This is a genomic window from Lutibacter sp. (assembly GCF_041555395.1).
Lineage (GTDB): Bacteria > Bacteroidota > Bacteroidia > Flavobacteriales > Flavobacteriaceae > Lutibacter.
Map to the genome: position 1 here is coordinate 1 of NZ_JBFFKM010000014.1, position 52,775 is coordinate 52,775.

Below are 52,775 nucleotides of genomic sequence, written 5' to 3' on the forward strand. Positions count from 1 at the left end.
GATAAGAGAAACTCTTGTGTACGAGGTTCAGAGTAATCAGTAACAGGAACCCAAACACCATCTAAAGTTAAACCATAGCGACCAAAAGGATCATTAAGCATCGTGTAAATACCATAGTTTTCATAGATATACTGAATCCATCTTGACGGGACACCCGTATATTGACGTATCACATTAACACCCATGTTCTTTAGAAGTGACATTTCTGAATCTAGTCCAGCTTTAATAAAATCATCTGACTGTTTCCAAAAATTAGCATTCACTGTATTGGTTCCAATAGGAATATAATCCCAGTTCATACCATTTATCATGAAGTCCTTTCCATCAACAACCAATTTCATTCCATTATCATTTTTTACAACAGAGACTTTATCAACCTGAGCAGATACAACAGTTGTAAGTAAGCAAAGTGCTAATTTTAGAAAATTGTTTTTTATTGTATTCATGTTTTTCAATTTTATGAATTATAAAAATAGAGTAAAAAAAAATAAAAATAAAAATAAAAAAACACAAAAAAACCATACGCAAAAAAAATGATGTGTTTTTTATTAGTCAAAACATCTATAACTCAATATATTGCCTTGTAACTATTTTCTAAAAAAGAAATAAAAATCATTCTGTATGGGCAATGTTGTAGTAAACTAAGATGTAAGTAGGTTGTAGTTCTAAAATGTAGCTAACAAGATTGTCTGCATAAGACAAATTTAACCATTTTTTAAGATTATTTTTTTAACCTTAACATTTATTTGTGATTTCTTAACATCATAAAATTTATAAGACACGTACTGCTTTTATAAATCTGCGAGTATAGCCCTTATTTTTTAGACTTGTAATAATTACTTTCATTTCTCTGCCTGAGGATGCATGAATAAAATCACTTTCTTTTCCTTTTGGATTTGTAACGATACCCAAATGGCCTATAACATTTCTGGTAGGGCTCAAAAAAACCAAAATATCCCCCTTTCTTACGCTGTCAATCGGGATTTCTTTCCCAAAATTCTTAAATTGAGAAGAGCTGCGTGGTACCTGTATTTTAAAATGCTTAAAAACAAAGTAAACAAAACCAGAACAGTCAAATCCATCCATGTTGCTTCCTCCTCCAACATAAGGTGTGCCTAATAATTCAATACCATAACTCACAATGTTGTCCTCTAGGGAAGCATTATTTTTAATTGGTTCTATCGGCGCAACCTTGACAATAGCTTCATCTCTTTCAGGTAATTTTTTAACACCTCTAGATGAAAAGTAGGTGATTGTGCTTATCAAAACAATTGCCGATAATCCAATAAGTATTGCAATTTTGGAGAGATATATCTTTTTAGAGGTCATATTAAAAAAACTAAATTAGTAAACTTAAGATATATAAAATCTGTGTAGAGGTGTCCTGTATACCATAATTCAATAAGTAAGGGTATTTTTTGCCGCCAATCTTACGCTTTGCAAATTTAGCTAAATTAAGATGATTTGAAGTGATATGAAACCACAACTACTACAAGAGGTCTTGGTTTTGGACCAAAAGGAACGCCAGTTTTGTTTTTGAGAAAAATACACCTATACAAATTAAAACCATAAAAATAAAAAATCTAAAACTGCTCCAGAAACTGAATTCGTTTTGCTATAGGCGGATGGGTTGAAAATAATCCTTTTAAGCCGCCAAATAAATTTGCTGAAGTGTCTTGCGGGGTGTTTTCAATAAACATTTGTTGTACTTCTTCACTTTTCACCTTATCAACATGATGATTACCAGATATTTTTCGCAAAGCGGAAGCTAACGCCCAAGGTTTTCTTGTCATTTCAGCAGCACCACTGTCGGCCATGTACTCTCTTTTTCGGCTTAAAGAAAATTTAAAAAGCATCGATATTAAATAAGCGACCAAAGAAACCGCCAAAATTACAATCATTAATTTTCCGGAATCTTTATTGTTTCTTCGGCCGCCCATTCCACCGTATAAAAAACTGCGAAACGCAATTTGAACCACTAAAGAAAAAATTCCGACAAAAACAATGGTCACTACCAATAGCCGCACATCTCTATTCCGAATATGCATCAACTCGTGAGCGATAACACCTTCCAACTCATTATCATCGAGCTTTTCAATAATACCTCGAGTTAATGTAACCGTGAAATCTTTTTCTTTCAGACCACTGGCAAAAGCATTTAAAGCATCACTCTCTATAATATTTATCCCAGGCATTTTCATCCCCACGCTCATGCACAGGTTTTCCACCAAATTGTAAACCTGCATATTTTCTTTGCGTTCCAGTGGTTTTGCCCCAGTTGCCATGGCTATCATTTTTCCATGGGCAAAATAGGCAATAAGAAACCATACCAAAACTATAGTGGTAACAAATGGAACAGCCTGAATAAACATCTCGGTTGCCAACTTGGGGCTCGGATTTCCATATTGGTCATAGGTGGTAAAATAAACCACGGCAAATACCGCCGCCAAAACCAATAATGGAAATGCAATTAATAGAAGAACAGATTTTCTGTTGTTTCTTTTTATTTGAGTTTGAATTCCAACAAATGCCACAGCTTAAAATTTAACCTCAGGAGCTACGTCCATTTTTTCTCTTCCTGCAACACCTAAGTCAAACATTGGTTCAGATTTAAAACCAAACATACTTGCAAAAATGTTATTTGGAAATTTTTGAACAGCAATGTTAAGCTCTTTAGTTGCCGCATTGAAGTAACGTCTTACGGCAGCCAATTTGTTTTCAATATCTGAAATCTCATTTTGTAACTGGATAAAATTCTGACTTGCTTTTAAATCAGGATAGGCTTCAACCTGAATACTCAATCCTTGCAATGCAGCACCCAATTCTTGTTCAGCACCAATCTTTTCATTGATTCCTGTTGCTGAAATGGCTTTTTGTCTTGCATTGGTTACTGCTTCCAAAGTGCCTCTTTCATGTTCCATATAGCCTTTAACTGCGCCAAGAAGTTGCGGAATCAGATCATGACGTTGTTTTAATTGCACATCAATATCGGCAAAAGCGTTTTCTCTGTTGTTTCTGAAACTTACCAGACCGTTGTAAATAGCTACCAGCCAGATGGCCAATACTGCAATAATTCCTAATATAATGTATATTACCATAATGTTGATTTTTTGTTTGGTTAATAATTGTCAAATGTAACTATAAAAATTTATTTAACAGAGCCCAAGTATTTTAGGGCCTAAAATGCTGATTTATAGTAAATTATAGATTAAAAAAATACAAATTTCGATTAGCTAAATTGTTAGTTTTGAATTGTTTATCATTTGAAAGTTGGACAATAAAAAAATGCAAAAGTTTAGTTAAAAGTTAATGGTTATTTAATTGTTCGTTTTATAAAACCCAATGAGTAATAATATTTTAGAATTGCCTGAAGCAGTATATAAATCAGACAAACTTTCAAACACATCACCATACTCGTATTCGTTAAAATTATCCATTAAATGCCTATTATACTCTATAAAAGAGGAGGCTTCCATAATTTCCAAATAGTCCAATAAACTAATCGTAGAATCACCATTAGATATATTAATCGTTGGATTGGCACCGCTTTTTAATAAATCAATAACCAAAGCTTCATCCCTTGCTATTGCCGCATTTACCAATTCTAAATCTATGCTTTGAAATCCTTTATTTATAAAATCGTTAAAAGTTTCTTTATCAATATAATTTTTATCGGCATAAAAATCCAACATCAAATCCCGATGTTTGACATACTCAAAATCAGCATTGAAATTAGGAAATTTAGTATCTAAATATTTCTTGCATTCCAAAGCTCTTTTATAAATATTTTCAGGTAAAAAACCAGTAATTAATTTCAAATCTTCATGAGTATTAACCCGCGCCCAAATATCAATTTCCATTCTTAAAATATCAAAAACAGTAAGTTTCACAGAGAATTCTGAATAATCAATCTTTTCAGGTATTGGAAAAGTTAAGTTTAAATCACTTTCCTGCTGAATTAAAGTCTTCAACGAATCTAAATTCAAATAGAAAAGCGACTTATATATCTTCAATGATTTTTCATCCATAGTTGCAATTTTATGAAGAACTAATCTAAAATACAAGTCTTTTTAAATTAATTTATCCGAATTTTAAGTACCACGAAACCTCGACAATTTACAGTCAAATTATAGACTTTATAGCATATTATGAAACTTCACTAATCATCTTCTTCTATATTAATCCGAATCAAATTAGAATCTTTTCCTATTTCAGCATGTCTTACTTCTCCTCCGGTTACTCCAACATTTTTCACTAATACTCCAGATACTCATAAAAGAAAAATCATTAAGACAAAATTTTTTTTTAAATTTATAACAGACTTCAAGACCAAATAACGTTTTAATCCTATTTTAAATATATTCATTAACTTCGTTAAAACAACCGAAATAATAAATGTCATTCTAACCCATTAATTTAAGTTTTCTAAAATGTGATATCCATTATTTTATTAATCAAATAACAGTCATGAAAAAAACCTTTTATTTTATTGTAGCCCTATTTTTAATTTTCACTTCATGTAAAGAAGAAAAACCAGCGCATCTTTTAGTTGATGCTCCCGTTGCCAAAAAAATTCCAAAAAAATTAACTATCCACGAAGACCCCCGAATTGACGATTATTTTTGGATGCGTTTAAGTGATGAACAAAAAAACGCTGAAACTCCAGATCAACAAACCCAGGATGTATTAGATTATTTGAATGCAGAGAATGCTTATTTAAATAAAGTAATGGGTCATACTGAAGCACTTCAAAAAAAATTATATGATGAAATTACAGGTCGAATAAAAAAAGATGATGAGTCTGTACCTGTAAATGACAATGGATATTCCTATTACACACGTTTTGAAGAAGGTGGGGATTATGCATTGTATTGCAGAAAAAAAATTGAAGGAGATGGCAAAGAAGAAATGATGTTGAATGGCCCAGAAATGGCTAAAGGATATTCTTATTTCGGCATTGGAAGTCAATCAATTAGCCAAAATAACAACTTACTGGCTTATAGTATTGACACTGTTTCCAGACGAAGATATACCATTTACTTTAAGAATTTAGAATCGGGAGAAATATTAACCGATAAATTAAGTAATACAAGTGGTAGTGCTGCCTGGGCAAACGATAACAAAACCGTTTTTTATACCACTAAAGACCCTGAAACACTTCGAACCAATAAAATTTATAAACATTTATTAGGTACAGACCAATCTAAAGATGTACTTGTTTATGAAGAAAAGGATGAAACTTTTAGTTGCGGTGTTTTTAAGTCAAAATCCAGAGCATATTTAATGATTGTAAGTTCCCAAACACTTTCTACGGAATTTCAATATTTAGATGCCAATACACCTAACGGAGATTGGAAAATTATTCAACCAAGAGAAAGAGGTTTAGAATATCAGCCTGATCATTATGGTGACTCTTTTTATATTCGAACCAATTTAAATGCTAAAAATTTTCGTTTAGTAAAAACACCTGTTAACGCAACTTCCAAAGAAAATTGGACAGATGTAGTACCTCATAGAGAAAGTGTTTTCTTACAAAATTTTGATCTTTTTAAAGATTTTTTAGTCCTCGGCGAAAGATTGAACGGTTTAAGAACAATTCGTATTATGAAATGGGATGGTGATGAGCATTATATTAAGTTTAACGACCCTGCTTATTTGGCTTATACAAGCTATAATTTAGATTTTGACACTCATGTTTTACGTTATAATTATTCATCGCTAACAACTCCAAATAGCACGTATGAGTACAACATGGGAACGAAAGAACAGGTGTTACTTAAACAAGATGAAGTTTTAGAGGCTAGTTTTTCATCTGATAATTATACTTCAGAACGTTTGTACGCTACTGCAAAAGATGGCACAAAAATTCCGATATCGCTAGTCTACAAAAAAGGTGTTAAAAAAAGTGCCGAAACTCCTTTATTACTCTATTCTTATGGCTCCTATGGCAGCAGTACTGAACCTACTTTTGATTCAGGCAGATTAAGTTTACTAAATAGAGGTTTTGTGTATGCAATTGCTCACATACGAGGCGGTCAGGAAATGGGAAGAGCTTGGTATGAGAATGGAAAATTATTAAAAAAGAAAAACACCTTTACAGATTTTATTGATTCAGGTGAGTTTTTAGTAAATGAAGGTTTTACCAGCAGCAAACATTTATATGCCTTAGGTGGAAGTGCTGGTGGATTGCTAATGGGAGCTGTCGTAAATATGAAACCAACATTGTGGAATGGCGTAATTGCAGCAGTTCCGTTTGTTGATGTTATATCAACGATGTTAGATGAAACTATTCCATTGACTACTTTTGAGTTTGATGAATGGGGAAATCCAAAAGACAAAGAATATTATGAGTATATGAAATCATATTCGCCTTATGACAATGTTGAAGCAAAAGAGTATCCAAATATGTTAATAACAACTGGTTACTGGGATAGTCAAGTTCAATATTGGGAGCCTGCAAAATGGGTTGCAAAACTTCGGGCTATGAAAACAGATAACAATCTTCTTATCATGGATTGCAATATGGAGACTGGTCATGGGGGTGCTTCCGGACGTTTTGAGAAGTACAAACGAACTGCATTATTCTATGCCTTTTTATTTGATCTGGAAAAAATAAAAGAATAAACCTAAAAATGAGACAGGTAATTTGGTGATTTTTTAAAGTTCTTCTATTTTATTATTTTGAGTTGAATTCTCAATATATAATAACACATTATGTTTTGATTAGATTTTATATAAATTTTGAATGTAAATCTTTGAGATAGAAATTGCTTAAAATTCTCTTCCTCAGCAAACAAATCCCTAACAATTGAATTTCAATTATTAGGGATTTGTTTTATTGATCCGAATCAAATTAGAATCTTTCCCTATTTCTGAATGTCTTACTTCTCCTCCGGTTGCTCCAATATTTTTGGTTAATACTCCAGATACTCATAAAAGAAAAATCACTAAGACAAAAAAATTAGTTTTAACCTTTTTCATTTATAACACGTTATTATTCTTCGCTTCAAAAAAATATTTTCTGTTTCTACAGATGAAAATTGATTTTTATCATAAAATTTTGATTACAAAATTGAATATTAAAATACATTTTTATTTATAAGTGCCTGTATTTATGTTGTTTATCTTTTTTTAATTGTTAAAGGCTAATTATGCTCAACTTGAGGGAAATCATTTTATAATCATTATTTTGATTTTAAATTTGAGACAGAAATAATGTTTAACTTAAATATAATATCATGACACTAGTAAAATTTAGAAAAAGACCATGGGAAAATCTGTTCACATCAGATTTGTTGGATTTTGACGCCGGTAATTTATTGAATGATAAATCATGGCTAAAAAAAATGGACGAACCAGCTTTAAACATCAAAGAAAAAAAGAACGAATTTGAAATTGAGCTTGCAGCTCCCGGATTCGACAAAAAAGATTTTGAAGTTAACATCGCTGATGGCTGTTTGAATATTATGGCAAAAAAATCTGAATCAAAAGAAAAAAAAGACGAAAACTTTACTCGAAAAGAGTTTAGCTACAACTCTTTTGAAAAATCATTACAGCTTCCTGAAACTGTAATTGATGAAAAGATTAAAGCCAAATATGAAAATGGAATCTTGAAATTTAGTCTTGCAAAAAAAGAAGAGGCTCAAAAACAAAAACCTAAAAAAATAGAAATTTCATAAAAGAAATTTCTTGTTAATATTCCGGACTTTATTTCCCCAAAAATAAAGTCCGGGATATGAGATACCCGTTAAATTAAGATGAATTTGAATAAAAATATAAAATTATGAAAACAGAAAATGCATTGTTGGGAGTTATAGCAGGTGCTGCCATTGGCGCTATCTTCGGAATCTTATTTGCACCGGATAAAGGTTCCAAAACACGGAGAAAAATTGCTAAAAAAAGCGAAGAGTTTACCGATGAACTAGAGGATAAATATGAAGATTTTGTTGAAAGCATCACTGAAAAATATGAAGACCTAAAGGAAAAAGCCGCTGACATGGCTGAAAAGGCCAAACTTAAAGCTGAAGAATTGACTGAAAAAGCCAAGCATGAGGCTGCAAAAGTGACCGAAAAAGCCAAGGAAGAAGCTGAAAAAATGAAAAAAAAGGCTAAATATGGAGAAGGAGTTGACGCTTAGGCCAACCTCCTCATAAACTCAAAATAAGCTAAGAAAAGGCATTTTACAATTAGGGAAAATACAACGTATATTTTCCCTAATTCTTGAATTTAACTCCCATAGCACGAATGCCATCCTAAAACCTAAAAATAAAAAAAATGGAAACTCCCAAAAGTTTAATTGAACTATTATTAGAGAAAATTGAAGAATACGGGATAACGACTTATGAGCTTACAAAGCTCAAATTATTGAAAACAACGGCTCTAATAGCGCCTTCATTATTATCAAGACTAATTGTTATTTTTATAATTTCCGCGTTTATACTTATTTTGAGTATAGGAATTGCACTGTTGTTAGGTGATTTGTTAGGCAAGTTGTATTACGGTTTTTTTATAATGGCAGCATTTTACCTTGTAGTTGGGATTGTGTTGTATTTCTATCTTCATAAATGGATTAAAAAACCAGTTGCCAACTCAATTATTAAACAAATACTTCAATAATATTATATTATGGGAAAAATACAATCAATATCCGATCTTGAAGATGCCATAAAACTACTGGAGTTTAAAAAGGCTGAAGAAGAAAAATTGTTGAAAGAGATATCTCACATGACCTATGAGAGCGTGCAACCAATAAATATGATCAAAAATATATTTAAAGAATCATTAACGCCTCAAAATATGAAAGACAATTTGGTAAACACTTCAGTGGGATTGGGATTTGGTTATCTCTCAAAAATATTATTTCAGAGTGTTGTAAGAGTTCCGTTTAAAAAATTTATCGGCAGCGCTTTAATGATTAGTGTTGAAAATCTGGTAGCCAAAAATCCTGAAGTTGTATCAGCCATAGCTACTTTCATTTTGAATTCCATCACCAAGAAGTCTGATAAAGATGTTCACAAAGAAGTTGATAATGAATTTATGGATCTAGAAACCATTTATTAACAAAAATAATCAACCTAATATTTTTTTCACTTTACTGTTTCTGATCTGATAAAAAAAATATTCATGTTTAATGGGCTGCCTAAACTTCCGACGCATCTATTTCCTATATGAATCATTATATTTTTAAAAACCATATGCCTATTACATTGAAAAGGAAAATTAATACCAATTGGATTTTATTAATAATGAGAACAACACATTGGCATTTATTTCTTCTTTTTTTCATTCTTTTCTTTCTATTCATAAGAAAAGCAACTTATTTACCTATGAATCAACATCATGAATCGAAAATAAACTCAGTTAAGTTATTTCTTTGCGGGGATGTTATGCTTGGAAGGGGAATTGACCAGATTCTGCCCTATTCGGTTACTCCGAACCTTTACGAATCATATGTAAAAGATGCAAGAGATTATGTGCATTTGGCAGAAAACAAAAATGGAACAATTCCAAAGCCTGTTTCTTTCAGCTATATTTGGGGAGATGCCATGAAAATTTGGAAAAAAATGGCGCCTTCGGCAAAAATCATCAATCTTGAAACAAGTGTAACCACAAACAATAAGCCTTGGGCCGGGAAAGGAATTAATTATCGAATGCATCCAAAAAATGTGGACGTGCTTGCCTCAGCCGGAATCAACTTTTGTTCGCTGGCCAACAACCATACTTTAGACTGGGAACGTCCCGGATTGACGGAAACAATAAATACCCTTAAAAAATCGGGCATTTTATTTGTCGGAGCGGGAATAAATGACACTGAAGCTGCCACTCCTGCCAGTTTGCCTTTAGTTAAGGGGAAAGTAATTGTGCTGGCTTACGGAGCTACAAGCAGCGGAATTCCTAAATCCTGGTCGGCGCAAGAAAATTTACCGGGTATAAATATACTTCCTGAAACCAATGAAACTGCTATTGAATTAATAAAGAATGAAATTTCTAAAATAAAACAGAAGGGAGATGTTGTATTACTTTCCATTCATTGGGGAGGAAATTGGGGATATGATATTCCTTTGAAACATCAAAAGTTGGCCCACGAAATTATTGATAAAGCCGAGGTTGATATCATTCACGGACATTCTTCCCACCATCCCATGGGCATTGAGGTGTATCACAACAAACTTATCATTTATGGTGCCGGTGACTTTATTAACGATTACGAAGGTATTAGCGGTCAAGAGCAATATCGGGGAGAACTTAGCCTCATGTACTTTCCGAAAGTGAATCAGAAAAATGGTGAACTTATTTCAATGAAAATATTCCCTATGGAGACTAAAAATTTTAGGCTTCACAATGCTTCTAAATCTGATGCTTTATGGCTGAAAGAAGTTTTAAACAGAGAAGGAAGTCAATTTGGAACTCAAGTTGCATTGAATGAAGACCGTTCAATGGATTTAAAATGGAAGTAAAATCCATAAAGAGATTAAAAATCAAAAACTGCTTTAAAACTTCAAACTGACCAAAATCATTTCAGCGCCAGTGTTTTGGTCATACTTTAGTCTTCTTAATTAACGTTGATTTTATTACAATTTGTATGGATTCACCAAACATTAACATCGTTAAAAATCCACATGCGCTTACCTCAAAAAATGTTGTGAATGAGTTAAATAGCGATGAAGAATTTGGTTTGAAAAAAATACAAACTAAAGAACGCCTTGCTAAATTCGGAAAAAATGAAATACCGCTAAAAAAACCAAAATCAAAATGGCGCATATTTGCGGAACAATTTCTTAATACCATCATCTATATTTTAGTCGGAGCCGCATTATTATCATTTTTTTTTAAAGATTGGCCTGAAGGTTTTGCCATAATTATAGTTATTTTAATAACCGTTTCCATAGGATTTTTTATGGAATTGCAAGCATTGCATTCTTTAGAAACGCTTCGCAAAATGGGCCAAGCAGTCACTCAAGTGTTGCGTGACGGCAATATAGAGCGCGTAAAGGCTTCCTTATTGGTTCCCGGAGATATGATAATTTTAGAAGCCGGTGATGTAATTTCAGCCGATGCCCGTTTAATCTCAGGAGAAAATTTTACTGTGAAAGAAGCTGCTTTAACAGGCGAAAGCGCTCAAGTAGAAAAAAAAACGGACACTTTACCACTAAACACTTCCATAATTGGACAAAATAACATGGTTTTTAAGGGAACTATAGCCACCCGTGGAAAAGCGAAAGTCATTGTTACGGCTACTGGAATTCAAACTGAATTGGGTAAAATTCAGCAAATGGGAATGGAAGTTGACACGGAATTGACACCACTTGAAAAAAAATTAAATGCCTTAAGCAGATGGCTAATATGGCTAACGCTTTCACTTGCTGTATTAATTATTATCGTTGGCTATATCAGGGGCATAAATTTAGTCTTAATGCTAGAAACAGGCATTGCACTTGCCGTGGCATCAATACCTGAAGGATTACCGATTGTGGCAACCATTGCGTTGGCGCAAGGAATGATTAAATTGTCTAAAAAAAAGGTAATCATTAAAAAACTGGAAGCCGTTCACACGTTGGGCGCCACAAATATTATTTGCACAGATAAAACAGGGACGCTTACAGAAGATGAAATGAAGGTCCATGTCATCGTTTTTGAAGAAGCATCTTTTCAAAATGTAAATCTTAAAAATAAAGAAACATTAAATTCATTAAAAAAACTGAAAGCTTTTGATAAAATGATAATGACAGGCATTCTTTGCAATGACGCCATCTACACAACAACAGACAAACATGGTGATTCCATAGATTTGGCATTGGCAGAATTCGCTTTCTTTGCGGGTTATGATCTTACTTCTGTCCGAAAAAATAATCCGGAAAAAATGGAAGTTGCCTTTGATGCCGATCGTAAAATGATGGCTACGGCAAATCAACATCAGAAAACATTTAATGTCTATGCAAAAGGCGCTTTTGAAAGTATTGTTGAATGCTGTAATACGATCATAAAAAATGGCAAAACAGAAAACTTCGAAAACAAAGCACAATGGTATCAAAAAGTTGAAGAATTGGCTTTTCAAGGATTGCGGGTATTGGCTTTTGCCTATAAAGAATCAAAAAAAAATCCCGAATATGAAACCTTTCTGCAACAACTCACTTTTATAGGTTTGGCTGGTTTTATTGATCCTGCAAGAGAAGATGTTAAAGCAACAATCACCACTTATAAAAATGCTGGAATTCGCGTGGTGATGATGACAGGCGATCATCCGGGAACCGCTAAAAAAATAGCGCAGGAAATTGGTTTGTTGGAAATTGATGCTCCAAATGACAAAGTGATGGCGGGAAAACAAATTCCTGATATGGGAAATTTGAGCGAAACCGCCAAAAACAAACTCCTAAATGGAGTTATTTTTGCAAGGGTTACCCCAAAACAAAAATTAGAACTGATTGCCCTTTTTCAACAAAACAACAATATCGTGGGAATGATTGGAGATGGTATAAATGATGTTCCGGCACTTAAAAAAGCGGATATTGGCATTGCTATGGGAATTCGAGGAACTGAAGCCGCAAGAGAAACGGCCGATGTTATTCTTAAAGATGATAAATTTACCTCTATAGAATTGGCAATAAGGCAAGGCAGGGCGATTTTTGAAAATATTCGACAGTTTGTGGTATATCTTTTATCAAGTAATTTGGCCGAAATAATTTCGGTCGGAATTGCCGCATTGTTAGCATTACCTTCACCACTTTTACCCTTGCAAATATTATTTCTGAATCTTATTACAGATATTTTCCCTGCGTTGGCTTTAGGGCTTGGCAAAGGAGAAATTGACATTATGAACAAACCGCCAAGAAAATCCAATGAGCCTATTATGACACCCAAATTATGGAAGGCCACCATTATTTACGGATTATGCATTACCGCAGCCGTTCTTGGCATAACAGCTTATGCTCACTTCGCGCTAAAATTGGCTCCAAATGAAATTAACAATATGGCTTTTTTTACCTTAATTTTTGCCCAATTGATCAATGTTTTCAATATGCCAAAAGGCCATTTATCGTTCTTTAAAAATGAAGTGACCTTAAATCCTTGGGTTTGGTATGCTATTGCACTGTGTATTTTTATCACGGGAATAGCTTATTTTATTCCACCAGTTGCCCAGGCACTTTCATTGGTTTCTTTATCCTTAGATAAATTTGGTTTGATCATTTTATTCGGATTTGGCTCCTTGTTACTCACTCAAATTTTTAAAAGAATTGGCAGCACTGTTTAATAATTAAACTGTTTATTATGCTGAATTACTTCGGCTAAAATTTTTAAGCAATTTAAAATTTGATTTGAATAATAAATAAATTTTCATACGCTGGTTAATCTCAAATAATTGATATATTGCATAAAAAATTAATAAATTCAATACTCAGTATCTCAACCATGATAAATTTAGCTACACTTTTATTTTTATCTGCAATTTTACTAACAGGTTGCAGCAGTACAACGGGAACTGTTAAAGGAACCGTATGTTATCCTTCTGAATATATACCGGCAATGGACGTTTATTTAAAAAACAAGGAAACCGGAAAAATATATACTTTGGACATCAAAGAAAATCAAAAAGCGTTTAAATTTAAAAAAATACCTGAAGGGAACTATATCGCATTTGCTTATACCATTCAGGAAGATTTAACCGACCTTAACAACAAATCATCTGTTGTAAGCGGTGGATATACCCACGCCGTTACTTGCGGATTGACTGTTGAATGCAAAGATCATTCTTTACTTATTTTTAAAGTTAAAAATGGCAACATCACAAATAACATTCAAATTTGTGATTGGCTTGGAGCAATGATGAAGGATGAGCGAAAAAACGCCCCCTAACCCCCAAAGGGGGACGGAACGCAAAGAAAATGTCCGGTAGACATTTTAAGAGACATAGCGATAGCTATGGGCGAAATGGCGCGCAGATACCAGCTGGCGCGTTGGGAAATGAAGCAATCTTTTGGATTGAAAAAGTATAAAGGAGAAAGTTTAAACAAATTAAATTTCCCTCTTCAGAGGGGCTAGGGGTGTTTAAAACTGGTGAACACTAATCAGGGAAGTTCATCTCAAAATACCAACAACCAACAACCAACATAAATGTGTGAATTATACAACTTTTAGCTAAAGTTATGTAACACAATTCCGTTTTAAAGTGCTCAACTTTGTGATATTTCTTTTTTGTAAGAGAAACTAATTTAAAACACAACAATATGAAAGCTTTAAAATATACAATAATCGGAATCGCTTTGTTTTTCGCAGGCGGAATGCAGGCACAAATTTCAGTGAATTTAAACGTTGGTACACCGCCACAATGGGGACCTTCAGGTCATTCAGACGTACGATATTACTACTTACCGGATGTTGAAGCCTATTATGACGTTCAATCGTCTAATTTTATTTATTATTCAGGAAATACCTGGGTTCGTCGAGGTCATCTTCCAAAACAATATAGAAATTACGATTTGTACAATGGCTATAAAGTAGTAATAACAGATTATCGTGGGAATGCTCCTTATACTTATTATAAACAGCATAAAGTTAAATATGCAAAAGGATATCGCGGAAAACCTCAAAAAAACATAGGCAACAGGCCGAATAATGGAAACCATAAATCAAATGGGAACCACAAATCAAAAGGAAAATCTAAAGGTCACGGAAATAAAAAATAGTAGCCGGTGCAATTTGCAAAGGCAGTATTGAAAGTAGGATTCTTAAAACCCCAAAGAATCCTATAAATTAAGAGATGATAATAGTACAATGCACATAAGTGATGGCAAAGACTTCATGATAAATAAAAATAAAGTTTTTCCATAAAATACGATCAACCCAAAGGCATAAAACCCCTGTATTAATTGCAATTTTGATAAATTTTTGATTATTTGCAATATAGAGAGAGATGAAGGCGTTTATTTAAATGAAAATCCCTTGATAATAAGCGTCAACGTCTCTTATTTAAAAAAATAATATGAGTTGTTAAATGTCGTTAACAATTATAGAACAGGTGAAAATACACCTGTTTTAAGTATGTTAAAAACATTCTGGACATAACAATTTAAAGACAAAGTTCTTTTATTTTTTCCGAAGAAAAATTGAATTATAAGTATGAAAAAAAAATATTTTTACTTATAAAAACATTTGAAGATATTAATGCGGCGTTTATCGTACATTGTAAAAAATATTTGAAATTTGAAATTATACATAAAATACATGGTGAGTAACCGTTGCAAAATGGTTGTAAAAGATGCCTTAAAAAAGCTGGGAGTACATTTTATCCTTGTTGATTTAGGGGAAGTCGATATTATGGAAAATATTAACGAAGCGCAGCGAAATGAGCTAAAATTGACGTTATTCAACTCCGGACTCGAGTTGATGGATGACAAAAGATCGATGCTGATTGAAAAGATAAAAAATGTAATTATTGAGATGGTTCATCATTCGAAAGAAGAAATCAAGATAAATTTCTCCGATTATTTGAGTGAAAAATTAAATCATGATTATACCTATCTGGCAAATCTATTTTCAGAAGTACAGGGAACCACTATTGAACAATTTATCATTCAGCACAAAGTTGAGCGCATAAAAGAATTGATTATTTATGGTGAATTAAATATTACGGAAATTGCATGGAAAATGAACTACAGCAGTGTTGCACATTTATCCAATCAATTTAAAAAAGTTACGGGGCTCTCTCCTTCCCATTTTAAACAAATGAAAGAGAAAAGAAGGAGTCCGATTGAAGAAATTGGAAATCAGCCTCTCGACACTCAATAAAATATACAAAACACAAATAAAGTTAATCACTTTTTTTAAGGATATTAAAAAATAAATGGAAGAAGTAAAAAAAAATAATTCTCAATACGCAAGAAGCTTAATTGAAGCCAGTTTAGATCCATTGGTTACTATCAGTGCCGAGGGAAAGATAACTGACGTCAATGAGGCATCGATTAAAGCTACAGGTATTCCAAGAGAAAAACTTATAAACACTGACTTCTCCAATTATTTTACAGAGCCCCAAAAAGCACAAGAAGGCTATCTTAAGGTTTTTGAAAAAGGTTTTGTGGCTGACTATCCGTTAACGATAAAACATAAAAATGGGTCTTTAACAGATGTATTATACAATGCTTCCGTTTATAAAGATAAAAAAGGAAACGTACTCGGCGTTTTTGCGGCAGCGCGTGATATTACAGAACAAAAACAATCTTCACAATATGCCCGTAGTTTAATTGAAGCCAGTTTAGATCCACAGGTTACTATCAGTGCAGAAGGAAAAATTACAGACGTTAACAAAGCTACAATAAAAGTAACAGGTATTCCACGAAAAAAACTTATAAACACTGACTTCTCCAATTATTTTACCGATCCCAAAAAAGCACAAGAAGGCTATCTTAAGGTTTTTAAAAAAGGTTTTGTAACTGATTATCCTTTAACGATAAGACATAAAAACGGGACATTAACAGATGTGTCTTATAACGCTTCTGTTTATAAAGATGACAAAGGTAAGGTTCTTGGCGTTTTTGCAGCAGCACGTGATGTTACCTTTCAAAAATGGGCAATAAATTTGAGAAAAGCCAACAAGGAACTTGCCTTTCAAAACGTCGAGAAAGAAAAACGGGCTGCTGAGTTGTTCATTGCTAACGAAGAACTCGCCTTTCAAAACATCGAGAAAGAAAAACGGGCAGAAGAATTAAGTATTGCCAACAAAGAATTGGCCTTTCAAAACGAAGAAAAAGAAAAACGGGCTGCTGAACTGGTTATTGCCAATGAAGAACTTGCTTATCAAAATGAAGTAAAAGAAAAACGGGCTGCTGAACTTATTATTGCCAACAAAGAACTCGCTTTACTAAACAAAGAAAAAGAAAAACGAGAAGCTGAGTTAATAATTGCAAACGAAGAACTTATCTTTCAAACAGACGTTAAAGAAAAAAGGGCAGCTGAGTTAGTTATTGCCAATGAAGAACTTGCTTATCAAACCATTCAAAAAATAAAACAGGAACTTGCCAATAAAGAACTTGAAGCATCTAACATTGATATTAAATTAGATTCTCAATATTCTTTGAGTCTTATTGAGGCCAGTCTTGACCCGTTGGTTACCATAAGTGCTGCTGGCAAGATCACCGACATGAACGAGGCTTTAACAAATATAACAGGACTAACGAGAGAAGAACTTACAGATACCGACTTTTTGGATTATTTTACTGAACCACAAAAAGCGCGTGGCGTTTACCAGGAGGTATTCGCAAAAGGATCTGTTGCCGATTTTCCGCTTACGCTTCGCCATAGAAATGGTAAGCTCACCGATGTATTATTCAATGGTTCCATTTATAAGGACGAAGATGGAAATGTAGATGGCGTAGTGATTGTTGCCCGGGATGTTACTGAACAAAAAAGAACGGCTAAAGAACTCACCGAAGCCATGATATTTGCAGAGTTGGCTACATCAATTGCTGAAGAGGCAAAGATGAATGCCGAAAAAGCGACGAAAATTGCTGAAAATGCCGTAAAGGCCAAACAACAATTTTTGTCAAACATGAGTCACGAGATTCGCACCCCTATGAATGCGATTATCGGATTTACGAAAGTGGTATTAAAAACCAATTTGACAGCAAAACAAAAGGAATATTTAAAAGCCATAAAAATAAGTGGCGATGCATTAATAGTACTTATAAATGACATACTTGATATTGCAAAAGTAGATGCAGGAAAAATGACATTTGAACAAATACCATTCAGAATGTCTTTGTCTATATCAGCCATGCTTCATTTATTTGAAACCAAAATTCAGGAAAAAAATTTAAAACTGGTAAAAGAATACGACAATAAAATCCCTGATGTACTGGTTGGAGATCCGGTGCGATTACACCAAATCATTTTAAATTTGGTAAGTAATGCCGTTAAGTTTACCGCAAAAGGAAAAATTACTGTCGGAGTCAAATTACTTGATGAAGATGAACATAAAGCAACCGTCGAATTTTCAGTTTCTGATACCGGAATTGGAATACCAGAAACTAAAATAAATTCCATTTTTGAAAATTTTCAGCAGGCCTCAAGCGGCACATCACGTTTGTACGGAGGAACCGGATTGGGCCTTGCCATTGTTAAACAATTGGTAGAGCCACAAGGCGGAGTCATTAATGTAACCAGCAAAATTGATGAAGGCTCAACTTTTAGCTTCATATTAAGTTTTCAGAAAACAAAAGCTGATGCTCCAGTAGAAATCGAATTGGTGGAATATGATAAAGAAATAACAGGCATAAAAGTATTGGTGGTCGAAGATATTCCACTCAATCAATTACTAATGAGAACACTATTGGATGATTTTGGATTTGAATGCGATATTGCCAGTAACGGAAAAATAGCCATTGAAAAAATGCAAACGAATTCGTACGATCTTATTTTGATGGACTTGCAGATGCCGGAAATGAATGGATTTGAAGCAACTGATCACATTCGAAATATGATGAATTCCAATATTCCAATCATCGCTTTAACGGCAGATGTTACCACTGTTGATTTGGATAAATGCAAGTCGGTTGGAATGAATGATTACATTGCAAAACCTGTTGACGAAAGACTGTTGTACAGTAAAATGGTAGGGTTCATAAAGAATAACAACCATGATATTGCACCTGATGTAAATGTTATTGAACCTGATGTAAGTGTTCTTGATAAAGCTGTAAAAATTAAATGCACTAACTTAAATTATTTAAATACCCGCACCAAATCCAATCGAGTGCTGATGATGGAAATGATTTCACTTTATCTGAAACAAACGCCACCTTTAATAATTGCAATGAAACAAGGTTTGTTAAATAAGGATTGGGTATCATTACAAGCCGCAGTCCATAAAATGATCCCTTCATTTTCAATAATGGGAATACACACTGATTTTGAAAACATGGCAAAAAAAGTTCAGGAATATGCCAGCACGCAACAAGAAACAGAAGACATGTCAGAGTTGGTTTTTCAACTTGAAAATGTTTGCACTCAGGCATGTGAAGAATTAATGGAAGAGCTTAACACATTTAAAAATACTAACAATGAATAACAACAATAAAATAAAACTTTTTCTGGTTGATGATGATGCTTTATTCCTAAAATCATTGGAAATTGATTTTATGGAGAATGCCGATTTTGACATTGAAACTTATGCAACAGGTGAACTTTGCATCGCAAATTTATCACACAAACCGGATGTAATTATTTTAGATTACCAACTTGATGTTATTGAAAAAGGTGCCATGAACGGGTTAGAAACATTGGCTAAAATAAAAGCTTTTAATCCTGATATTCCTGTTATAATGCTGTCTTCACAAGATAAAATTGAAGTGGCGATAAACTGTATGCATCTGAAAGCTGCAGATTATGTGGTAAAAAGCGAAACCGCTTTCATGCGCCTGAAAAAAATTATCACTGCCGTTTTAAAATTCAATAAAATGGAGAAACAATTAAATTGGTATATGGAAAGAATGTAATTTTCCGCCAAGAAATACCCCCCTTAAATGTGTGAATAATATAACTTATTGTTAAAATTATGTAACACATCCCTTCCTGAAAAATTCCATCTTTACAGTGTGGTTATATGAATGATTATTCGTTAGAAAAAATCTAAAATACAACCACATTATAAAAAAGGTGGAGATCAGAACCCACTAAAAAAAACGGCTTGCTTGGTTATACAACTCTGATAACCCTTAGGTTAATTGGTAAGGGCAATTAAAAAGCGGGAAAATTTAAAAATTTAAAAAACATGAAAAAATTAATTTTAGTAATTGCTTTAGCATTTGTTTCAGCAGTAGGTTTCAGTCAAAACCCATTAGGTGTAGGTCAAAATCAACTTAATGTTGGTCTTGGATTTTCAAATTGGGGTACTCCCGTTTACATAGGATTTGACCACGGAATTAGCAGAGATTTAACACTTGGAGCTGAGTTTTCTTACCGTTCTTATGATGAAAAATGGAACAATGATTCTAATTATAAGCATAATATTATGGGTTTTTCAGGAAATTTAAACTACCATTTTAATACTGCATTAAACATGTCTAACGAGTGGGATTTTTATATTGGTCCAAATATTGGATTCATTGTATGGAACTCTCCTGATCTTTATGATGGTAAGCATAATTCCGGATTAGGTATTGGTGCTCAATTAGGCTTTAGATATTATTTATCAAACAGCATTGGTTTAAATCTTGAATTTGGAGGCGGAAATGCCTTTAATGGTGGGAAATTTGGACTTACTTTTAAATTATAGAACTTAATTAAATGACATTTACATTGATTTTTAAGTTCGTAAAATAACTTAGAAATCAATGTTTTTTATTTAACGAAATCCTTAATGACATAAAATAAGATTCGACAAAAAAATAAAATTTCAACACTATGGACAATCAAAAAAAATGGGGAAACGGGAAACAACCGACAACATGGATTTAAACTATGAACATAAAAAATTAACTGAGATTTTGAATGATTTGTTTGAACTTAATAGATATAAAAAAGGCAGACAGGAATTTGCCAGAATACTTTCAAAAATGACAGACTTCGGTTTAATTTATTTTAAGAAGGAAGATGAGTATCTGACGAATTTTTCACTTGAATTTAAAGAAGTCAAAAATTCTCAAAGAAATTATATTTTAACAGTTGCAACTTATAATGTTGACTTATTGAGTACAAATCCGCCAAACCCAAAAGAAGTAATTGAGTTTTTAGAAAAATGGTGGTCGAAGCATTTACTGTGTCGGGAAAAAGAATTATAAATGTGTTAACAGGAAAACTCAATATGAATTATTATATTAAAAAAACAATAGTTTCTTTATTAATAAACCTTTAAACTAAAAAAAAATGAACTTAAAAAGAATCTTTGGGGCATTACTTACCGCTCTCGGAATTGGTGGTTTAATTTATACTGCCATATTATTTGTAAATAGCTCCAATAGCAATTACGCTATTAAAACACTGGTTGTTTTTGGCATATTAGGTATCGTGTTTTTTACTGCAGGCATTAGCCTTATACGTACAACGAAAGACGAATCATAAATAGCTGTTTCCAATTATCAATGCTATTTTTTACAGCCAATATTAAAAACCAACTAAGTGATAAATTTTTATAGCTAAAAAAATAAATCATTCAATAAAAAACATTAAACAACTTTATTATGAATACAAAAAATTTAGGAATCGTAATTGCCGCAATAGGAATATTGATGATTATTTATACCGGATTCAATTATGTTACCAACGAAAACGTAATTGACATAGGTCCGATGCACATGAGTGTGGAAGAAAATCACCCAGTGCAATGGTCACCAATTGTTGGTGCAATTTTATTGGTTGGGGGAATTGTAATTGTTGCGACTAATAGAAAAAAATAGAATAAAAAATTTATTTTTTTGAATTTAATTCTGTTTAAATTAATAAAATGTGTGAATTGTGTAACTTATATTTAAAGTTGTGTAACACGCTACCAAATTAATGAACATAACTTTGTTTTATATTAATTCCTCACAATAATAAAAACAATTAATTATGAAATTAAAAACTATTTTATCAACCCTCGCACTTGCATCGGTTGTTTTACTGGCTGGTTGTTCAGATGATGACAACAACGATATAAGCCTTTCATCAAGCCTTTCACCAACAGTAACACTTTCCGACCCGGCAAATAATGCCACCGATGTAGCACTTAACACAACAGTTACTGCCACATTCAGCAAAAAAATGACTCCTTCAACAATTAACGCTTCAACATTTACCTTAATGCAAGGTGAAAATGAAGTTGTTGGAACAGTCTCGTATACAGGTACAACAGCAACTTTTAAACCCGCACAGAGCCTTGCTCAAAACACTCCTTATACAGCTACAATTACTACTGGAGCCAGAGATCTTAAAGGCGGCCGTTTGAACGAAAACTATACTTTTGGTTTTACAACAGTTGAAGTACTTGATACTGCTTTACCTCTAATAGTATCGACATATCCAAATAACAATGAAATCAATGTTACACAAAATAAATTAATTGCAGTAGATTTTAGTGAGCCAATGAATACCTCAACCATAAACAATTCAACATTTACCTTAAAAAAAGGCACCACCGCAGTTGAAGGTACAATAGCTTATTCCGGAACTACAGCAACTTTTACCCCAACTGATGCAATGGCTCCCGGTACTGTTTACACTGCGCTATTAACTAATGGAGCAAAAGATTTAGCCGGCAATGCACTTGCAACTAACAAGGAATGGAGTTTTACCACTGAAGAAGGGCCTGCTGTGATATCAGTATCTCCACTTAATGGTGATGTCAATGTTATGCGTAATGCATTAATTTCAGCGTCTTTCAATAAGGAAATGGACGCATCAACGATTAACGCCTTAACTTTTACATTAAAAATAGGAACAACTGACGTACAAGGAACAGTTTCGTATACAGGAACAACAGCGAAATTTACACCAAAAAACACATTACTTGCAGGAACTCAATATACTGCTACAATAACTACCAGTGCAAAAGACTTAGCTGGAAATGCACTTGCAGCTCCTAAAGTATGGAGTTTTACAACCGTAGTTGCCTCAGCAAATCAGGCAGTAGTAAATCTTAAATCATCAATTAATTATGTGATTTTGGCTAAAACGGCAATAAGTACTGTTCCTGCTTCTGCTATTACAGGAGATATGGGATTAAGTCCAGCTGCTACATCTTATATTACAGGATTTTCTTTAACGGATTGGACAGGATATGCAACATCGACTCAAGTTACCGGAAAAGTATATGCTGCAGACATGGCCGACCCTACTCCAATTAATTTAACAACAGCTGTAGAAGATATGATGGCTGCTTACACAGATGCAGCCGGTCGTCCTACACCTGATTTCCTTAATTTAGGAACTGGAAATATTGGGGGAAAAACCCTTACTCCAGGACTTTATAATTGGGGTAGTACTGTTACAGTTCCAACTGATGTTACAATCTCTGGTGGAGCAGATGATGTTTGGATTTTCCAAATTTCAGGAGATCTAAGTGTGAGTGCTAATGTTAAAGTTACTTTAGAAGGTGGCGCTCAAGCTAAAAATATTTTCTGGCAGGTAGCCGGTGAAGCTACTTTTGGAGCAACATCTCATTTTGAAGGAATTATTTTATCGCAAACAGGTATAACTTTTAGAACTGGTGCATCATTTAACGGAAGAGCTTTAGCGCAATCAGCTGTTATTCTTGACGCAAATACTATTGTAAATCCTTAATTAATTAATAAAATATCCATAACCCATAAAAAAGGCAGTCTGAAAAGACTGTCTTTTTTATGGGTTATTTTTCTTTAAATATTTTCGGTTTTCAATCTGAAACAATTCCGTTTTCATTTGTTGCTTCAATCAATTGGTTTTACTAATATTCCCACATTTAATTTATTCCATAAAAAACACAAGCATTGAATTTCTCCCTTGTAAACCTTTTTCTCATAAAGTACTATATGACTTAATAATATGTGAATCATGTAACTTTTTTAAAAAGTTATGTAACTCGTGCAGAGATGAATGATAGTACCTTTATTTATTGATTTATTGGTTATTTTGAATATTGCTTAAACAATACAGATCCCCGAAAAATAGATTTTAATTCCAGCGAAACATTCGGATTATAAATTAAACCCTTAAAAGCCAATAAAAAAGGAATATGAAAAAATCAAATACTATAATCAGGGTAAAAATTTTGGCAACCAAACATTCCATTAAACTCAGTAAAAACGCGTTTGATCAAAAAGAAAAAGCAAATACCTTTTTGACAGAAGTTGGAGATTTGTCTCTTTTTATAAAACAAATAGTTAAGGAAACTTTTTCACGCAATTTCGAATTTAAAGAGTTTTTGCGCCAGTGTTATGAAATAGGAAACAAATCGTTACCGCTTATTATTATTACCGGCACCATTATGGGGCTTGTGCTTACCATTCAATCTCGGCCTGCATTGGCCAAATTTGGCGCGGTGACTATGCTTCCTGGAATGGTAGCCGTATCCCTAATTCGAGAAATTGGCCCAATCATTACCGCGTTGATTTGTGCCGGAAAAATTGGTTCGGGTATGGGCGCAGAATTGGGTTCCATGAAAGTCACAGAACAAATTGATGCTATGGAAGTTTCCGCAACCAATCCAATAAGATTCCTCGTGGTAACACGTGTACTTGCGGCTACACTTATGTTGCCTATTTTGGTATTGTTTGCTGATGCCTTTGGCTTTTTGGGAAGCTGGATTGGCGTAAACATAAAAGGTGATGTGAGTTTGGTTTTATATATTTTTCAGGCATTTAAATCTATCGAATTTTTAGATTTCTTTCCTGCACTGATAAAAACTTTCCTTTTTGGGGCAGTGATAGGAATTGTAGGATGTTATAAAGGATATACTGCCGGAAGAGGTACTGAAAGTGTGGGAAAAGCAGCGAATGAAGCTGTAGTTTTGTCTTCCTTACTTATCATTATTGTTGATATGATTGCTGTACAATTAACGGATATGATGCTATGAAAAATTCAGAATTAACCAGTTTAACCAATGCTTCAGAAGAAAAAGCGTCTTATGAACCAATGATAGAAATTAATCACCTAAGAAAGCGATTTGGGAAATTGGAAGTATTAAAAGATGTTTCTTTAAAACTTTTTAATGGTGAAAACCTCATCGTTCTAGGCAAATCGGGATCGGGAAAATCGGTACTCATAAAATGCATAGTCCGTTTACTAAATCCTGATGGCGGAACCGTTAAGATGTTTGGCAAAAAGGCGAACACTTTGAAAGGTAAAAATTTAAACGAATTGAGAAAGAAAATCGGTTTTCTTTTCCAAAGTGGTGCTTTGTATGACTCTATGACCGTGAAACAAAATTTGGAATTTCCGCTGCGCAGAATCAAAAGAAATTTGAATGAACAGAAAATAACCGATAAAGTAAATGAAGTGCTCGAAAATGTTGGGCTTTCAGATGTATTGGACAAAATGCCTTCCCAACTGTCGGGCGGAATGCGCAAACGAATAAGTTTGGCACGATCCATTATTTTGGATCCGAAAATTATGTTGTATGATGAGCCTACAACAGGGCTCGATCCGGTTACATCAGATGAAATAAGCAATCTTATAAATTCTGTTCAGGAAAAATATAAGACTTCTTCCATCATCATCACACATGATATTGCCTGTGTTCGTCTTACTGCCGACCGGATTATTATGTTGCATGAAGGCCAGGTTTATGCAGAAGGAAAACTATCAGAATTTGAAAAATCGAATGATCCATTAATTATGTCCTTCTTCAAATAAAATAAATATCAAAACAATTCAATAAAAAAAATCTGATAATAACAATATTAAAAAAATATTATGAATACACAATCAACAAAATTCAAAGTACGATTAGGTTTGTTCGTTGCCATAGGGTTCGTGATCTTTGCCATTGCCGTATTTTTGATTGGCCGACAAAAAAACTTATTTAACCCTGTTTTTCAATTGACAACAACTTTCTATAATGTAAGCGGATTGCAGATTGGAAACAATATCCGTTTTTCGGGAATCAATGTTGGAACAGTCGATAATCTTAAAATAATCAATGACTCAACCGTACAAGTGAGCATGATTGTTCAAAAAGACATACAAAAATTTATTAAAACAGATTGTCAGGTAACCATAGGTTCTGAAGGGATTATTGGTGACAGGGTTTTAATTATTACACAAGGAAGTTCTGAGACCAAATCGGTTAAAAACGGACAATTTCTCACATCAGTTGAACCGGTTGAAACGGATGCTATTATAGCCAGCTTAAATGTTACAGCTCAAAATGCCGAGGTTATTTCAGGGCAACTGATAGAAATACTGTACGACATAAATCAAGGAAACGGAACGCTTGGTATGCTTTTACAGGACTCAACTATGGCAGAAAGTATTAACAAGACGATGAATAATCTTCAAAAAAGCAGCAAAGGTTTGAATGAAAATATGGAAGCGGCCAAACACAATTTTCTTCTAAGGGGATATTTTAGGAAGAAGGAAAAAAAGGCTGCAGAATTAAAGCAAGAAGCCTTAGATTTGAAAAAAGATTAAGCCGAAAAAATGCACCCTGAAGAATGAATACAAAGAAAAAAAACAAGGGACCGGGAAATGAAACACGAGTATCTGTGATTCGCAGATCATTATTAATCATTTTATTGACTTTATTCTTTTTTGGTCAGGTAAATGCGCAGGAAAACAATATTAAACAAGATTCGGCCTACCAGGCGATTGAAAAGTATTTTAAAAAAAGAACATTTACCAAATTTTTTTACCGTCTGATTTTTAAACACATAGAGACTGCAGACGACAAGAAACCATCAACAGGAAAAATAAACATCCCAAAACCCTATCGACCTTCAGAGGGAAAGATCATAAGAAACATTCATATTGTTACACTTGATCCTTTTGGTTACAAAATCAGAGACACCATAAGACATCCGAAAAGTTTTGTGCAAAAAGGAGGAAATAGCCTGCATTTAAGGACTCATACAAAAGTGATTAAAAACCTGTTGCTTTTTAAAAGAAATGACCCCTATGATTCTTTGATCGTAAATGAATCGGAACGAATTATACGTTCACAAAAATATGTGAGAGATGTGCTGTTTTCTTCTTTACCAACTTCCACAAAATCTGATTCAATAGATGTTTATATACGCGTACGAGATGTTTGGAGTATTATTCCTGAATTTAATCGTTCAAGTTCATCTGTTCAGGCCGGACTGACTGATGTTAATTTTGCAGGTCTCGGGCATCGATTTCAAGCCGACTCGAAATGGAGCAAAACGGAAGACTATAACGATACGAAAATCAGCTATTTGATTCCAAATATTGGCCATTCACTTATAAGTTTGAATATGCAATATTTGATTTCAAATAACAATGACCCAATAAATAACCTGGAATCTATAAGACCATTTTATGCTCCTGTAAATTCCAACCTTAACTATATGTTTTCAAGCAATAATGGCATCTTAAAAAGTGTTGAACTTTCAAAGGCTTTTTACTCCCCACTGATTAAATGGGCAGGAGGGATTTTTTTAGGGCAAATGATAACTACTCAAAGTCTCATTCGAAATGATTCTATCCAATATTTGTCTTCTAAAACAAATATTCAGGACTATTGGGTGGCAAGGTCATGGCAAATGTTTAAGGGAAATTCGTTGAGTGCCCGAACCACTAACTTCATTCTATCCGGACGCATGTTAAGCACCCGATTTCCAGGGAAACCGAAAGTATCTGAACAGGAAAATATTTTTAACAATGGAAATATTTATTTTGCCGGCGCAGGTGTTACTTCAAGAAATTACATGAAGGATAAGTTTATTTTTCAATATGATAAGATTGAAGATGTTCCTATGGGAAGAGCTTTTGGTGTAACTTTAGGAATGGACCTGCAGCAAACAAACCGCTGGTATTTGGGTTTAAAAGCTGCGTTGGGAAAATATTATAGTTTTGGATACTTAAGCACCCAAATTGAATATGGAACCTATATAAAATCAACAGGTTCCGAGCAAGGAGTGATTACAGGAAGGATAAATTATTTTACCAAATTATTCAGCCTTGGAAAATGGAAAATAAGACAGTTCGTTAAGCCTAGTTTAATATTTGGAATAAACCGGCTTCCTTCAGATAATCTACCTTTTGGAGAAGAAATGAAGGGATTTGAAGGTTTCGAATACCAGGCCAAACACAAAATGATTTTAACGCTTCAAACCCAAAGTTATGCGCCTTGGAATCTTTTTGGTTTCAATTTTGGCCCCTACCTGTATTCTTCAGTAGGAATGTTGGGAAATGAAGAAAAAGGCTTTTCAAACAGCCGGCTTTATTCTTTATTTGGTTTGGGTATATTGATAAAAAATGATTATCTCACATTTGGTAAATTCCAAATTTCACTGACCTTTTATCCATCTGTTCCCGGTGGCGGAGACAATATTTTTAAATCAAACGCCTACCAATCAAGTGATTATGGCTTTACGGATTTTGATATTTCAAAACCTAAAGTAGTGGATTACAGATAAATAAGACAACAGAATTAACCTGCAAAAACAAGTGCCAATTGTGGCGAAAGGTCATAAGCTACCATAATTATAAACTTTCGACCTTCAAAAAAAATTAATTACAAAATTAGCCTCAAAATAATCTTCAAAATAATTTAACGTGTGAATTATGTAACTTATTTAAAAAGTTGTGTAATATCTCAAGCTATGAAGAGGCTTACCTTTACATTATGAAAATTAATGGACAATTTAAGCTGGGAGAACTATGAAAGATTCATCAGCATTTAGCCAAAACTGGCCCGGTACAAAAGAAAAACTGAAAATAAAGTTTAAAAAAATCTCTGATGAGGACTTCTTATATGTGGATGGAAAACAACCTGAAATGATGAATCGGCTTCAAGTTAAACTTGGTATTAGCAAAGAAGAAATAAATAAAATTATTGCTGAATTATAATTAATGCAGCATCATAATCAAAAGGAAACAACTAAAACCAATAAAAATGAAAAAAATAATTTTTACACTAACCACTTCCATATTGCTGGGAGGTGCGATTTCCATATTGCTGGCAAGCGCAATTTTCATAAGTTGTGACACTGGTGCAGAAAAGGTAGATAACGCGAAAAATAAAGCGGTTGAAGCCGATGAAAATTTCAATAAAGTAAATGAGGAATATTTGGCAGACATTGAAAATTTCAAGAAAGAAACAGTAGCTAAGATTGATGCAAACAACATAATGATTGCCGATTTTAAAGCTAAAACAGCCTATGCAAAAAAAGAGGCAAAAGCTTACTATGACGAACAAATAGCAATATTACAACAAAAAAATATTGAGATGAAAGCGAAACTGGATGCTTATGAAGAAACCGGAAAAGACAACTGGGAAACATTTAAGGCAGAGTTTAGCAGAGACATGAACGATTTGGGAGAAGCCTTTAAAAATTTCACAATTAAAAACGAATAAATTATTAACTAAATAAATAAAATCATGGGAAATTTACTTTACACATTTGCAGTTATTCTGATTATTCTTTGGGCCATTGGATTCGTTGGATTCAATGTGGGAGGAATAATACACATTTTATTGGTTATCGCAGTTATTGCAGTTATACTAAGAATTATACAAGGAAGAAAGATTCTTTAAAAAGGTTACTCCTTAAAACTTTTTACCTAAAAAATATCGACGCTTAAAAATGTCGATATTTTTTTGTTTAAACATTTATATCGCCATCTAGAAACGGATAAACTAAAAGAAAAACGGCACGAATTAGATTCATGGTTGTTTTATTAAAATTTCAATTTAAAAAAAGGCCTGAGCCAATAATTTAAAGAAGTGTTTAAAGGATGGGGGTGCCTAAAGATATTTACAGTTTTAAAAATTTAATAAACATAGCCTTCAACTTAGTTGAAATTCTTCCCTAAAAAAAGTTATTGATAATTTTAAAGTTAAATCGGATGTGTGAATTATATAACTCTTCTCAAAAATTGTGTAACCCTTCCCCCCCCTTTACTCCTCACCTTTGTACAATGAAAAAGTATTTCACCCTAAAAACAATTAATATGAATTTTAAAACCCAAAATTATGATCGCTAAAAAATTACTTACAACAATTGCATTTGCATTTGTTCTTTTATTTGCCAGCTGCAAAAACGACGACTTCGTTGCAATTGCAGGCGAATGTCCTGTTGTGGAATCAACAAGTCCTGTTAATGGTGATATTAATGTGCCACTTGACAAATCCGTAACGGTAAACTTCAATAAAGAAATGGACCCTGCAACTTTCAATCAATCCTCTTTTACTTTACAGGGAGCAACTTCAGTTGACGGAACAGTCTCATTAAGCGGATCAACTGCTACATTTAATCCCACCGCCGACCTTGCACCAGCCACAACTTATACCGCTACCATTAAAACATCTGTTAAAGATATAGATGGTAACGCATTACAAGAAGATTATGTTTTTGCATTTAGTACCGGCTCATCTGCTACTCCTTCAGTGGTTTCAACAGATCCATTGAGCTTAGCTACTAATGTATTCCTTAATAAAACAGTTTCTGCCAATTTTAATATGTTGATGAATCATTCAACTATTAATGCAAGCACTTTTACCTTAAAACAAGGAACAACCGCTGTTACAGGTGCCGTTACATATTCAGGTCAAACTGCTTATTTTAATCCGACAATCGATCTTTTGAGCGGAACTGAATATACAGCCACAATTACTTCAGGAGCCAAAAATTTACAAGGAACCGCTTTAGTAAGTGACTATACTTGGAAATTTACTACAGGAACTATTGTAGCACCTACAGTAATTTCTACTAATCCTTTAAACAATGCCACAGGAGTTGCGCTTGATAAAATCATTACTGCTGACTTTAGTACAGCAATGCTTGGTTCTACTATTAACAACACCTCTTTTACATTAAAGAATGGCGCAACGTTAGTACCAGGAAATATATTCTACGCAGGAGTAAGACTAACTTTTACACCAACCAGTCCTCTTTTAGAAGGAACTACTTATACAGTTACCATTACAACTGATGCTACAAATGTAGCCGGTACTCCATTAGCAAATAATTATGTATGGAACTTTAATACGTTGTCAACTGCTGTTCCTGTTGGAACTGTGGTAGATCTTAAAAGTGCTGGAAATTTCGGAATTCTGGCAGGTGTTGCTGTAAGCAACAATGCAGGATTCAGTGAAATTAGAAACATGGATGTGGGTATTTACCCAGGTGTAAGAACTTCTTTAACTGGATTTCCTCCAGCAATTGTAGTAAATGGAGCCATTTTCGCTTCAGATGATATTGCCCCCCCAGGAGTGGCTGCCATGTTATTACAAGCTAAAACTGACCTGACTGCTGCTTATTTATTTGCTGAAGGAGCATCTTCTCCAGCACCTGCAACAGTAGCCGGTGACCAAGGTGGTAAAACTTTAGCTCCAGGTATCTATAAATCAACATCTACCCTTTTGGTACAATCAGGTGATTTAACACTTGACGCACAAGGTGATCCTAATGCTACTTGGATTTTCCAAATTGCTTCTGACTTTACAACAGTAGGCGGTGCAGGTGGAAGTATTATTTTATCAGGTGGTGCTAAAGCTAAAAACGTCTTTTGGCAAGTTGGTAGATCAGCTACTATAGGTGATTATACTGATTTTAAAGGAAACATACTGGCCTTAACGTCTATTACAATGAATCCATATGCAACCGCAGAAGGCAGAATGTTGGCTAGAAATGGAGCTGTAGTAATGACACACACTAATATTATCACTAAACCTGTTGATTAATTAACATGTTCAATAAATCTAAACTTCAAATTATGAAAAATAAAATAAATTTAAAAAAGGGATCGCAATCAGCGTGGTCCCTTACCCTAAAAAGCCTTATTGTAAGTGCTTTAATTATGATCGGAGTCCAAGCGACTGTTCAGGCACAAGAGGTTCAATACTCAGCACCTTCATGGTATTTTGGAGTGGCAGGCGGAGCTAATTTTAATTTCTATGATGGTTCAACCAATCAGTTGACTACATCATTTACGCCTCCCGCTGTTTTCAATAAAGGAAACGGTATCGGATTGTTCCTTGCTCCTAGTATAGAATTCCACAAACCTGATACAAGATTCGGGTTTATTTTACAAGCAGGATTAGACAGCCGTAAAGGAGATTTCGATCAGGTAACAACCGATTGTAATTGTCCGGCCGACTTGTCAACTGACCTTAGCTATATTACAGTAGAGCCTAGTTTGCGTTTTGCGCCAACTAAAGGAAGTTTCTATTTGTATGGTGGACCACGTTTTGCTTTCGTTCAAGATAAATCATTCACTTATAAGCAAGGAATTAATCCTAATTTCCCTGATCAAGTTGCACCCGCAGATGTAGAAGGAGATTTCAGTGATGTTGAGGAAACAATTATCTCTATGCAAATTGGAGCAGGATATGATATTCCACTCTCTGCAAAAGGCAATAAGACACAATTGGTGCTTTCTCCATTTGTAGCTTTTCATCCTTATTTTGGACAAGATCCTCGTTCAATAGAAACTTGGAACTTAACTACTGTAAGAGCAGGTGCTGTACTAAAACTTGGTTTCGGACATAAAATTATGCCGGTTGAAGAGGAAGTTGCAGAAATATTAGTTCCTGAAGTTGAATTTAGTGTTACATCTCCCCAAAACGTTCCTGGAGAATTAAGGGTAACTGAAACATTCCCATTGCTCAACTATATTTATTTTGATAAAGAATCTACAGATATCTCAAATCGTTATGTATTGTTGAATAAAGATCAGGTAAAAGACTTTAAAGAAGATCAGGTTGAAGTATTTGCGCCAAATACGGAATTAGCAGGTCGTTCAAAACGAGAAATGGTTGTTTACTATAATATTTTAAATATTTTAGGTGACCGAATGGGAAAAAATCCTTCATCAACCATCACTTTGGTTGGATCATCAGAAAATGGACCTGCAGAAGGAAAATTAATGGCAGAATCTGTTAAGAAATATTTGGCGGATGTATTCGCAATCAATGCGAACAGAATTGCAATTGAAGGAAGAAATAAACCAAAAGTTGCAGAAGAACAAAAAGGAGGAACACGTGAGTTAATACTTCTTCGTGAAGGAGACAGAAGAGTTTCTATTGAAAGTAGCTCTCCAGCCTTATTAATGGAATTCCAGAGTGGTCCTAGTGCTCCTTTGAAACCAGTACAAATTGTAGGTGTGCAAGAAGCACCAATCTCCAGCTATGTTACTTTTAAAGTTGACAAAGCAGATGAAGCATTTAGCAAATGGCAAATGGAAATTACAGATAAAAATGGAATCTTACAAAATTTCGGACCTTATACTGAAGAAGAAGTTAGTATTCCTGGAAATACTATTTTAGGTACAAACCCTGAAGGAGATTACAAAGTGAAAATGATCGGCACAAACAAAACCGGCGAAATTGTAACTAAAGAATCTACTGTACACATTGTAGCCTGGACACCTTCTAAAGTTGAAGAAGGAATGAGATTTAGTATTATATACGAATTTGATGATGCAAAAGCTATCGCGATGTACAACAAATATCTTTCAGAAGTTGTTGCGCCTAAAATTCCGGCCAACGCAAAAGTGATTATTCACGGTCACACCGATGTTATTGGTGAAGAAGATTATAATCAAAAATTGTCTGTAAAAAGAGCTAATGATGTTCAAACCACTTTACAAAAAAGTGTTACTAAATTAGGTACAACTGGTGTTACATTTGAAGTAACCGGATTGGGTGAAAATGAAAATGCAGCTCCTTTTGGAAATAAACTTCCGGAAGAAAGATCATATAACCGTACCGTTATTATTGACATAGTACCTCAAAAATAAATTTTATAATTTGTTTTTAGATGATTTTTTGAAATAAGGAACGACAGGGGTTTATCCTGTCGTTTTTTTTATTAAATTTATACATGTGTGAATTATGTAAATTTTAATAAAAAATATGTAACAAATTAGGCTTTATTATATTGCAATTTTACATGATAACTAAATTTAACAATTTTAAACAGCAACAACATGAAAAAAACAAGACTTTATTTAATGGTAATGATGTTATCATTAGGTGCCTTCACAACAGTTAACGCTTCTGAAAAAACTCCAAGAACTACTCCTACAGAAATTCCTGCAGAAATCCAAGTGATGCTTAATCGTTTAGAGGAAATAAAAGGAATTGATAAAAAAGATTTAAACCGTGCTGAGAAAAAAGAACTTCGCAAAGAAGTACGTGCAATTAATTCAGAAATAAGATCATCCGGAAATGGTATCTATATTTCAGTTGGTGCAATTATCATCATTTTATTATTAATCATTTTACTTTAATCATTTGTTTATCATCAAAATAAAATGACAAAAACCCATTAATTCTATACTTGTTATAGAATATTATTTGAATTGAAAAAGGACATGGATTAAACCCTGTCCTTTTTTAATTCCTGAATTTTTTAACTATATTAATTACATTTGTATGGAACATAAAAATTTAGACAATAAAAAATAAATTAAAAAAATGAAATTCAAGATAAAAATAAACAGCATAAAATCTGTTGACGAAATTAAAGATTATTGGACAACTGATGATTATATTCATTTGTTGGAAAAGTTTAATTTTCCGGATGCGGGAAATGCCAAAAAAGAAAACTTATACGAATTGTTGTTAATGGCAATTACCGATTTTGACCCAAAAGAAGCGGCGGTGATTGTGCTGGACCATAAATTAAGTGATTATTTAACCGAAGGGCAAATTGAACAAGTTTCAAACGATATGCTTATAGATACCGTATGTGAAGAGTACCCTGAAATAGAATTGCAATATGCCTTATTTAACTGCAACCAATTGCTTTTTAAAGCATTCAACGGAACATTTCCAAGCGCAAGTGCCACATTAATTGATTGTTCCATTACACCGCTTGACGCAAACTCTGATGTTAAAATTACAAAAGAAATTTTACTGAAATTATTTAGCAATGGCCTTTCCGATAGAAATATCCTGAAAAGATTATTTGGCGCACAGATGGAAGAAAATGCCGATTTTCCGGAAGCTGAAGGCATTGTATGGCAGTTAAACACAAAAGACAATATTAATTTTAGCATAGCAACATCTGAAAACCTGATAAAAGATGCAGATTTCCCTTCGCTTGAATTTGAAGGGGATTATGAAGTTCCTGTTGATAATGATTAAATAATTAAATTTTAAATGATTTTAAAAGCCTCTGAAATTTCAGGGGCTTTTTTATTCTTCTACCTTTTAAGAATATTCAAAATTAAAAAAATGTTTATTGCCTAATTGACTATGCGTTCAAAACCAGGAAACCGATAATTCCTGCAATAAAAATACCTCCGTAACCTACTAGTACATATTTTTTCAATTGTTGGCTTCCTGTAAAAAGGGCAATTCCAATTTTCACGACCGTATTGGACAATGTTGCAATTAAAATTGCATTTTGGGCAAATAAAGTATTCATGGTGGTCCCTCCCAATTTAGATACAGAAATGGCGATAGCGTCAACATCCGTAAGTGCACTTATGGCACTTGAAACATAAATCCCTTTTGTGCCATAGGTATGGTTAGCGTAGCTTACCAATAATAATATCCCCATATAAAAAGCACCAAAAAAAACAGCATTTTTAATGTTTAGTGGATCTCCCAAAGCTATTTTATCAATTAAAGCAGGTTTTCCGTATTGCCTTTTATAGAAGAACAAGGTAACTCCAAAAGCCGTTAAAAGAACAATTAACAAGGGTATTATTAGTTCAACCAGCATTGCTTTGTTAAAAATAAAAACCAACAACAATATTCGGATTACCATGATAGTTGCGGCTGCAAAAATACCAACAGCATAATTTTGTGAAAGTTGTGGGGTTTCCTTGCTGTTTTTTGAAAATGTAAAGGTAACAAGTGTGCTGGACACCAAACCTCCCAAAATACTGGTTAACAAAATACCCCTGTCAGTTCCCAAAAATTTCATTAAAATATACCCAGCAAAGCCAATTCCTGAAACCAATACAATAATCCACCCCACTTCTCTTGGGTTAATTATATTGTAGGGTCCAAAATAATTGTCTGGCAAAAAAGGTAAAATTAAAAGTGCCACCACCACAAAACGCACAAAAGCATATAGTTCCTTTTGTGTGAGTTGTCCAATCATGGTTCTAAATGTGAGTTTAAGCGATAGCAAAACCAATGCAGTTACGGTAAGCGCCAAACTAAGGTTTATGTTGCCCACAAGCACGAGACCACCCAGCAAAAAAGTAAAAATTACTGCAAATTCTGTGGTGCTTCCAATATCTCCTTTATTTGAGGTTACCCAATAAGAGATTGAGACGAGAGTCACAACGCCCAAAAAACCAGCAATAAAAACCCAATAGGTAAAAGTAATCCCCAAATATGCAGCTAAAAAACCGAATAAGGCCACAAGCATAAAGGTCCGCAATCCGGCAAAAACTTCACTATTTTCTGAATGTAGGGAAAATTCGCGTTCTAAACCCAATACAAAGCCAATACCAGCAGTTACTAGCATTCTTATCAAAAAATCGAATTCTGTTAACTGAAAGTTTTCTAATTGTAGCATCATATTATTTTCCACGGAAATCTATTAGGTTAAACTTCACTTTTTTGCGTCAATAACACCTATACATCAGCATAAGAAATTACATATACTCTGATAGATAACGAAAGAATTCTTTTTTAAGATTATTGTATAAATTTCTTTCAATTTCCATCCGGTTTCTATACTCAATATGATTTTTAACCAGTTCCTGATTGAGTACGTCCTCTCCTTTTTTGGTGTGTTCGGCAATATTCGTTTCATGTAGGTTAATATGGTCCTCCAACTCTTTTATGGTGTTTTCATGAATAATAAATTGATTTTGATAATGTTCGAATTGAGCCAGCACATCTTTCTTTGTCCAACGCAATACAAGTTCATTCAATCTGTTATTAAAGGATCTTAACTCATCTTCCCAAAAGAAGAGTTCTCTTCTCCATTGTTTGTGCTCAAAATGCAAATCGGAATTAAAAATGACTTCTTTTTCCATAATAAGTGGTTTTAAATTTATTTTCTTTAGATATAATTTTTATTTTTATTCCTTTTAAACTATTTATTTTTTTAAGAAGAATCGAAATTACCTTGTCAAATTATAATTGGCTTTAATCCTTCACATTAGCAGAAATTTCTTTGGTGCGTTTTCCCAATATTTTTTCAAGATCTTCCAAATACACGACTTCTTTTTTCAACAACATTTGTCCTAAACTTTCCAATTTACTTTGGTGTTTCAATAACAATTCTATGGTTCTGTTGTATGATGAAACAATAAGTGCCTGAACTTCTTCATCAATAAGCTTGGCCATATTTTCACTATAAGGTTTTCCTAAAAACCGTTCATTTTCCCCTGTGGAATCATAAAAACTCATAGGGCCAATTTTATCATTCAGACCGTAATATGCCACCATAGTATAGGCTTGTTTGGTCACTTTTTCTAAATCGTCCAAAGCACCCGATGAGATTTCCTTAAAAATAATTTCTTCCGCTGCACGTCCGCCTAATGAGGCACAAATTTGGTCTATAAACTTGGCCTTGGTTACTATTTGATGTTCTTCAGGCAGATACCAAGCCGAACCCAAGGATTTTCCCCTTGGGATAATGGAAACTTTTACCAAAGCATCCACATTTTTCAAAAACCAGCTTGCTATGGCATGTCCGGCTTCATGATAGGCGACAATTTCCTTTTCTTTAGGTGAAATGATTTTCCCTTTTCTTTCCAATCCACCAACTACACGGTCTCTGGCTTCCATAAAATCTTCCTGTTCCACGGCATCCTTTTTTTTGCGTGCGGCAATTAGTGCGGCTTCATTACAAATGTTCGCGATATCGGCACCTGAAAATCCGGGACTCAGTGAAGCCAATAATTCTACGTCAACATCTTTTGCTTTTTTTATGGGTCGCAAATGGACTTCAAATATTTCTTTACGCTCTTGTTTGGTAGGCAATTCCAAGTAAATATGGCGGTCAAACCTTCCTGGACGCAACAATGCTTTATCCAAAATATCTGCCCTATTGGTAGCAGCAAGGACAATAACTCCTGTATTGGTGCCAAATCCGTCAAGTTCCGTCAACAACTGGTTTAAAGTATTTTCCCGTTCGTCGTTAGACTGAAATGCATTTGCCTTACTTCGCGTGCGCCCAACTGCATCTATTTCATCAATAAAAATGATACTTGGCGCTTTTTCTTTGGCCTGTTTAAATAAATCCCTAACACGAGAAGCACCAACCCCAACAAACATTTCTACAAATTCTGATCCTGATAATGAAAAGAAAGGAACCTTAGCTTCGCCGGCAACTGCTTTTGCCATCAATGTTTTACCTGTTCCGGTAGGGCCAACAAGTAAAACCCCTTTAGGAATTTTAGCCCCTAGTTTGGTATATGTTTTTGGATTTTTCAAAAAATCAACAACTTCCTCCACTTCACTTTTGGCTTCCCTTAAACCGGCAACATCATTAAATGTTACCGTACTTTTTGTATCCTTGTCCATTAATTTCGCTGTTGATTTTCCAAAATTAAAAACAGAACCGCCACCCACACTGCTTCTTCCCATTCCCCGTAACATAAACATCCAAAACAGAATCAAAAGCCCAAAAGGCACTATCCAGGAAAGGACAATCGTCCAGTTTGTACGATTTTGATAGGAAATCCCAACCCTTTCTTCAGGTAAAAAATCTTGCTGGGCTTGCTGCAATTTGCTTTCAAAACTCTCTACAGATCCTATTTGAATGGTATAATGCGGACCCGATTCAGGCATAAATCCGCCTTGTGGAATATCTTTATATTTTGACGCACTAAGCTTGTCCTTTTTAATATAAATTTCAGCAAACTCTTTATTTACCACAACAATTTTAGCTACATCATGCGCACTTAACATTGTCTTTTCAAATGTCAGCCAATTTATTTCCTTTGATTTGGATGAAGGCCAATTAAATAGCGTAAAAAGAATAAAAAAAAGAAATAGAAAATAAAGCCAATTGGGCTTATACCCTTTTGGCGAAGTCATCGGTTTTTTATCTTCCGAAAATAATTTTTTCCTATTTTCTTCTTCTTTATGTTCCATTTTTTTCTAAAACGATAAATTGATTCAATGCCTCCAAAGCATCACAACCATAAATTAAAGCCGGACCTCCCCCCATGAGTATTGCTACCCCAATGGTTTCCATAATTTCCAAAGAGCTGGCGCCTGCATTAAGGGAATTTTTTACGTGATAGTCAATGCATCCATCACATCTTACCGTAATGGCAATACCCAATGCTATAAGTTCTTTGGTTTTAACTGTCAATGCACCTTTAGAAATAACGGCATTATGAAGCTCATTAAACCCTTTCATTTCTGAAGGAATTTCTGAATTTAGCTGTGCGAGTAATTTTTCTAAATCATTATAATGCTTACCGTGGTCTTTTATCATAATTTATTAATTAAACTGATTCTTTTTCTATGAATTTTTGACTAAAATTAATTCATCAAAACTTCTTTGTATTATAAAGTTATTTGAAATTAACAACCCGTAAAATGATATATCTCAACTAAATTTTTATCATATCCGAAGGGGTTTCCACTAAAATTGTTTTATCGCCTCTTAAAGCAATGGGCTGTTTCATAATTTCCGGATTGTGTTGAATCATTTTAATCCAATCATCTGTTGATAATTCATGATGTTCAAATTTTGAATTGTATGCAGAATGTTCTTGGTTTATCAGATCTTTAACCTTTAGCTTTAAACGATTTGCAAGTTCAGCTATTTGTGTTCCGGTAAGTGGCGTTTTTGAAATGTCAATATCCTGAATTGCCAATCCTTCAGCTTTTGCATAAGCCAAAGTTTGTTTGGCTATACTTGACTCTAAATTGTAATACAATGTGATTTGTCGGTTTGATGTGGCTATTTCTCCCATAATATTGATTTAAAAATTTGAATTACTTTTTTATTTTCTTCCTTGTTTCCAAGTGATGTTTTAATAATTGCCTTAAACTTTCCAAATAATCCTTCAAAATATTTTTATCAATTTCCGGATGGCTTTCTGAAGGAATAGTCATTGGATTCTCATCCAAAAATTGATAGAGCTCAGGGTAATCGCTCTCTATTGTTTTTGTGAGCCAGGAAATTTCCGCCAATATGATTTGTAAGTTGTCCATTTTCTTATATTTTTTTAGTTATTATTTATTGGTTTATTTTTACTTTTTTTATTCATAACGCAAGGCATCAATCGGGTTTAATTTTGCCGCTTTTCTGGCTGGAAAAAATCCAAATGCTATTCCCACCAATGCCGCAAAACCAAAACCAATCATAATGGAGTAAGGCGCAGTTGGAATATAAAAATCGGTGAGTTTATAAATAATATAATTTCCAGCAATGCCAAGAACTGTTCCCAATATGCCACCTGCCAAACTCAAAACCACCGCTTCAATTAAAAATTGGGTTAAAATATCACTTTCTCTTGCGCCAATTGCCAGGCGGGTTCCAATTTCCCGGGTTCTTTCGGTTACCGAAACCAACATAATATTCATGATCCCAATACCGCCAACAATAAGCGAAATACTAGCAATAGCACCTAAAAGTATGGTTAAAATTCCTGTAATATTTCCGGTAATTTCCTGAAGTTCGATCTGGGTTGTAATCTCAAAATCGTCTTTTTCAAAATCTCTTATTTTATGCGATTCTCGCAATAATTCCGAAGCTTCAATTTTCGCATCTGCCACAGTGTTCTCGCTTAGAGCGCTGGCCATAATCATATCATAGCCTCTTCCATGGCCGAACAAACGATCTTGTATGGTGGTGTAAGGAGCTAAAATCATATCATCCTGATCCTGTCCCATTCCTCCTTTCCCCTCTTCTTTTAGCAATCCAACAACCGTAAAAGGAATCTTGTCTAACCTAATTTGTCTTCCAATAGGATCTAAGTCCACAAACAGTTCTTCCCGTGTTGTTTCTCCTATAACACAAACTTTACTGGCTGATTTTACATCTTCTTCTTTAAAATAATCTCCTAAAGACAGTTCTCGGCTCAAAATATCAAAATACTCATGATTCACACCGTAAACGACAGTGGATTTATAGCCATTTGGACCGACTGCCTGAGCACCAACATTTACTAAAGGTGACAATTTTGAAATCCATACTGAGTTTTTTTGTAAAATGTCAAAATCTCTTTTGCTAATGGGTCTTCCCATTCTGACATGCGCGCCACCCCTATGTTCCATTTTTGTATAAATCATTAATAGATTGGTTCCCAATCCGGAAATTTGATCCTGAACTTGCTTGTTGGCGCCTTCTCCTGCTGAAATTGTCATAATTACGGCACCAACGCCAATAATAATTCCCAAAACAGTCAGTAAACTTCTTGACCGGTTTTTATTTATCGCCTGAAAAGCCACTTTAAATGTTTTAAACAACTGTCGCATTTTTTAATTCATTATTATTCCGTTAATCCTAATTCCCTTAATGCACTTTCCTTTGTGCTGCGATTTTCTATAAGTTCATCCGTCAAAACGCGCCCATCCCTTAAATAAATCATGCGTTTTGCAAATTGCGCAATATCCGACTCGTGGGTAATCATTAAAATTGTTTTCCCTTGGTCATTTAGTTTTACAAACAAATCGGCCACTTCAATACTCGCTTTGCTGTCCAAATTTCCCGTCGCCTCATCAGACAATATAAGCGCTGGATTGTTAACCAAAGCTCTGGCAATGGCAACACGTTGCTGTTCTCCACCGGAGAGCTGATTTGTTTTATGATAAATTCTGTTTCCCAAACCCACTTTTTCCAATGCTTTTTTTGCGTGTTCCGATGGGTTTAAAAATTTGCCGGTTCTATTGTAAACCAGCGGCAATTCCACATTTTCTAAAGCGGTTGTGCGCGACAATAAATTATAACTCTGAAAAATAAATCCGATTTTTTGGTTCCTAACCGCTGCCAGCTGATTTTTATTTAAATTATTTACATAAACGCCATCCAGAAAATATTCCCCTTCCGTAGGCTTATCAAGACAGCCCAGAATATTTAACAGGGTAGATTTTCCAGATCCTGAAGCGCCCATAATGGCCACAAATTCCCCTTCTTCAATTAAAATATTGATATCTGTAAGCGCGTGAACCTCTATTTCACCATTTTTAAACACCTTGCTTAATTTTTTAGTTTCTATGACTTTTTTGGCAGCCATTTTTTATTTTTTTTGTTTTATGGCATTGATTGCCTTTTGACCTTCTTTCAAAGGATTGTCATCTAAAAATTTTACTATTTCCGATTTCAAACCTGTTTTAATGCCAAGTTGTATAAATTTAAAATCCAATTCCCCATTTTCGTCCTTACAGAAAAAGCCATCAATTTTTGGCGGCAATTTCTTTTTAAAATTTACAGGCGTATAGAGTTCTTCATTGTTAATTGAATTGATAAAATTCTGTTGAATGGAATCTGGCAAAAAAGCTTTGGCTTTATCCAGAAGAAAGGGCTTTATTTCTTTCAGCATCACTTCATTGGGTCGGTAACGCAATGCCGAATTGTTGATTATCAAAACATTTTTTGACACATTTGTTATAAACTCAATGTTTGCAGTCATTCCCGGAAGCAATTCACCATTTTTATTATCTACATCAATCACCACCTGATAATTAACCACATTATTAATTTTAATGGGCTGCAGCCTAATTTGACTTACATTTCCGTGAAATTTTTTATCCTGAAATGTTTGCACCGTAAAACGAACTTCCATTCCATTTAAAATATAGCCAATATCACTTTCATCAACATCAGCCAACAACTGCATTTTTGAAAGATCTTCAGCAATGACAAACATTTTTGGTGTTGCAAAAGAAGCGGCTACGGTTTGTCCTTCTTCCACGCTTCTATCGATTACTGTTCCGCTTATTGGAGAAGTAATTTTCGCATAACCCATTGTGACTTTTATACTTTTTACAGAAGCCAGTGCCGCTTCCTTTGCACTTAAAGCTTGCGCATAAACATATTTGGAGTTGGAGTATTCTTGTTCCGAAATCACTTTTTCTCCAAATAAGGATTTGTCTCGCTCAAATTCTTCTTTTGCCTGGTTCAATTTTGCTTGTGCAACGGATAAATTGGCTTCTGCATTTATTAAATTTGTATATAATAATTTCAAATCCATTTCTGCCAACAATTGTCCTGCTTTAACTTTATCATTAAAGTCGACATAAATCCTTTTGATGGTTCCTGAAATTTGGGTCCCAACCTCAACCGTATTGATAGCTTCTAATGTACCTGTACTAGAAACAATCGCCTCAATGTCCCCTTTTTCAAGTGTTACATAATTGTAATCCAGATTTTTGGCATCAAATTTTGGCTTCGTCAAAAAATAAATAATTGTGGCTATGACTAAAACCACCAGAATTATCCATGTTAACTTTTTCATCACTTTAATCTTTTCCTATTAATAATTGATAATCATAATATGTTGATTTATAATTTAATACGGCCTGCAGCCAATTTAAACGAGATTGTGTATATGCCAATTCGGCATCGTTTACCTCCAAAATTGTCCCCACACCCAATTCATATCTTTTTTTTGCCAGTTTTAAAGCTTCCGCAGTTAAGGTCATATTCTCTTGTTCCACTTCAACTTTTTGTCGTGCAAATTCTAAGTGTGAAACAAGTTCTTTGAACCGCATTTTAGTTTCTTTGGTGACATATTCCTTTTCTTCTTCTGCAATTTTTTTACCAAATTTCAATTGTTGTACCCTGTTTTTTGTGACAGTTCCGTTAAAAACAGGAATCTGCAATTGTAAGCCTACCAAACTAGTTTGTGCCCAATCATATTCAGAAAACTTAAAATTATTGGCCTGTGTCTGATAATTGTAATTTCCTATGGCATCTATTGTTGGGTAATAGGCCGATTTTGCAAGTTGAAGCTGTTTTTCATTCAAAACTACAGTAAGTTCCGATTGTTTTAATTGACTGTTTTTTTGGATTAGTTTTGCCGATTCTTCTTCTACAATAATTTCATCCTCCCTTAAAGTTATTGGTTCAGTCAGCTTAATGATAACGCTAGATTCCAGTCCCAGCAACAATTTTAAAGCATTGGCAGCAGGAAGCTTATTGCTTTGAGCTTCCAACAAATTACTTTTGGCAATTGCCACCTGCACTTTTGCAGAGGAAACATCAAACTCGGTTAATGTTCCTCTTTGTAACCTTTTTTGAATATCTTCTAAAAATTCATTCGCGTTTTTTAACCGACTTTCTTGAACCTTTACAATTTCCTGAACAATCAAATAATTAAAATAGGCTTTTTTTGTTGCATTTATAATGGAATGCCGTACGCCTCTGGCAGCTTCATTTTGAAAATCGTATTGCGTTTCCGACAATTTTTTATTGGCAAAATTATAGCTTGAATAAATTGGGAGCGAAAGGTGTAAAGAACTTCTAAATTCATTGTCCAATCCAAGTTTTGTGGCAGCATTATTATCTCCAAAACTTTCAGATAAAAATATCACCTGCCTGTCTATATTTCTGTTGTAACTGGAACTTAAATATAATTTTGGCAAAAAATTGGCCTTGGCTTCTTTTAATGCAAATTTTGAAGTGCTCACCTCATAATTTGAGATAACGATCGTTGTATTTTTTTGAAATGCCAAGTCAATTACGGCATCTAAACTAACAAAAATGCTATCTTGAGATAGCACCGATCGCCAACTTAAAAACATCAAAGATAAAAGCACCCAATTCATACGAAATAACTTCATATCACTATAATATTAAATTTATATGACATTGAAGTGTTATCAATAAGTAGAAAAAAATTAGCTAATCAATCACTTCAAAATCAGCTTAATAAAGAAAATGTAATTACTCTTTTAACCATAAAAACAAACTTAGACCACAACAAACTGCCGAATGAAATCATCGCTTTCAACCACAAGCGAGGTCACTTCAAAAACCTCTTTTCTGTTGTCTCTAAAAGTTTTTACAAAATTTGTGATGTCATCTTCTAGTTGTTGATGTTCTGTTCTAAATTGATGGGAATCATATTTAAAAGGATCTTCGATTAAATTGGTTAGATGGGTTAAATGCTTTTCCACCCTTTTCAACAAATCTGAACATAATTTATTTGTTTTCACGATACTTTTTCCAATGGATCGCACTGCATCACTGTCCTCTTTTTTTGAAATCCAAATAAAATATTTATCAATTAAATGATTCAAAAATTTCAAATCATCTTTATAAAACAATAAATCGGATTTCCAATGTTTGGTGAGGATGTATAATTCTTCCCAATTGGCATCAAAAATGTAAGTTCCGTTTGGCCTGTTTCTTAAATCGCTCATAATGGTTTCATTTTTAAATTAGAAAAATCACTTTTTTGCATAAATATTGAATGATTAAACACAATTTAAATTATCAAAATTTATACAATAAATTTAGTAAAGCCTGCCTCTCGAAAAAATGACCATTATCAATTATTATAAGTGCACAAATGAGTTATATCATTCTATTCCACCTTTAAGATTAATATCTTTATTTATTAACCATCTAAATACCCATCGAGATGAAAACAATTATATGTGCCATAGATTACACGAAGAATGCGGTCACTGCAATAAAATATGCGCATGAAATTAGCTCAAAATTAGAGGCCAATTTACTGGTGATTCATGTTTATAAACTTCCCATGATGTTGGGACTGGAATTTGATATTTTTTATGATGAACTAGAAAAAACCACACTCAAAAAATACAATTCGAAGCTCAAAAAATTCTGTAGAAAACATTTGGGAAAAGAATTAGATGAGATGAACATAAATACAGATGCATTTGAAGCATTGTCCATTGCCCAGGGAATACTTTCAAAAGCAACCGAGCATAAAGCATTTATGATTGTTATTGGAATGAAAAAAGAAAGTGCGTTAGAAGACCTTTTTATGGGTAACACTACCATAAATCTTATTGAAAAAGCCCCTTGCCCTATATTGGCAATTCCTGAAAATGCAACTAGTAAAAAGCTAAAAACTATTGTGTATGCAACAGATTTTGAAGAAGAAGATATTGGTGCAATTTATAAAGTGTCCCAAATTGCCAAAAAATTTAATGCCAAAATTAAAGTTGTGCACATTGATAAAGTTATTAATGGAGATGGAAATATAAAAATGGAATGGTTTAAGGAAATGGTATTGCAAAAAGTAACCTATAAAAAGATTGAATTCAAAGTGCTGTTTTCAGAAGAAATATTTAATACCCTCAAGAACTATTTAGACAGCAATCATATAGATTTGGTTGCTATGCTGGAACGAGAAAAAAGTGGATTTCTGAAAAAACTCTTTCACCGCGACTTGGTTAAAGAAATGGAATCCTTTGGAGAAATCCCTTTACTAAGCTTTAATGAAGCCAATTATTAATTTTAATCCATAGTTGAAATGAACCTATTTATAAAAGAATTCAGCCAAATCCGAATACAAGACATTGCTAAAGTTGGAGGGAAAAATGCTTCTTTGGGCGAAATGTATACCCAACTTAATAAAAAAGGAATAAATATTCCAAATGGCTTTGCAACTACTTCTAAAGCTTTTAATTTGTTTTTACAAGAAAATAATTTAGAAGATGGCTTAAACAATACATTGAATAAGCTTGATAAAAAGGAGTATTCAAACCTTAATGACATTGGTCAGGAAGCTAGGGAACTCATTCTTAAAGGAACTTTTTCCGAAAAATTTTCACAGGCAATAATTGATGCTTATAAAAATTTATGCAATAATAATTATTTTGAAGTAGCGGTGAGAAGCAGCGCAACTGCGGAAGACTTGCCGGAAGCAAGTTTTGCGGGGCAACATGATTCTTTTTTAAATATTAAAGGAGAAAATCACTTGCTGATTGCCGTTAAAGATTGCTTTGCGTCATTATATACGAATCGCGCCATAAAATATAGGGAAGACAAGGGCTTTAAACATCAAGACATTGCCATATCTGTTGGTGTCCAAAAAATGGTTCGATCAGATAAAGGCTGTTCTGGCGTTGGATTTACGCTTGAGCCTGAATCGGGTTTTGAGAACATTATTCTGATTTCCGGAGTATGGGGATTGGGAGAAAATATTGTGCAGGGTTTGGTGAATCCCGATGAATTTTATGTTTTTAAACCTACGCTAAGGTTAGGTAAAGATGCCATTATTCAGAGGAAAATGGGCAATAAAGCAAAAACCATGGTTTATACTGAATCTAACAACCATTCCTCCATAATGAATACAGACACACCGTTAGAAAAACAAAACCAATATATATTAACAGATAAAGAGATCCACACACTTTCAGAATGGGCGTTGCTTATTGAGGAGCACTATCAAAAAGCGATGGATATTGAATGGGCAAAAGACGGAATTACCGGCAATTTATATATCATTCAGGCCCGCCCGGAAACAGTGCACCAAATGAAAGACAAAAATCTGTTTTTTGAATATAAGTTAGAGGCAAAAAGCGAAATTCTCTGTGCTGGAAATGCAGTTGGCTCGGAAATTATTGTCGGCACAGCACGGATTTTAAATTCACCAAAAGAAGCTTCTCAACTACAAAAAGGTGAAATTGTAGTTACGGATACGATTACGCCCGATTGGGATCCAATACTAAAAAAAGCTGCAGGTATTGTCACAAATAAAGGAGGAAGAACCAGCCATGCTTCCATTGTAGCCAGAGAACTTGGAGTCCCGGCTGTTGTAGGTTGTGGAGACGCAACCCAAACGATAGCTGATGGCCATGTAATTACTATTTCTTGTGCAGAAGGAAAAACAGGCTATATTTTTAAAGGAAACCTTCCTTATGAAAAAAAAGTAATCGATTTTTCACATATCAAATTGCCAAAGACTGAGATAAAAATGATATTGGCCGATCCTGAAAAAGCATACCAGCTTTCTTTTTATCCAAATAACGGTGTTGGCTTATTACGTATGGAATTTATCATCATGCATACCATAAAAATTCACCCGATGGCTTTGGTAAATTTCGATAAAATTAAGGAAGAGTCCATTAGAATTGAAATTGAAAAACTAACGGCCAATTATCCAAACAAAGAAGATTATTTTGTGGACCAGCTTACCCAAGGTATCGCTACCATAGCAGCAGCTTTTTATCCAAAAGAAGTGATTGTGAGAATGAGCGATTTTAAAACGAATGAGTATGCAAATCTAATTGGAGGAAAACAATTTGAGCCTGTGGAAGAAAATCCGATGCTTGGGTTCAGAGGCGCTTCCAGATACTATAACGACTTATACAAAGATGGTTTTGGATTGGAATGCAAAGCCATAAAAAGAATACGCAACACTATGGGCCTTACCAATCTTAAAGTGATGATTCCTTTTTGCAGAACCTTGGAAGAAGGCGAAAAAGTGGTTAACATTATGGCCGAAAACGGACTGAAACGCGGGGAAAACGGACTTGAAATTTACACCATGGTTGAGATACCGAGCAATGTTATTTTGGCTGAAGAATTTGCTGAAATTTTTGATGGTTTCTCAATTGGCTCTAATGACTTAACTCAATTAACCCTCGGTGTTGACCGGGATTCCCAATTGATGGCCGAACTTTTTGACGAAAATAACAAAGCGGCAAAAGCAATGATTGCCTTGGCCATTGAAAAAGCAAAAAAGACAAAAACAAAAATAGGATTCTGTGGTCAGGCACCGAGTGACTTTCCCGAGTTTGCCGAGTTTTTGGTTAATCAGGGAATTGACAGTATTTCATTTAATCCAGATGCATTATTAAATGGAATTGAGAATACAGTTAAAGCGGAAAAACACAAAACCAGTTATGCCAAACAAGAACATTAATTTTTTAAAATTATTTCTAACAGATTTGTTTATAGCTCTTTAATCAGTTTTTCTCGTTCAAGCTGTTTAATTATTTTGTCTACATAATCATTTATTGTTGAAGTAATTGTTTGTGGATCTACCAAATTTAATGCGCCTACCCAAATAAGTGATTTGGTGTCATCCTCATTGATATTGTAAATGACCGTTTCAACGTTATACACTTTATAGGAATTGTAATATTGTGGTGCGTAATAAATGTCTTGATACCAATAATAATACCTTCCAAATCTTGACCAGCGATAACCAATAGAGGGATAGTATTCCGTATGATAATCTACGCGTTCATCAACGCCTTTAACCGATGTAATCACCACGGTATCAAAACCTTGCTTAGCTAGTTTCTTTATCATCTCATCTATTTCTTCCTCGCTTTTTTTAGAGGTGGTAAAGGTACCATCAATAATACCTGTACTTTCCACAGCATAAATGTTTCGAAGCACAAAAGCATTCTTTAATTTCTCCTCAAATATTTTACGGGCGGTCAGGTTATCCGTCATTCCAATCACCAACATTTTTTTCGGTTCAAAAGAAGTGATTTCTTGGTTCTTCCAACTGTCCACAAATCTGGTTGAAGAACAGGCCGAGAAAAGTAATATTCCTATAAATAATGCAATTCTTTTCATCTGTTTAATTTTATTTTTTAGTTGGAACAGTTGCTGTTCGTCATTAATCATCCCTTTCTGTCGCAAAATTTGATATGCTCGTTTCATGACCTTTTGTTTTACCCTAAAATTAAGAATCTCAAATATTTTATGAATTGATAAGTATCAACTTCAAGAATTGATTAATATCAGATTAACTAAAAATATTATTGATTTTTTTTTCAATGTTGGCATAAATAATATTCTTTTAAATGTCACCTGAATGTAACCCTTAAAATAAGTCGATAACTTTTAAATATTGACAAGGTGTTTTGAGGAATATCATTTTAATTCTCCAAAAGTGTTTCTAATTTAGAATAAAATTCCAGATTATGTCAGTAGCTATAAAACATCCGTTACCTAAACCCATTTTCGAGAAATTAGTAAATACGCATGGACTTCATTGTGTTTCCATTTATCTTCCGATGCACAAAGACGGCAAAGAACAAAATGCACGCATTTCGCAAGCTACGTTAAAACAATGCATAAAAAAAGTGCATACCGACCTGGCCCGGCATGAAATGGATTCACAAGAAATCAAAAAATATTTGAAACCCATTGAAGAATTAATTGCCGACATAGAATTGTGGAGAAATCCATCAGACGGTTTGGCTATATTTTTGAATAAAAATGGGTTAAATTATTATACGCTTCCTATTTCTTTTGAAATAAAAACAAACGTAAGCGATCATTTTTATCTAAAACCATTGTTGGCTTTATATAACGAAGACGACGATTTCTATTTATTGGAATTGAGCCAGGATTATGTAAAACTTTATGAAGCCAATAAGTATGGTTATCAGGATATTTATATTGAAGATTTTGCTCCTGATCAATTGGAAGAAGCAGTTGGTTTTGATTTCAGACAAAATATGCTTCAATTCAGAGGAGGACAAAACGTGCAAGCAACTGGGGCGTATCAAGGAAAAAATCCTGGGAAAGATGATGTTAAAAAAGAATTATATACTTTTTTTAGGGCGATAGATAAAGGCATCAATAAAGTAATTTCCAACAAAAAAGCGCCGCTCGTCATTGCTTGCGCCAATCCGTTATTCGGGCTTTATAAAGAAGCCAATACCTATCCAATACTTCTTGAAAACTATATTGCCGGTGATTCAGAATTTAAAAACAAAACCAAACTGCATCAGGAATCCTGGAAACTGGTTCACCCTTATTTTGAAAAAATAAAAGAAGCTAAATTACTTCAATACAAGGAATTATATCACACACCTAAAACATCTTATCAAATTTCAGAAATTGTTCCGGCTGCGATGAACGGCAAAATAGATACACTTTTTGTTCAAAATAGCGAAGATGAATTTGGTGTTTTCGATAAACAAACCAATCGTTTAATGTTTCGTAAGGAAACAGATTTAAATAATGCATCTTTAAGCGATTTAAGTGCCGTGAATACTTTTATGCAAGGCGGAAAAGTATTCTTTTTAACGCCGGAAGAAATGCCAGATACAGGTCACCCAATGAATGCTTTATTAAGATATTAATGGTTTCATCATTTTATGAGTTTTGTCACTATTCATATTTCAAAAACTAAAAATTAATGCAATAAATCGTTCAAATCTCATTAAAAAAAAGAAATATATTGAGGAATATCATTTCAATAAAAAGAGCAAACCATTAATTTCATTAAATATTATTAATCATATTATTAATCATAAAATCGAAAGTTATGTCAGTATTAAAAGTTATTGAACTCATGGGGAATTCCTCCATTAGTTTTGAGGATGCCGTTCAAAATGTAGTTAACGAAGCTTCTAAATCGGTGAAAAATATCAAGTCTGTATATATTGAACATTTTCATGTGACAATAAACGGCAATAAAATATCACAATTCCGGGTAGACACAAAAGTCACTTTTGGAATTTTAGATTAATTAGTTATTTTGGGTTAATTAGCAAAATGAGGTATTTTAAAAAAATTTTAATCAGTAAACTTGCAAACTGGTGTTTAAGAATACCTCATTTTATTTTATGAAATTTCAATTTTATCAATGTAAAAATCGACCAGCCCAACCAGTTAAATAACACTAAATTAAAACAACATGAATCAAGTAAATATATTTAACGAAAATGTGGAAGCGTATGAGGCTTGGTATGAAAAATATCCTGAAGTCTATCTATCAGAGGTAGCTGCACTAAAAGAACAATTTTTAAAATTACCCGAAAACATAAAAGGTCTTGAAGTAGGTATAGGCACAGGTAAGTTTGCGCAAATTTTAGGAATAAAGGAAGGCGTTGAGCCCTCCAATGAAATGGCATCTATTGCAAGAAAAAGAGGCCTCGAGGTGGTAAACGGCAATGCTGAAATTCTTCCTGTTAAAGATTTGAATTTCGATTTTGTGCTCTTTGTCACTATTTGCCATTTAAACAGTGCTAAACAGGCTTTTAAAGAGGCATGTAGGGTTTTAAAACCTAAAGGCAGCATTATTATTGGTTTTATTGATAAAGATCAGAAAATTGGAAAAGCCTATGAAGAAAACAGAATGCGAAGCACTTTTTTTAGGTATGCGAATTTTTATTCGGTAATCCAAGTCACTAAATTATTGAAGGAAGCTGGTTTTAAAGACCTGGAATACAACCAAACCTTATTTGGAAATATAGAAGAAATAAAAGAAGTTCAGCTCCCAAAAAAAGGTTTTGGAGAAGGTTCCTTTGTGGTCATAAAGGCTGTTAAGAAATAAAAATAGGGAGACAATTTTAACCTGTAAAATCTAGAAATTGACAACAGGATTGATAAAAGCAATCCTTTTTTTGTTTTTTCACTTAAAACTCAGGCTTTCTCCCACCCGGTCAATCCTGCGGAAATTACAAATTTCATCACATCGCTAGAGCTTATATTTATTGGCCTGATATTGGCTCTTGGCACAATAAACAACTCTCCCGAAAAATTATAGGAATGCGGGAAATATACCGCCACTTTATTCTCTTCATCCAAAAGTGATAAATTTTCTTCAGTAATAAAACCAATTTTTTCAAGATCGGAACTTAAGTTCACTTTTACCAAAACCGGTTGGTTGAACTTTTTTTCTTTACCCACAAAAGCTGAAAACAAATCATTAAAGGCCGAATAAACGAATTTTACCAAAGGAATCCTTCCTATTACATTTTTAAACACCAGTTTTAGCGGCTGCGCAATAAAGGTTCTTCCAACAAAACCTATAAAAATTAAGAATATCAAAAGTGTTAATACACCCAAACCGGGAATTTTGATGTCAAAAAACTTAATCAAAAATTCCTGGGATAAATTATCCATAAACATAAAAACGGAGTAAATAATATACCCTGTTATGGTTAATGGCGCTATATACAATAAACCTTCTATAAAATAATTGATTAATCTTTTCATCATAATATCTTAATAATTTGATTGGTGTTTAATGATTTGCCATTTGTTGAAAACGCCTTTATTTAATAAAAAAATAGCGTTGTTTCATAAACAAAAACATACTTCAAAGATAGGATGAAAATTTGAATCTTTTAAAGCTTGTTTAATAAAAACAACAATTTAAAAACTCCATCTTATTCTAGCAAAAAGGCTTGTGCCAATTGCTTTAAAATCTTCAAATTCAAAGAAAGATTGACCCGTAAAATTAAGCGCCCAATTTGTGGCTATTGAATAATCAATGCTTGGAATGACAATAACAGAATGATTTGTGGGAGAATAAATTGTGCTCATAGAAGCCGAAAATATGGGAGAAAATTCTTTTGAGAGCTGAAGAAATCC

51 protein-coding genes and 1 pseudogene are annotated in these 52,775 nt (G+C 33.8%); 33 read left to right on the forward strand and 19 right to left on the reverse strand.

Annotation, left to right across the window (positions count from 1 at the left end; genetic code table 11):
- The 5 genes and pseudogenes from ABY285_RS04830 to ABY285_RS04850 form a co-directional block, all read right to left on the reverse strand.
- Positions 1 to 446: pseudogene (locus tag ABY285_RS04830) on the reverse strand (glycosidase); the annotation flags it as partial.
- Between the two features lie 325 nt (positions 447 to 771).
- Entirely contained in the window at positions 772 to 1,329 is a 558-nt protein-coding gene (locus ABY285_RS04835) for a C40 family peptidase (RefSeq protein ID WP_372767589.1), read from the reverse strand.
- Positions 1,330 to 1,583: 254 nt separating this feature from the next.
- Positions 1,584 to 2,534 carry a M48 family metallopeptidase gene (locus tag ABY285_RS04840; protein ID WP_372767591.1) on the reverse strand — a complete coding sequence of 317 codons (951 nt, stop codon included), beginning with the start codon at positions 2,532 to 2,534 and terminating at the stop codon, positions 1,584 to 1,586.
- A 3-nt stretch (positions 2,535 to 2,537) separates the two neighbouring features.
- A complete protein-coding gene (locus ABY285_RS04845; RefSeq protein ID WP_372767593.1) occupies positions 2,538 to 3,098 on the reverse strand; it encodes a LemA family protein in 561 nt (186 codons plus the stop codon).
- Positions 3,099 to 3,317: 219 nt separating this feature from the next.
- Positions 3,318 to 4,028: a hypothetical protein gene (locus tag ABY285_RS04850; RefSeq protein ID WP_372767595.1), complete on the reverse strand. Its 711-nt coding sequence runs from the start codon at positions 4,026 to 4,028 to the stop codon at positions 3,318 to 3,320.
- A 439-nt stretch (positions 4,029 to 4,467) separates the two neighbouring features.
- Between ABY285_RS04850 and ABY285_RS04855 the strand changes: the two genes are divergently transcribed.
- The 28 genes from ABY285_RS04855 to ABY285_RS04990 all read left to right on the forward strand — a co-directional run bounded on the left by ABY285_RS04855 (position 4,468) and on the right by ABY285_RS04990 (position 34,717).
- Entirely contained in the window at positions 4,468 to 6,624 is a 2,157-nt protein-coding gene (locus ABY285_RS04855; RefSeq protein ID WP_372767597.1) for a S9 family peptidase, read from the forward strand.
- A 614-nt stretch (positions 6,625 to 7,238) separates the two neighbouring features.
- Positions 7,239 to 7,679: an Hsp20/alpha crystallin family protein gene (locus tag ABY285_RS04860; protein ID WP_372767599.1), complete on the forward strand. Its 441-nt coding sequence runs from the start codon at positions 7,239 to 7,241 to the stop codon at positions 7,677 to 7,679.
- Positions 7,680 to 7,783: 104 nt separating this feature from the next.
- Entirely contained in the window at positions 7,784 to 8,137 is a 354-nt protein-coding gene (locus ABY285_RS04865) for a YtxH domain-containing protein (protein WP_372767601.1), read from the forward strand.
- Between the two features lie 137 nt (positions 8,138 to 8,274).
- Entirely contained in the window at positions 8,275 to 8,616 is a 342-nt protein-coding gene (locus ABY285_RS04870; RefSeq protein WP_372767603.1) for a hypothetical protein, read from the forward strand.
- 9 nt (positions 8,617 to 8,625) lie between these two features.
- The gene (locus tag ABY285_RS04875; protein WP_372767605.1) at positions 8,626 to 9,060 is read left to right on the forward strand and encodes a hypothetical protein; all 435 of its coding nucleotides are present in this window, start codon (positions 8,626 to 8,628) and stop codon (positions 9,058 to 9,060) included.
- 266 nt (positions 9,061 to 9,326) lie between these two features.
- The gene (locus tag ABY285_RS04880; RefSeq protein ID WP_372767607.1) at positions 9,327 to 10,457 is read left to right on the forward strand and encodes a CapA family protein; all 1,131 of its coding nucleotides are present in this window, start codon (positions 9,327 to 9,329) and stop codon (positions 10,455 to 10,457) included.
- Positions 10,458 to 10,582: 125 nt separating this feature from the next.
- Positions 10,583 to 13,249, forward strand: a complete 2,667-nt coding sequence (locus ABY285_RS04885; RefSeq protein ID WP_372767609.1) for a cation-translocating P-type ATPase — start codon at positions 10,583 to 10,585, stop codon at positions 13,247 to 13,249.
- 158 nt (positions 13,250 to 13,407) lie between these two features.
- Complete coding sequence (locus ABY285_RS04890; protein ID WP_372767611.1) at positions 13,408 to 13,851, forward strand: hypothetical protein; 444 nt, start codon at positions 13,408 to 13,410, stop codon at positions 13,849 to 13,851.
- Between the two features lie 371 nt (positions 13,852 to 14,222).
- Positions 14,223 to 14,681: a hypothetical protein gene (locus tag ABY285_RS04895; protein WP_372767613.1), complete on the forward strand. Its 459-nt coding sequence runs from the start codon at positions 14,223 to 14,225 to the stop codon at positions 14,679 to 14,681.
- A 538-nt stretch (positions 14,682 to 15,219) separates the two neighbouring features.
- Positions 15,220 to 15,783, forward strand: a complete 564-nt coding sequence (locus tag ABY285_RS04900; RefSeq protein ID WP_372767689.1) for a helix-turn-helix domain-containing protein — start codon at positions 15,220 to 15,222, stop codon at positions 15,781 to 15,783.
- 55 nt (positions 15,784 to 15,838) lie between these two features.
- Entirely contained in the window at positions 15,839 to 19,057 is a 3,219-nt protein-coding gene (locus ABY285_RS04905; protein ID WP_372767615.1) for a PAS domain S-box protein, read from the forward strand.
- Entirely contained in the window at positions 19,050 to 19,484 is a 435-nt protein-coding gene (locus ABY285_RS04910; RefSeq protein WP_372767617.1) for a response regulator, read from the forward strand. Before ABY285_RS04905 ends, ABY285_RS04910 begins: the two co-directional genes overlap by 8 nt.
- A 275-nt stretch (positions 19,485 to 19,759) precedes the next feature.
- The gene (locus ABY285_RS04915) at positions 19,760 to 20,263 is read left to right on the forward strand and encodes an outer membrane beta-barrel protein (protein ID WP_372767619.1); all 504 of its coding nucleotides are present in this window, start codon (positions 19,760 to 19,762) and stop codon (positions 20,261 to 20,263) included.
- 145 nt (positions 20,264 to 20,408) lie between these two features.
- A complete protein-coding gene (locus tag ABY285_RS04920; RefSeq protein WP_372767621.1) occupies positions 20,409 to 20,768 on the forward strand; it encodes a hypothetical protein in 360 nt (119 codons plus the stop codon).
- Between the two features lie 85 nt (positions 20,769 to 20,853).
- Entirely contained in the window at positions 20,854 to 21,048 is a 195-nt protein-coding gene (locus ABY285_RS04925; protein ID WP_372767623.1) for a hypothetical protein, read from the forward strand.
- A gap of 119 nt (positions 21,049 to 21,167) precedes the next feature.
- The gene (locus tag ABY285_RS04930; RefSeq protein ID WP_372767625.1) at positions 21,168 to 21,383 is read left to right on the forward strand and encodes a hypothetical protein; all 216 of its coding nucleotides are present in this window, start codon (positions 21,168 to 21,170) and stop codon (positions 21,381 to 21,383) included.
- A 154-nt stretch (positions 21,384 to 21,537) separates the two neighbouring features.
- Positions 21,538 to 23,247, forward strand: a complete 1,710-nt coding sequence (locus ABY285_RS04935) for an ice-binding family protein (protein WP_372767627.1) — start codon at positions 21,538 to 21,540, stop codon at positions 23,245 to 23,247.
- Positions 23,248 to 23,677: 430 nt separating this feature from the next.
- Positions 23,678 to 24,517 (forward strand): MlaE family ABC transporter permease, encoded by an 840-nt coding sequence (locus ABY285_RS04940; RefSeq protein WP_372767629.1) that lies wholly within the window; start codon positions 23,678 to 23,680, stop codon positions 24,515 to 24,517.
- Entirely contained in the window at positions 24,514 to 25,296 is a 783-nt protein-coding gene (locus ABY285_RS04945; RefSeq protein WP_372767631.1) for an ABC transporter ATP-binding protein, read from the forward strand. Before ABY285_RS04940 ends, ABY285_RS04945 begins: the two co-directional genes overlap by 4 nt.
- 60 nt (positions 25,297 to 25,356) lie before the next feature.
- Positions 25,357 to 26,073, forward strand: a complete 717-nt coding sequence (locus ABY285_RS04950; protein WP_372767633.1) for an MlaD family protein — start codon at positions 25,357 to 25,359, stop codon at positions 26,071 to 26,073.
- Between the two features lie 23 nt (positions 26,074 to 26,096).
- A complete protein-coding gene (locus ABY285_RS04955; protein WP_372767635.1) occupies positions 26,097 to 28,040 on the forward strand; it encodes a hypothetical protein in 1,944 nt (647 codons plus the stop codon).
- 244 nt (positions 28,041 to 28,284) lie between these two features.
- Positions 28,285 to 28,473, forward strand: a complete 189-nt coding sequence (locus ABY285_RS04960; RefSeq protein WP_372767637.1) for a hypothetical protein — start codon at positions 28,285 to 28,287, stop codon at positions 28,471 to 28,473.
- A 46-nt stretch (positions 28,474 to 28,519) separates the two neighbouring features.
- Entirely contained in the window at positions 28,520 to 28,981 is a 462-nt protein-coding gene (locus ABY285_RS04965; protein WP_372767639.1) for a hypothetical protein, read from the forward strand.
- Between the two features lie 24 nt (positions 28,982 to 29,005).
- A complete protein-coding gene (locus ABY285_RS04970) occupies positions 29,006 to 29,161 on the forward strand; it encodes a lmo0937 family membrane protein (RefSeq protein ID WP_372767641.1) in 156 nt (51 codons plus the stop codon).
- A 543-nt stretch (positions 29,162 to 29,704) separates the two neighbouring features.
- Positions 29,705 to 31,309: an Ig-like domain-containing protein gene (locus tag ABY285_RS04975; protein WP_372767643.1), complete on the forward strand. Its 1,605-nt coding sequence runs from the start codon at positions 29,705 to 29,707 to the stop codon at positions 31,307 to 31,309.
- 32 nt (positions 31,310 to 31,341) lie between these two features.
- Complete coding sequence (locus ABY285_RS04980; RefSeq protein WP_372767645.1) at positions 31,342 to 33,366, forward strand: OmpA family protein; 2,025 nt, start codon at positions 31,342 to 31,344, stop codon at positions 33,364 to 33,366.
- A 189-nt stretch (positions 33,367 to 33,555) separates the two neighbouring features.
- The gene (locus ABY285_RS04985; RefSeq protein WP_372767647.1) at positions 33,556 to 33,858 is read left to right on the forward strand and encodes a hypothetical protein; all 303 of its coding nucleotides are present in this window, start codon (positions 33,556 to 33,558) and stop codon (positions 33,856 to 33,858) included.
- Between the two features lie 187 nt (positions 33,859 to 34,045).
- Positions 34,046 to 34,717 (forward strand): hypothetical protein, encoded by a 672-nt coding sequence (locus ABY285_RS04990; protein WP_372767649.1) that lies wholly within the window; start codon positions 34,046 to 34,048, stop codon positions 34,715 to 34,717.
- A gap of 109 nt (positions 34,718 to 34,826) precedes the next feature.
- On the opposite strand, the gene ABY285_RS04995 is transcribed toward ABY285_RS04990, so the two are convergent.
- The 11 genes from ABY285_RS04995 to ABY285_RS05045 form a co-directional block, all read right to left on the reverse strand.
- Positions 34,827 to 36,110 (reverse strand): MgtC/SapB family protein, encoded by a 1,284-nt coding sequence (locus ABY285_RS04995; RefSeq protein ID WP_372767651.1) that lies wholly within the window; start codon positions 36,108 to 36,110, stop codon positions 34,827 to 34,829.
- 76 nt (positions 36,111 to 36,186) lie between these two features.
- Entirely contained in the window at positions 36,187 to 36,573 is a 387-nt protein-coding gene (locus ABY285_RS05000; RefSeq protein WP_372767653.1) for a hypothetical protein, read from the reverse strand.
- Positions 36,574 to 36,685: 112 nt separating this feature from the next.
- A complete protein-coding gene (gene ftsH, locus ABY285_RS05005) occupies positions 36,686 to 38,641 on the reverse strand; it encodes an ATP-dependent zinc metalloprotease FtsH (protein ID WP_372767655.1) in 1,956 nt (651 codons plus the stop codon).
- Positions 38,631 to 38,990: a carboxymuconolactone decarboxylase family protein gene (locus ABY285_RS05010; RefSeq protein ID WP_372767657.1), complete on the reverse strand. Its 360-nt coding sequence runs from the start codon at positions 38,988 to 38,990 to the stop codon at positions 38,631 to 38,633. The genes ftsH and ABY285_RS05010 overlap by 11 nt, the downstream gene beginning before the upstream one ends.
- Before the next feature lie 118 nt (positions 38,991 to 39,108).
- Positions 39,109 to 39,474, reverse strand: coding sequence for an arsenate reductase family protein (locus ABY285_RS05015; RefSeq protein WP_372767659.1), 366 nt, complete (start codon positions 39,472 to 39,474; stop codon positions 39,109 to 39,111).
- A 22-nt stretch (positions 39,475 to 39,496) separates the two neighbouring features.
- Entirely contained in the window at positions 39,497 to 39,715 is a 219-nt protein-coding gene (locus ABY285_RS05020; protein WP_372767661.1) for a hypothetical protein, read from the reverse strand.
- A gap of 48 nt (positions 39,716 to 39,763) precedes the next feature.
- Positions 39,764 to 40,981 (reverse strand): ABC transporter permease, encoded by a 1,218-nt coding sequence (locus ABY285_RS05025; protein WP_372767663.1) that lies wholly within the window; start codon positions 40,979 to 40,981, stop codon positions 39,764 to 39,766.
- 14 nt (positions 40,982 to 40,995) lie between these two features.
- Entirely contained in the window at positions 40,996 to 41,739 is a 744-nt protein-coding gene (locus ABY285_RS05030) for an ABC transporter ATP-binding protein (protein WP_372767665.1), read from the reverse strand.
- 3 nt (positions 41,740 to 41,742) lie between these two features.
- Positions 41,743 to 42,960, reverse strand: coding sequence for an efflux RND transporter periplasmic adaptor subunit (locus ABY285_RS05035; protein ID WP_372767667.1), 1,218 nt, complete (start codon positions 42,958 to 42,960; stop codon positions 41,743 to 41,745).
- Positions 42,961 to 42,964: 4 nt separating this feature from the next.
- Positions 42,965 to 44,287: a TolC family protein gene (locus tag ABY285_RS05040; RefSeq protein ID WP_372767669.1), complete on the reverse strand. Its 1,323-nt coding sequence runs from the start codon at positions 44,285 to 44,287 to the stop codon at positions 42,965 to 42,967.
- A gap of 129 nt (positions 44,288 to 44,416) precedes the next feature.
- Positions 44,417 to 44,869 carry a hypothetical protein gene (locus ABY285_RS05045; protein ID WP_372767671.1) on the reverse strand — a complete coding sequence of 151 codons (453 nt, stop codon included), beginning with the start codon at positions 44,867 to 44,869 and terminating at the stop codon, positions 44,417 to 44,419.
- Positions 44,870 to 45,090: 221 nt separating this feature from the next.
- Here ABY285_RS05045 and ABY285_RS05050 point away from each other — a divergent pair, with 221 nt between their 5' ends.
- Complete coding sequence (locus ABY285_RS05050; RefSeq protein WP_372767673.1) at positions 45,091 to 45,936, forward strand: universal stress protein; 846 nt, start codon at positions 45,091 to 45,093, stop codon at positions 45,934 to 45,936.
- An 18-nt stretch (positions 45,937 to 45,954) separates the two neighbouring features.
- On the forward strand, positions 45,955 to 48,351 hold the full coding sequence (gene ppsA, locus ABY285_RS05055; RefSeq protein ID WP_372767675.1) for a phosphoenolpyruvate synthase: 2,397 nt from the start codon (positions 45,955 to 45,957) through the stop codon (positions 48,349 to 48,351).
- Positions 48,352 to 48,380: 29 nt separating this feature from the next.
- Here ppsA and ABY285_RS05060 read toward each other — a convergent pair whose 3' ends face one another.
- Complete coding sequence (locus ABY285_RS05060) at positions 48,381 to 49,016, reverse strand: hypothetical protein (protein WP_372767677.1); 636 nt, start codon at positions 49,014 to 49,016, stop codon at positions 48,381 to 48,383.
- A 350-nt stretch (positions 49,017 to 49,366) separates the two neighbouring features.
- Between ABY285_RS05060 and ABY285_RS05065 the strand changes: the two genes are divergently transcribed.
- The 3 genes from ABY285_RS05065 to ABY285_RS05075 all read left to right on the forward strand — a co-directional run bounded on the left by ABY285_RS05065 (position 49,367) and on the right by ABY285_RS05075 (position 51,732).
- Complete coding sequence (locus ABY285_RS05065; RefSeq protein ID WP_372767679.1) at positions 49,367 to 50,536, forward strand: hypothetical protein; 1,170 nt, start codon at positions 49,367 to 49,369, stop codon at positions 50,534 to 50,536.
- A gap of 185 nt (positions 50,537 to 50,721) precedes the next feature.
- Positions 50,722 to 50,925, forward strand: coding sequence for a dodecin family protein (locus tag ABY285_RS05070; protein ID WP_372767681.1), 204 nt, complete (start codon positions 50,722 to 50,724; stop codon positions 50,923 to 50,925).
- 168 nt (positions 50,926 to 51,093) lie between these two features.
- Positions 51,094 to 51,732 carry a class I SAM-dependent methyltransferase gene (locus ABY285_RS05075; RefSeq protein WP_372767683.1) on the forward strand — a complete coding sequence of 213 codons (639 nt, stop codon included), beginning with the start codon at positions 51,094 to 51,096 and terminating at the stop codon, positions 51,730 to 51,732.
- A gap of 89 nt (positions 51,733 to 51,821) precedes the next feature.
- Here the strand turns inward: ABY285_RS05075 and ABY285_RS05080 are convergent, their stop codons facing one another.
- Both ABY285_RS05080 and ABY285_RS05085 read right to left on the reverse strand, forming a co-directional pair.
- Positions 51,822 to 52,400 (reverse strand): DUF502 domain-containing protein, encoded by a 579-nt coding sequence (locus tag ABY285_RS05080; protein WP_372767685.1) that lies wholly within the window; start codon positions 52,398 to 52,400, stop codon positions 51,822 to 51,824.
- A gap of 156 nt (positions 52,401 to 52,556) precedes the next feature.
- A partial coding sequence (locus tag ABY285_RS05085; protein WP_372767687.1) for a hypothetical protein occupies positions 52,557 to 52,775 on the reverse strand: 219 nt, incomplete at its 5' end.

Coding starts and splice junctions, on each gene's coding strand:
- ABY285_RS04835 (WP_372767589.1), bottom strand. CDS start 1,329: ATGACCTCTAAAAAGATATATCTCTCCAAAATTGCAATACTTATTGGA.
- ABY285_RS04845 (WP_372767593.1), bottom strand. CDS start 3,098: ATGGTAATATACATTATATTAGGAATTATTGCAGTATTGGCCATCTGG.
- ABY285_RS04850 (WP_372767595.1), bottom strand. CDS start 4,028: ATGGATGAAAAATCATTGAAGATATATAAGTCGCTTTTCTATTTGAAT.
- ABY285_RS04855 (WP_372767597.1), top strand. CDS start 4,468: ATGAAAAAAACCTTTTATTTTATTGTAGCCCTATTTTTAATTTTCACT.
- ABY285_RS04860 (WP_372767599.1), top strand. CDS start 7,239: ATGACACTAGTAAAATTTAGAAAAAGACCATGGGAAAATCTGTTCACA.
- ABY285_RS04865 (WP_372767601.1), top strand. CDS start 7,784: ATGAAAACAGAAAATGCATTGTTGGGAGTTATAGCAGGTGCTGCCATT.
- ABY285_RS04870 (WP_372767603.1), top strand. CDS start 8,275: ATGGAAACTCCCAAAAGTTTAATTGAACTATTATTAGAGAAAATTGAA.
- ABY285_RS04875 (WP_372767605.1), top strand. CDS start 8,626: ATGGGAAAAATACAATCAATATCCGATCTTGAAGATGCCATAAAACTA.
- ABY285_RS04880 (WP_372767607.1), top strand. CDS start 9,327: ATGAATCAACATCATGAATCGAAAATAAACTCAGTTAAGTTATTTCTT.
- ABY285_RS04885 (WP_372767609.1), top strand. CDS start 10,583: ATGGATTCACCAAACATTAACATCGTTAAAAATCCACATGCGCTTACC.
- ABY285_RS04890 (WP_372767611.1), top strand. CDS start 13,408: ATGATAAATTTAGCTACACTTTTATTTTTATCTGCAATTTTACTAACA.
- ABY285_RS04895 (WP_372767613.1), top strand. CDS start 14,223: ATGAAAGCTTTAAAATATACAATAATCGGAATCGCTTTGTTTTTCGCA.
- ABY285_RS04900 (WP_372767689.1), top strand. CDS start 15,220: ATGGTGAGTAACCGTTGCAAAATGGTTGTAAAAGATGCCTTAAAAAAG.
- ABY285_RS04905 (WP_372767615.1), top strand. CDS start 15,839: ATGGAAGAAGTAAAAAAAAATAATTCTCAATACGCAAGAAGCTTAATT.
- ABY285_RS04910 (WP_372767617.1), top strand. CDS start 19,050: ATGAATAACAACAATAAAATAAAACTTTTTCTGGTTGATGATGATGCT.
- ABY285_RS04915 (WP_372767619.1), top strand. CDS start 19,760: ATGAAAAAATTAATTTTAGTAATTGCTTTAGCATTTGTTTCAGCAGTA.
- ABY285_RS04920 (WP_372767621.1), top strand. CDS start 20,409: ATGGGGAAACGGGAAACAACCGACAACATGGATTTAAACTATGAACAT.
- ABY285_RS04925 (WP_372767623.1), top strand. CDS start 20,854: ATGAACTTAAAAAGAATCTTTGGGGCATTACTTACCGCTCTCGGAATT.
- ABY285_RS04930 (WP_372767625.1), top strand. CDS start 21,168: ATGAATACAAAAAATTTAGGAATCGTAATTGCCGCAATAGGAATATTG.
- ABY285_RS04935 (WP_372767627.1), top strand. CDS start 21,538: ATGAAATTAAAAACTATTTTATCAACCCTCGCACTTGCATCGGTTGTT.
- ABY285_RS04940 (WP_372767629.1), top strand. CDS start 23,678: ATGAAAAAATCAAATACTATAATCAGGGTAAAAATTTTGGCAACCAAA.
- ABY285_RS04945 (WP_372767631.1), top strand. CDS start 24,514: ATGAAAAATTCAGAATTAACCAGTTTAACCAATGCTTCAGAAGAAAAA.
- ABY285_RS04950 (WP_372767633.1), top strand. CDS start 25,357: ATGAATACACAATCAACAAAATTCAAAGTACGATTAGGTTTGTTCGTT.
- ABY285_RS04955 (WP_372767635.1), top strand. CDS start 26,097: ATGAATACAAAGAAAAAAAACAAGGGACCGGGAAATGAAACACGAGTA.
- ABY285_RS04960 (WP_372767637.1), top strand. CDS start 28,285: ATGAAAGATTCATCAGCATTTAGCCAAAACTGGCCCGGTACAAAAGAA.
- ABY285_RS04965 (WP_372767639.1), top strand. CDS start 28,520: ATGAAAAAAATAATTTTTACACTAACCACTTCCATATTGCTGGGAGGT.
- ABY285_RS04970 (WP_372767641.1), top strand. CDS start 29,006: ATGGGAAATTTACTTTACACATTTGCAGTTATTCTGATTATTCTTTGG.
- ABY285_RS04980 (WP_372767645.1), top strand. CDS start 31,342: ATGAAAAATAAAATAAATTTAAAAAAGGGATCGCAATCAGCGTGGTCC.
- ABY285_RS04985 (WP_372767647.1), top strand. CDS start 33,556: ATGAAAAAAACAAGACTTTATTTAATGGTAATGATGTTATCATTAGGT.
- ABY285_RS04990 (WP_372767649.1), top strand. CDS start 34,046: ATGAAATTCAAGATAAAAATAAACAGCATAAAATCTGTTGACGAAATT.
- ABY285_RS04995 (WP_372767651.1), bottom strand. CDS start 36,110: ATGATGCTACAATTAGAAAACTTTCAGTTAACAGAATTCGATTTTTTG.
- ABY285_RS05000 (WP_372767653.1), bottom strand. CDS start 36,573: ATGGAAAAAGAAGTCATTTTTAATTCCGATTTGCATTTTGAGCACAAA.
- ftsH (WP_372767655.1), bottom strand. CDS start 38,641: ATGGAACATAAAGAAGAAGAAAATAGGAAAAAATTATTTTCGGAAGAT.
- ABY285_RS05010 (WP_372767657.1), bottom strand. CDS start 38,990: ATGATAAAAGACCACGGTAAGCATTATAATGATTTAGAAAAATTACTC.
- ABY285_RS05015 (WP_372767659.1), bottom strand. CDS start 39,474: ATGGGAGAAATAGCCACATCAAACCGACAAATCACATTGTATTACAAT.
- ABY285_RS05020 (WP_372767661.1), bottom strand. CDS start 39,715: ATGGACAACTTACAAATCATATTGGCGGAAATTTCCTGGCTCACAAAA.
- ABY285_RS05025 (WP_372767663.1), bottom strand. CDS start 40,981: ATGCGACAGTTGTTTAAAACATTTAAAGTGGCTTTTCAGGCGATAAAT.
- ABY285_RS05030 (WP_372767665.1), bottom strand. CDS start 41,739: ATGGCTGCCAAAAAAGTCATAGAAACTAAAAAATTAAGCAAGGTGTTT.
- ABY285_RS05035 (WP_372767667.1), bottom strand. CDS start 42,960: ATGAAAAAGTTAACATGGATAATTCTGGTGGTTTTAGTCATAGCCACA.
- ABY285_RS05040 (WP_372767669.1), bottom strand. CDS start 44,287: ATGAAGTTATTTCGTATGAATTGGGTGCTTTTATCTTTGATGTTTTTA.
- ABY285_RS05045 (WP_372767671.1), bottom strand. CDS start 44,869: ATGAGCGATTTAAGAAACAGGCCAAACGGAACTTACATTTTTGATGCC.
- ABY285_RS05050 (WP_372767673.1), top strand. CDS start 45,091: ATGAAAACAATTATATGTGCCATAGATTACACGAAGAATGCGGTCACT.
- ppsA (WP_372767675.1), top strand. CDS start 45,955: ATGAACCTATTTATAAAAGAATTCAGCCAAATCCGAATACAAGACATT.
- ABY285_RS05060 (WP_372767677.1), bottom strand. CDS start 49,016: ATGAAAAGAATTGCATTATTTATAGGAATATTACTTTTCTCGGCCTGT.
- ABY285_RS05065 (WP_372767679.1), top strand. CDS start 49,367: ATGTCAGTAGCTATAAAACATCCGTTACCTAAACCCATTTTCGAGAAA.
- ABY285_RS05070 (WP_372767681.1), top strand. CDS start 50,722: ATGTCAGTATTAAAAGTTATTGAACTCATGGGGAATTCCTCCATTAGT.
- ABY285_RS05075 (WP_372767683.1), top strand. CDS start 51,094: ATGAATCAAGTAAATATATTTAACGAAAATGTGGAAGCGTATGAGGCT.
- ABY285_RS05080 (WP_372767685.1), bottom strand. CDS start 52,400: ATGATGAAAAGATTAATCAATTATTTTATAGAAGGTTTATTGTATATA.